This is a genomic window from Streptomyces ziwulingensis, from assembly GCF_039542605.1.
GTDB lineage: Bacteria > Actinomycetota > Actinomycetes > Streptomycetales > Streptomycetaceae > Streptomyces > Streptomyces ziwulingensis.
The window spans coordinates 1-56785 of sequence record NZ_BAABIG010000005.1 but is presented as its reverse complement, the minus strand read 5'-3'; the positions used below and the strand labels follow the sequence as shown (position 1 = coordinate 56785).

The window sequence follows — 56785 nt, the reverse complement described above, 5'->3', positions numbered from 1 at the left end:
CTCGACGGCGGCGTCGAGCTGTTCGGACATCTGGGTGTCGTAGACCGGGCGGTCGACCGAGCGCAGCACCCCGATGGGGGTGTGGTGCAGGGTGTCGGGGTCGGCGAGGCGGGAGAGGGCGAAGGCGGTGGTGGGTGAGGCGGCGTGGGCGTCGTGCACCAGGACGTCGGCCGCGTTCGCCGCGGTCACCTCGACCACCCGCAGATCGCCGGTCGCCCGGTCCCGTACGACCCCCTTGGCGCCGTCGGCGCCGAAGCGGATCGGCTGCCCGTGCTCCAGCCGGATCACCGCCTCCTCGGCCCGCTGTCTGTCCTTCAGCACGTCGAAGGCACCGTCGTTGAAGATGTTGCAGTTCTGGTAGATCTCGATCAGGGCCGTGCCCGGATGGGCGGCGGCCTGCCGCAGCACCTCGGTGAGGTGCTTGCGGTCGGAGTCCACGGTCCGGGCGACGAAGGACGCCTCCGCGCCCAGGGCGAGGGACACCGGGTTGAAGGGGGCGTCGAGCGAGCCCATCGGCGTCGACTTGGTGATCTTTCCGACCTCGGAGGTGGGTGAGTACTGCCCCTTGGTCAGGCCGTAGATCCGGTTGTTGAACAGCAGGATCTTGAGGTTCACGTTGCGGCGCAGCGCGTGGATCAGGTGGTTGCCGCCGATGGAGAGCGCGTCGCCGTCACCGGTGACGACCCACACGGACAGGTCCCGGCGGGAGGCGGCGAGGCCGGTGGCGATGGCGGGGGCGCGGCCGTGGATGGAGTGCATCCCGTAGGTGTTCATGTAGTACGGGAAACGGGAGGAGCAGCCGATGCCGGAGACGAAGACGATGTTCTCCTTCGCCAGCCCCAGCTCCGGCATGAACCCCTGCACGGCGGCGAGGACCGCGTAGTCACCGCAGCCGGGGCACCAGCGCACTTCCTGGTCGGACTTGAAGTCCTTCATCGACTGCTTGCCCTCGGCCTTGGGGACCAGCTTCAGTGCCTCAGCCATCGATGGCCTCCTTCAGCGCGGTGGCGAGTTGCTCCGCCTTGAACGGCATGCCGTTGACCTGGTTGTACGAGTGGGCGTCGACCAGGAACTTCGCCCGGACGAGGGTGGTGAGCTGGCCCAGGTTCATCTCCGGGACCACCACCTTGCCGTACCCCTTGAGCACCGCGCCGAGGTTGGGCGGGAAGGGGTTCAGGTGCCGCAGATGCGCCTGCGCGATCGAACCGCCCTCCTTGCGGATGCGGCGCACGGCGGCGGTGATCGGCCCGTACGTCGAACCCCAGCCCAGCACCAGGGTCCGCGCCCCGTCGGGGTCGTCCACCTGGAGTCCGGGGACGTCGATGCCGTCGATCTTGGCCTGCCGGGTGCGGACCATGAAGTCGTGGTTGGCCGGGTCGTAGGAGATGTTCCCGGTGCCGTCCTGCTTCTCGATGCCGCCGATGCGGTGCTCCAGACCGGGCGTGCCGGGGATCGCCCAGGGGCGGGCCAGGGTGGCCGGGTCGCGCTGGTAGGGCCGGAAGACCTCGGTGCCGTCGGCCAGGGTGTGGTTGGGTCCCTGGGCGAACTGCACGGCCAGGTCGGGCAGCTCGTCGACCTCCGGGACGCGCCACGGCTCGCTGCCGTTGGCCAGGTAGCCGTCGGAGAGCAGGAAGACCGGCGTGCGGTAGGCCAGCGCGATCCGGGCCGCCTCCAGAGCCGCGTCGAAGCAGTCCGCCGGGGTGCGCGGGGCGATCACCGGCACCGGCGCCTCGCCGTTGCGGCCGTACATCGCCTGGAGCAGGTCCGCCTGCTCGGTCTTGGTCGGCAGCCCGGTGGACGGCCCGCCGCGCTGGATGTCCACGATCAGCAGCGGCAGTTCCAGCGAGACGGCGAGTCCGATGGTCTCGCTCTTGAGCGCCACCCCGGGACCGGAGGTGGTGGTGACCGCCAGCGAACCGCCGAAGGCGGCGCCCAGCGCGGCGCCGATGCCCGCGATCTCGTCCTCGGCCTGGAAGGTGCGCACCCCGAAGTTCTTGTGCCGGCTCAGCTCGTGCAGGATGTCCGAGGCCGGCGTGATCGGGTACGAGCCCAGGAACAGCGGCAGGTCCGCCTGGCGGGACGCGGCGATCAGACCGGCGGCCAGCGCCAGGTTGCCGGAGATGTTGCGGTAGACGCCGGGCGGGAACGCCGTCGCCGCCGGGGCCACCTCGTAGGAGACCGCGAAGTCCTCGGTCGTCTCGCCGAAGTTCCAGCCCGCCCGGTAGGCGGCGATGTTCGCCGCGGCGATGTCCGGCTTCTTCGCGAACTTGGTCAGCAGGAACTTCTCCGTGCCCTCGGTGGGCCGGTGGTACATCCAGCTCAGCAGGCCCAGCGCGAACATGTTCTTGCTGCGCTCGGCCTCCTTGCGGGACAGGTCGAACTCCTTCAGCGCCTCGACCGTCAGCGTCGTCAGCGGCACCGGATGGAGATGGAATCCGTCGAGCGAGCCGTCCTCCAGCGGGGATTCGCCGTAGCCGACCTTCTGCATCGCCCGCTTGGTGAACTCGTCCGTGTTGACGATGATCTCCGCACCGCGCGGCAGGTCGCCGATGTTCGCCTTCAGGGCGGCCGGATTCATCGCGACCAGCACGTTCGGCGCATCGCCCGGGGTGAGGATGTCGTGATCCGCGAAATGCAACTGGAACGACGAAACCCCAGGCAGCGTGCCTGCCGGTGCCCGGATCTCGGCCGGGAAATTCGGCAGCGTCGAAAGATCATTCCCGAAGGACGCCGTCTCCGAGGTGAAACGGTCGCCGGTGAGCTGCATACCGTCGCCGGAGTCCCCCGCGAACCTGATGATCACCCGGTCCAGCCGGCGGACGTCCTTCGTCCCGGCCGGTTTGCGCTGTTCTCCTACGACGGTTCCGTCGGCCTGTCCCGCTGGGCTGCTGACCTGGCTGGTCACTGAAGTGGACCTCCCTCGAGGTGGCTGTCCCTGGAGTGGTCTTCCGCGACCATCCCAGGGTCAACACTACGACCGTGACGGTCGCCGTCCGGGGGAGATTCGCCAGATGAACACGACTTCGAGACAGCGCGCGGCCCGAAGTCTCATGGCCTGTCAGCCCCCCGGCGCGGGGAATGGCACACCCCGTCCCGCATTCGGTTTCTCGCCCGTTCGAGGGACCCGGCGGGCGGGCGCGGAGGATTTCCGGGAGACGACGGCAACCGCGACTTCCGGCCGTTTTTCTCCTGTCGCCTTTCCACCGTCGATTTCCGCCTGCCGGTGTCCGCGGTCCGGATGCCGGTGCCGGGGGTTCGTATGCCGGTGGCAAAGGATCGGATGCCGGTGCGGGGGTCGCGAAGCCGGCGCCGAGAGGCCGGCGTCCGGCGTCCGGCGGCCGGAGTTCGGAGGTCTCAGGAGTTCAGATAGGTGAGCACCGCGAGTACGCGGCGGTGATCACCGTCGCTGGGGGAGAGCCCCAGTTTCAGGAAGATGTTGCTGACGTGCTTCTCGACGGCTCCGTCGCTGACCACGAGCTGTCTGGCGATCGCGGAATTGGTCCGGCCCTCCGCCATCAGCCCCAGCACTTCCCGCTCCCGGGGGGTGAGCCGCGCGAGCACGTCCTGCTTGCGGCTGCGGCCGAGCAACTGCGCGACCACCTCGGGGTCGAGCGCCGTCCCGCCCCGGGCCACCCGCACCACCGCGTCCACGAACTCACGGACCTCGGCCACCCGGTCCTTGAGCAGATACCCGACCCCGCGACTGGAACCGGCCAGCAGCTCGGTGGCGTAGCGCTCCTCCACGTACTGCGACAGCACCAGTACGCCGATGCCGGGATGCGCCTTGCGCAGTTGCACCGCGGCCCGCACCCCCTCGTCGGTGTGGGTCGGCGGCATCCTTACGTCCGCGACGACGACGTCCGGCAGCTCTCCCTGCCCGGCCAGCTCGGCGATGGTCTTGATCAACGCCTGGCCGTCCCCGACACCGGCCACCACGTCGTGCCCCCGGTCGGTCAGCAGCCGGGTCAGACCCTCCCTGAGCAGCACCGAATCCTCGGCGATGACCACCCGCACCCTGTCCTCCACGATGTTCCGTCCCCCACATCCCCGGGCCGGCGCGCCCGCGCCCGCCTCTGTCGACGGGTCCAGCATCCCAGCATCGGTCGCGGCGCCGGAACCGGCTGCGGGGTCGGGGGACGCGGGGCACGGGGCGCGGGTCGCGGGGCGCGGCAACGGACCGGAGGGGGACGGGGGACGAGGGACGGGGGATGGGGGGCGGGGGACGGTGTGACCCACGCCCGGTCGCGGCAACGGACGGGACCGGGGGCGGTGTCACCCCCGCCGGTCCGCCCGCCAGGGCAGCTCCGCCGTGATCCGGGTGGGCCCGCCGGCCGGCGAGTCCACCACCAGGATGCCGTCGACCGCGTCGAGCCGCTCCGCCAGCCCCGCGAGCCCGGAACCGGCCCCGACGTCGGCACCGCCCACGCCGTCGTCCTCGACCTGGAGCATCAGCCGGTTCTCCACCCGCCACACCTCCACGGCCGCGGCGGTGGCCCGCGCGTGCTTGCTGACGTTCTGCAGCAGCTCCGAGACGGTGAAGTACGCGATCCCCTCGATCGCCGGGGCCGGCCGTCCGGCCAGGTCCACGTCCACCCGCACCGGCACGGTGCAGCGCGAGGCGACCGAGGAGAGCGCCGCGTCCAGGCCGCGGTCGGTCAGCACGGCGGGGTGGATGCCGCGGGCCAGGTCCCGCAGCTCCTGGAGCGCGGTCTTCACCTCGCCGTGCGCCTCGTCCACCATCCGGGCCGCCGCCCGCGGGTCCTCCCGCATCTTCTCCTTGGCCAGGCCCAGGCCCATCGCCAGGCTGACCAGGCGGGCCTGCGCCCCGTCGTGCAGGTCGCGCTCGATGCGCCGCAGGTCGGCGGCGGCCGCGTCGACCACGACACCCCGGTCCGACTCCAGCTCCACCACGCGGGTCGCCAGCCGCGACGGCCCGAGCAGCCCGTGGACCATCAGCCTGTCCACCGTCGTCAGCGCCCGCACGATCCACGGCGTGGCCAGCGTGAACAGCAGTCCCACCAACGCCGTCACGGTGATCTCGAACGGGTTGTCCAGATAGATCCGGTGGGTCTCGTCGCCGTAGAGCTGCAGACCGTCCTGCCCGGCCCACATCGGGAAGACCCAGAACCACAGCGGGTAGCTCAGCGTCGCCCAGCCGAACGTCCACAGGGTCACGGCGACGACGAAGGAGAACACCGCCCACGGCAGGTGCAGCAGCGCGTAGAGCAGCGACCGCCAGGAGGCGCCGCTCTTGAGGACGGCCCCCGTCCAGGCCCACGCGCCCCGCTTGCCCGGCCGCAGCGGCTCGGGGGCGGCCACCCGCAGCCCCAGCAGCGAGCGGGCCCGGGCCCGCTCCAGGGCCCCCAGGCCCCGGCAGCCGGCGAGCGCCGCCGCCAGCACCGGGACGCCGAGGAACGTCACCAGCAGTCCGGCGCCCAGCGACACCATCGTGACGGCGTACGTGAAGAGGAGGACGCTGACCGGCAGGCTCAGCAGGATGTAGCCGAACTCGCGCAGGCTCCGCCCCTCGAACGGCGCGCGCAGCCCCGCCGACAGCAGGTGCCGGTGCTCGTGCTCGTACCCGTGCCGGTACCGGTGCTCGTAGCCATGCCCGGGCCGGTGATCCTGCTCGTACCCCTGCTCGTACCTCGGTCCGTACTCCTGCCCGTACCTCTGCCCGTACTCCTGCCCGTACTCCGTGGCCATCGGTGTCGTCCTTCTGCTCGTCCCTTTGAGGCGGTGCCGCGTCCGGGGCGCCGGACGGTTGCGCTGTCGTACCTCCACCCTCCTCGCCGGCCCGGCTGTGGACCATGGAGCCCGTGGGCCTCTCGGCCGGGGGGTTTTCCCCACCCGCGGACCGCGCCTTCGGTCCGCCGGGGCCGGCCTCAGGGAGCGAGGCCCTCGCGGTCGCGCCAGGGGAGTTCGGCCGTGACGGTGGTCGGGCCGCCCTCCGGGGACTCCACGACGAACAGGCCGTCCACGGCGCCCAGCCGGTCGGCCAGCCCCTTCATCCCCGTACCGCCGTCCAGGCTCGCGCCGCCGCGGCCGTCGTCCCCGACCTGGATGAGCAGCCGGTCGTCGCTGCGCCACACCTCCACGGCGGCCGACCTGGCCGCGCTGTGCTTGCTGACGTTCTGCAGCAGCTCCGAGACGGTGAAGTAGGCGATGCCCTCGATGGCCGCCGCCGGCCGGGCCGTCAGGTCCACCGTCACCTTCACCGGCACGGTGCAGCGCGAGGCGATCGAGGAGAGCGCCGCGTCCAGGCCGCGGTCGGTCAGCACGGCGGGGTGGATGCCCCGGGCCAGATCCCGCAGCTCCCGCAGCGCCAGCTTCACCTCGCCGTGCGCCTCGTCGACCATCACCGCCGCCGCGTCGGGGTCCTCCAGCAGCTTCTCCTTGGCCAGACCCAGACCCATGGCCAGATTGACCAGGCGGGCCTGCGCCCCGTCGTGCAGGTCGCGTTCGATGCGCCGCAGGTCGGCCGCCGCCGTGTCCACCACGACCCCGCGGTCCGACTCCAGCTCGGCGATGCGCCGTTCCAGCTCGTCCGAGGGGGAGAGCAGCCCGCGCACCATCGCCCGGTCCACGTTGGTCAGCCCCCGGGCGAGGAACGGCAGCACCGGCCAGAGCACGAACAGTGACACCAGCGTCAGGGTGAAGGTGAGGATTCCCCACGGCATCCGGATCAGGTCGTACAGGACCGTGCGCCAGCCCACCGGGTCCTTCAACGCCGCCCACAGCCGGGGGAAGAACCCGTCGGCGGCCCGCCGGGGCAGCCGGCTCGGCTCGTCCACCCGCACACCGAGCAGCGCCCGCGCCCGCGCCCGCTCCAGCCTTCCCCACCACCGCGCGCCGATCAGCCCCGCCGCCAGCAGCGGGAGCCCGACCACCGTGACCGTCAGCCCGAGACCGACGGCCAGCACCGTCACGACGTAGACGAAACCGATCAGCGCCGCAGGAAGGTTGGCCAGCAGATGGGCGATCTCCTTCCAGGTGTGCCGGTCGAGGGCGAGACGGGCCGGCGGCGGACGGTCGTTGTCCGGCCCCCCGCCGGTTTCGGCGGGGAGCGGTGACGAGAGGCTTTCGGTCATACGGCCCAGCGTGCCGCGCCGCGGCACCCCGGCGCCATGAGGTGGACCCGCCGGGATCGACTGAGGAAAACCCCACCACCGGTACCCGGGAGCCGTCCCGGAACGCGATCGAGGTACGACAGGCTGCTTACGGTCTCTTTAGCAGGCCCTAGACTCCCGTGCGTACAGATCGTCGGACAGCAGACTTCGGGACGGACAGGGAGCGAGGGGGACGGACGTGCCGGAACCGACCGTCGTCATGGCATCGGACTACTTCCAGTCGTACTCGGTCGTGGGGCTGCTCGCCGTCGTCGGCGTGCTCTTCGTCGCCGTGGCCTTCGGCGCCGGGCGCCTGCTGCGGCCCGTGGTGCCCACCCCCGAGAAACTCATGACGTACGAGTGCGGCGTCGACCCGGTGGGCGAGGGCTGGGCCCACACCCAGGTCCGCTACTACGTCTACGCGTTCCTGTACGTGATCTTCGCGGTCGACTCGATCTTCCTGTTCCCCTGGGCGACGGTCTTCGCCGCCCCCGGCTACGGTGCGACGACCCTGGTGGAGATGTTCATCTTCCTCGGCTTCCTGGCCGTGGGACTGCTGTACGCATACAGGAAGGGTGTCCTGGCATGGACGTGACGCCGGACACCGGAAACACCGGTGGGCAGCCGGAGCCCGTACGGCCGGCGGAGCCCGTGCCGCCCGCGGGGCCCGTGCCGCCCGCGGAGGCTGTGCCGCCTGCGGAGGCTGTGCTGCTGCCGGAGCCGAGGCGGCTGGGTACGCTCGCGCGCCTCGCGCCCGAGCCGATGAAGGTCGTCCTCAACTGGGGCCGCCGCTACTCCCTCTGGGTCTTCAACTTCGGCCTCGCCTGCTGCGCGATCGAGTTCATCGCCGCGTCGATGGCCCGCCACGACTTCATCCGCCTCGGCGTCATCCCGTTCGCGCCGGGCCCGCGCCAGGCCGACCTGATGGTGGTCTCCGGCACGGTCACCGACAAGATGGCCCCCGCCATCAAACGCCTGTACGAGCAGATGCCGGAGCCCAAGTACGTCATCTCCTTCGGCGCCTGCGCCAACTGCGGCGGCCCGTACTGGGACTCGTACTCCGTGACCAAGGGCGTCGACCAGATCATCCCGGTCGACGTCTACGTCCCCGGGTGCCCGCCGCGGCCCGAGGCGCTGCTCCAGGGAATCCTCAAGCTCCAGGAGAAGATCGCCCGGGAGTCGCTGGCGGAGCGGTACGGCACCGCGCACCGGCCGTCGGCCGCGGCCCTGCAGAGCGGCCTGGTGACACCGCCCGGCCCGCCCGGTCCGCCCGGTCCGCCCGGCCTGCCCGACGGGCCGGGTCCGTCCGGTTCCTCGGGGGAGGCGCGATGAGCGGGGTCGGCTGGCTGCCCGCCGAGGCCACGGAGCTGTTCGGCGCCGAGGCCACGGCCGAGGAGGCGTACGAGATCCTGACCGTGGACGTGCCCCCGGCGGCCTGGATCCCGGCCCTGGAGACCGCGCGCGACCGGCTGGGCTGCACCTACTTCGACTGGCTGAGCGCGGTCGACGAACCGGGCACCGGCTTCCGGGTCGCCGCGCACGTCGCCGCCCTGACGCCGCTGCGGCGGCTCCTGCTGCGCACGACCGTCCCGCACGAGACGCCGGTACTGCCCTCCGCGGTGACGGTGTACGCCGGCGCGACCTGGCACGAACGCGAGACGCACGAGATGTTCGGCGTCGTCTTCGAGGGCCACCCCGGCCTCGACCACCTGCTCCTGCCGGAGAACTTCGAGGGCAACCCGCTGCGCAAGGACTTCGTCCTCGCCGCCCGCGTCGCCAAGGCGTGGCCGGGCGCGAAGGAGCCGGGGGAGGCCGCGGGCGGCGGTCCCCGACGCCGGCAGATGCTGCCGCCCGGCGTCCCCGACCCGAACGAGTGGGGCCCCCTCAAGGGCCGGCTCCCACCCGCCCCGGCCCGCGGTACCGGCCGCACCCCGGCCGACCGCCCGACCCGCACGGCAGCCGACCGCCCCACCCGCACACCGGCCGAACGCCCACCCCGCCGCACCCGCACGGCATCCCAGGGCTCCGCCAGCCAGGCGGGGGCGGTGGATGCCGGGGCGGTGGATTCCGGGCCTGCGGCCCCGGCGCGGCGTGCGCGTACGGCGGCCGAAGGCTCCGCCGGCCAGGCGGCACCGGCCCCCGACACCTCCCCGGCGCCCGAGGCTCCGGCGGCCTCGGCCGCCCGGCGGGCGCGGAGCGTGAGTGAGGGTTCGGCCTCACAGCGACCGGCACCCGGTGGCGCCCCGGCTCCCCGGCGGACGCGGAGCGCGTCGGAGGGCTCGGCGAGCCGGCCGACGACCACCGCTGGGGACGGTCCGCCGGAGACCCCGGCCGCCCCCACCGCACCTCGCAGCGCCGACGCCCCGTGGCACCACGCCCGCCCGGCCTTCGACACCCCGGCGACCGAGCCGCCGCCCCACGAGACCGATTCCCCCGACCCCGGGAAAAGCAAGGGCGCGGAGCCGGAACCCCGGGAGGACGAGAACGCGGAACCACGACTCCAGGCCGACCGGGAGGCGGAACCGCAGCCCGACGCGGGCCAGGACGCCGAGCCGTCCCAGCCCCAGACCCCACCTCCGCTCCCACTCCCACCCTCACCCCCACTCCCACCCTCACCCCCACCAGGAGGCCCGCAGTGAACGACGTGCTCGACGTCACCCTGCGCCTCCTGATCGTCTTCGTCCTCTTCCTCGCCCTCCCCCTGATCGTCGGCCAGACCGAGCACAAGGTGATGGCCCATATGCAGGGCCGCCTCGGCCCCATGTACGCCGGCGGCTTCCACGGCTGGGCCCAACTCGTCGCCGACGGCGTGAAGTTCGCGCAGAAGGAGGACGTGGTCCCGAGCGGCGCGGACCGCCGTATCTTCCAGCTCGCCCCCGCCGTCGCGCTGCTGCCCTACCTCCTGGTCCTCTTGGCCGTCCCGATCGGCCCCGGCGAGGGCGCGGTCGGCCAGGCCGTCGACGCGGGCGTCTTCTTCGTCCTCGCCGTCATGGGCGTCGGCGTCCTCGGTTCCCTGATGGCCGGCTGGGCCTCCGCCAACAAGTTCTCCCTCCTCGGCGGCCTGCGCACCGCCGCCCAGTTGCTCGCCTACGAACTCCCCATGCTGCTCACCGCCGCCTCGGTGGCGATGGCGGCCGGCACCGTCTCCCTCCCCGGCATCCTGGACGCCTTCGAGTGGTGGTGGCTGCCCTGGCAGATCGTCGGCGCGCTCGTTTTTTTCATCGCCGGCCTCGCCGAACTCCAGCGCCCGCCCTTCGACATGCCCGTCGCCGACTCCGAGATCATCTTCGGCGCCTACACCGAGTACACCGGCCTGCGCTTCGCCCTGTTCCTGCTCGCCGAGTACGCCGGGATCGTCGTCCTGTGCGGCCTGACCACCGTCCTCTTCCTGGGCGGCTGGCACGGCCCGTGGGGCGCCGACGGCCTCGGCTGGGTGTGGACCCTGCTCAAGACGGCCCTCCTCGCCTTCGTCGTGATCTGGCTGCGCGTGACCTACCCCCGCCTGCGCGAGGACCAGCTCCAGAAACTCTCCTGGACCCTCCTCGTCCCCCTCTCCCTCGCCCAGATCGCCCTCACCGGCGTCGTCAAGGTGGTGATCTCCTGATGGCTGAGCCCCTCCCGTCCACCCGGCCCCGCATCCCCGGTTCCGGTCTCGCCAAGGGCCTGGCCGTCACCCTGCGCACGATGACGAGGAAGACGGTCACCGAGCAGTACCCGGAGGCCCAGCCCGACCTCCCGCCCCGTACCCGCGGCGTCATCGGCCTCTTCGAGGAGAACTGCACGGTCTGCATGCTGTGCGCCCGCGAGTGCCCCGACTGGTGCATCTACATCGACTCCCACAAGGAGACGGTCCCGGCGGCGGCCCCCGGCGGACGCGAACGCAGCCGCAACGTCCTGGACCGCTTCGCCATCGACTTCTCCCTGTGCATGTACTGCGGTATCTGCATCGAGGTCTGTCCTTTCGACGCCCTGTTCTGGTCGCCCGAGTTCGAGTACGCCGAGACCGACATCCGCGAACTCACCCACGAACGCGACAAGCTCCGCGAGTGGATGTGGACGGTCCCGGCCCCGCCCGCCCTCGATCCCGGCGCGGAGGAGCCGAAGGAGATCGCCGCCGCCCGCAAGACCGCCGAGAAGCTGCTGGCCGCCGAGCAGGCGGCCGCGGCCCGTACCGAACCGGGGGAGGGGGACGCGTGAACCTCGCGGCCGAAGCCCACGGCTTCCTCTCCCCGACCGGCGTCGAGATCGCCTTCGTCCTCGTCGGCCTGGTCACCTTCGGCGCGGCGCTGGTCACCGTCACCACCCGGCAACTCGTCCACGCCGCCCTGTGGCTCGTGGTCTGCCTCGGTGGGCTCGCCGTCGAGTACCTCCTGCTCACCGCGGAGTTCATCGCCTGGGTACAGGTCCTCATCTATGTCGGTTCCGTCGTCGTCCTCCTCCTGTTCGGCCTGATGCTCACCAGGGCCCCGATCGGCCGCTCCCCGGACGCCGACTCGGACAACCGCTGGGCCGCCCTGGCCGTGGCCGTCGCCGCCGCGGCGGCCCTGGTCTGGGTGGTCGTCGACGCCTTCCGCACCACCTGGATCGACCTCGACGGCCCGGCCGCCGGCGCCACGGACGTCACCGGGGCGAGCCTCTTCCAGCACTGGGTCCTCCCCTTCGAGGCCCTCTCCGTCCTCCTCCTCGCCGCCCTGGTCGGCGCGATCGTCCTGTCCCGCAAGTCCGCGACGGCCACGCCCACCCCGTCCACCCCGTCCACCCCGTCCACCCCGTCCGCGGAGCGGCACGGCACGGAAGGGACCCGTTGATGCACCTCGCCTATCCCGCAGTCCTCTCCGCCCTCCTCTTCTGCACCGGCCTGTACGGCGTCCTCGCCCGGCGCAACGCGATCCTGGTCCTGATGTCGGTCGAGCTGATGCTCAACGCCGTCAACCTCAACCTCGTCGCCTTCGACGTCTGGCTCAGCAGGACCGCCGAGGAGACGCTGCACTCCGGTCAGGCCCTGACCCTGTTCACCATCGCCATCGCCGCCGCCGAGATCGGCATCGGCCTGGCGATCGTCCTCGCCGTGCACCGCAACCGCGGCACCTCGGACATCGACAGACTCCGCGACACCGCCGAAGGCCCCGAGAGCGAGGGCCCCGAGAGCAACGGCCCCGAGAGCGACGGTCCCGACCGCGACCCCCACAGCCCCCTTAGTCCCGACGCCCCCGACCAGCGCGACCAGCCCGGGCGGGCCGAGAAGGCCGAGGCCACCGCGTGACCACCACCACCCTCGCCGTCCTCGTTCCCCTCCTTCCGTTCCTGGGCGCCGCCGCCGGCCTGCTCCTGGGCCGCGGCGCACCCGGCTTCGTCCGCCCGCTCGCCCTCCTGCCGACGCTCGCCGCGCTCGTGCTCGCCGTGACCGTCGCCGCCCGCCAGGGCGGTGGCCGGGCCGTCGACGCCGCCACCGAACTGACGCCCACCGGCTCCGTCCCCGTGGAACTGGCCCTGCACGTCGACGGCTTCGCCGCCCTCGTCGCCGTCCTGGTCACCGTGGTCGCCGGCTGCGTGCAGATCTACTCGACGGCCTATCTGCGCGACGACCCCCGCTACCCCTCCTACGCCGCCCTCGTCTCCCTCTTCACCTCCGCGATGCTCCTCGTCGTCTACACCGGCGATCTGATGGTGCTGCTGGTCGGCTGGGAGGTCATGGGCATCTGCTCCTACTTCCTGGTCGGCCACTACTGGGAGACCCCGGAGGCCCGCGCCGCCTCCCTCAAGGCGTTCCTGGTGACCAAACTCGGTGACGTCCCCTTCCTCATCGGCCTGCTCGCGCTCGCCTCCGACACCGGCTCCTTCCGCATCACCAAGGTGCTCGCCACCGTCGCGAACGGCGGACTCGACCACCCCACCCTCATCGCCGTGCTGCTCCTGGCGGGCGTGGCGGGCAAGTCGGCGCAGTTCCCGCTGCACACCTGGCTCCCCGACGCGATGGCGGGCCCCACACCCGTCTCCGCCCTGATCCACGCCGCGACGATGGTCGCCGCCGGTGTCTACTTCGTCGCCCGGCTCCTCCCGGTCTTCGAGTCCTCGCGGGCCGCGATGGCGGTCCTGGCCGTCATGGCGGCGGTCACGATGGTCGGGTCGGCGCTCGCGGCCCTCGCCCAGGACGACATCAAACGCGTCCTCGCCTACTCGACGATCGGCCAGCTCGGCTACCTGAGCGGCGCCCTCGCCGTCGCCGACCGCGGCGCCGCCGTCTTCCACCTCCTGTCCCACGGCGCCTTCAAGGCGCTGCTGTTCCTCGCCGCCGGCGTGATCATCCACGCCGCCGGCACCAACTCGCTCGCCGCCATGTCCCGGATGCGCGGCCTGCGCGACCGCGTCCCCGACGCCTACTGGACGACGACCGTGGCGCTGCTCGCACTCGCCGCGATCCCGCCGTTCAGCGGCTTCTTCTCCAAGGAGTCCGTGCTGGGCGCCGCCGAACACGTCGTCGGCGGCCACACCGAGCACACCCCCGCCGCCGCGGGCTGGATCGTGCTCGTCGCCGGACTGCTCACCGCCCTGCTCACCGGGGCCTACGCGACGCGCCTGTGGCTGCTGGCCTTCCGCGGCCACGGCACCGAGGCCCCCGACCACGGCAGGCAGCCGCTCCCCATGAACGCCGTGCTCTGGGTGCTCGCGATTCCCTCCCTCGCCTTCGGCGGCATCGCCTTCCGCCTCCTTCCCGACTGGTTCGACGGCGGTGACCTCACCCCGACCCTCACCACCTCCGTGCTCGGCACGGGCGTGGCCCTGGTGGGCTCCCTCGTCACCTACGGCGCCTGGCGGCACACCACCACGCTCACGGCCGGCACCCCGCTGGGCGCGGTCGCCGCCCACCCGGGAGGCGACGCCGGAGCCGTCGAGGCGGAGGCCATCGCCAGCCACCGGCCCGCCTACGGAGACGTGGCGTACGCGCCGGACCCGGCCGACCCCGGCCGGCTCCTGCTCGGCCCGCTGCACCGCCCCGCCGCCGCCGGCTTCCACCTCGACGCCGTGTACAGCGCGCTCTTCGTCCGCCCGGTCCGGGCCGGCGCGAGCCTCGTGCGGTTCCTCGACCGGGAGGTCGTGGAGACCTACGTACGCGGGGCGGGCGCCCTGCCCCGCTGGCTCGGCACGGCCGTGCGCCGCGCCCAGACCGGCAACGTCCAGACCTATGTGAGCGCGCTGCTCGCCGGCACCGTCGTCCTGACGGTCGCCGTCGTCCTCGCCGCGACGGGAGCGTGAGCAGGCGTGATCGATATCAGCGAGTCCGTGATGCAGGTCCTTCTGGCGTTCATCGTGGCCGGTCCGCTCCTGGGCGCGGCCGCCGCCCTGCTGCCCGCACCGCCCGGGCTGAAGGGGAAGTCACCCGAGCAGGCCGTGCTGCGGCACGGCGTCACCGTCACCGGAGCCGTCCTCCTCGCCACGGTCGTCCTCGCGCTCGGCTTCGACCACGACCACCCCTCGAAGATGCAGGCCACGACCGACATCAGGTGGATCCCCGCGCTCGATGTGCGCATCCACCTCGGCATCGACGGCATTTCCCTCCCCCTTCTGGTCCTGACCGCGCTGCTGACCTTCCTCTGCGCGCTCCACTCGTACTTCAAGATGCCCTCGGGTCCCACCCCGAAGGCGTTCGTCGCCCTGGTCCTCGTCCTGGAGGCCGGCACCCTCGCGAGCTTCGCCGTCCTCGACCTGCTGCTGTTCTTCCTCGCCTTCGAGACGGTCCTCGTCCCGATGTACTTCCTCATCGCCCGCTGGGGCGGCGAGGACCGGACCCGGGCGGCCTGGAAATTCATCCTGTACACGCTGCTCGGCTCCGTGGTCATGCTGCTCGGCCTGCTCCTGATCGGAATCACGGCGGGCACTTTCGACATGGTGGCACTCGCCACTGACAACGGCCGCTCGCTGACCACATCCGTGCAGGTCATCGCTGCTCTGGCGATCGGGATCGGGCTCGCGGTCAAGACCCCGATGTGGCCGCTGCACAGTTGGCTGCCGGACGCCCACACCGCCGCTCCGACCGTCGGCTCGGTCCTGCTGGCCGGCGTCCTGCTGAAGATGGGCACGTACGGTTTCGTCCGGATCCTGCTCCCGGTCGCGCCGGACGGCTTCCGCACCTTCGCGCCCTGCCTCGCCGCCCTCGGCGCCGTCGGCGTCGTCTACGGATCGCTCGCCTGCCTCGCCCTCGCCAGATCCGGCGCGAAGGGCGACCTGAAGCGGCTCATCGCCTACTCCTCCGTCGGCCACATGGGTTTCGTCCTGCTCGGCATCGCCACCATGACCCCCACCGGCGTCAACGGCGCCCTGTTCGCCAACATCGCCCACGGCCTCATCACCGGCCTGCTCTTCTTCCTGGTCGGCGCCCTGAAGGACCGCACGGGCAGCACCGACCTCGACACCCTCGCGCAGCGGACCGGCGCCGCCCTCTACGGCCGGGCCCCCCGCCTGGGCGGCCTGCTCGCCTTCGCCGCGGTCGCCTCGCTCGGACTGCCCGGCCTGGCCGGGTTCTGGGGCGAGATGCTGGCCCTGTTCGGCGCGTTCGACCCCGCCCCCGGACTCAGCCGCCCGGCCTTCCTCACCTTCATGGCGATCGCCGCCTTCGGCACCCTGCTGACCGCCGCGTACCTGCTGATCGTGGTCCGCCGGGTCTGCATGGGCGCCGCCCCGCCCGAAGGCTCCCGCCTCCCCGACGTCCGCCGCTACGAGTTCGCGGCCTGGACCCCGCTCGTCGTCCTCACCGTCCTCGCCGGACTGTGGCCCAAGGCCCTCCTCGGCCTGACCGACCCGGCCGTGCAGCAGCTCCTCACAGGAGGCACCCGATGAGCCCCCTGGCCCTGTCCACAGCCCAGCCACTGGCCCAGCCACCGCTCCAGCCACTGGCCCAGAACCTCGTCCAGTCCGTCGACTGGCTCGCCCTCGCGCCCCCCACCGCGGCCGCCCTCTTCGGACTCGCCGCCCTGGTCGGCGACCTCTTCCTCAAGGACGCCCGTAAACCTCTGCTCGGCCGGCTGTCCGTGGCCGGCCTCGCCGTCTCGCTGCTCCTGCTGCTGCCCCTGCTGGACGGCGACCGCAGCACCTTCTGCCTGACCGGCGGCTCCCACGCGTGCAGCTACGTCGCGGACCCGTTCACCCTGGTGATCCAGTTCCTGGTGCTCGGCGGCGCCCTGGTGGCCGCCCTGCTGTCGGTGACCACCCTCAAGGACGCCGACCGAGGACTGCCCGAGGGCGAGTTCTGGTTCCTGCTGCTCTCCTCGGCGGCGGGCGCCGCCCTGCTGCCCGCCTCCCGCGACCTCGCGACCCTCGTCGTCGCCCTGGAGGTCGCCTCCCTGCCCGCCTTCGCCCTCGTGGGCCTGCGCCACGGAGACCGGCGCTCCTCCGAAGCGGCACTGAAGTTCTTCCTCTCCTCGGTCACCGCGACCGCGGTCAGCCTCCTGGGCATCAGCTTCCTCTACGCCACCACCGGCACCCTCCACCTCACCGAGATCGCCGACCGCGTCCAGCACGTCGACGGGCAGTTCACCACCCTCGCCCACGCCGGAGTCGCCCTCACCCTCGTCGGCTTCGCCTTCAAGACCGCCGCCGTGCCCTTCCACCTCTGGGTGCCCGACACCTACGTCGGCGCCCCCCTGCCGATCGCCGCCTACCTCTCCGTCGTCGGCAAGGCGGTCGGCTTCTCCGGCCTCGTCCTCGTCACCGTCGTCGCCCTGCCGTCGTACGCCGACGTCTGGGGCCCGGCACTGGCGGCACTCGCCGCGCTCACCATGACCGTCGGCAACGCCGGCGCCCTGCGGCAGCGCACCACGCGTGCGCACAGCGCGGTACGCCTGCTCGCCTGGTCCTCCGTCGGACAGGCCGGCTACCTCCTGGTGCCGATCGCCGCGGCCGCGTACTCCGACGACGCCGAACGCTCGATCGGCTCCACCGTCGCCTACGCCCTGATGTACGCCGCCGTGAACCTCGGCGCCTTCACCGTCGCCGCCCTCGTCGGCCGTACGAAATCCCTCAACCGGGTCTCCGACTACCGCGGCCTGTACGCGAGGAACCCCGTCACCGCCCTGCTCCTGGCGTTCTTCCTGCTCTGCCTCGCCGGACTGCCCCCGGGAATCATCGGCCTGTTCGCCAAGGTCACCGTCTTCGCCGCGGCCGTCGACGCCGGCCTCGGCTGGCTCGCCGTCCTGATGGCCGTCAACGTCGTCATCGCGCTGTACTACTACCTCCGGTGGACGGCCCTGCTCTTTCGCGCCCCCGAGGGCGAACCCCGCGCCCACCGCGCCCCCGCCCCCCTCACGGCCGCCCTCGCGCTCACCGCGGTCCTCGCCGTCGCCCTCTCCGGAGCCCCCCAGCTCATCCTGCGCTTCGCCGGCACCGGACTCTTCTGAGCCGCGCCCGCGTTCCCCACGCGTGTGTGCCGTCACCCGGACGGCCCACCCGTGCCTCCGGGCAGCCCGCCCGCGCCGCCGCGCCCACCAGGGAACTGGCCGCCCCCGCCTGGCGTTGACCAGTACGGGAGGGTCCACTGGACGTGACACACGGCACCGGTGGCATCGACAGACCGGGAAGCAACCACAGCGAGCGAGACCAGCAAGCAAAGGGTTCCCCTGCTGCACCACTTGGAGGGCGTACCGTGCACCGCCGGCACAACGGGCTCAGGACCGCGGTCCTCCTCGGAGGACTGTCCGCACTCATCATCGTCATCGGCGGCTTCTTCGGCCGGGCCGGGCTCGTCGTCGCCGTACTCGTCGCCCTGGGCACCAACGCCTACGCGTACTGGAACAGCGACAAACTGGCGCTACGCGCGATGCGCGCCCGTCCGGTGAGCGAGTTCGAGGCCCCGGGCCTGTACCGCACGGTCCGTGACCTCTCCACCCAGGCCCGCCAGCCCATGCCGCGCCTCTACATCTCCCCCACGGAGGCCCCGAACGCCTTCGCGACCGGCCGCAACCCGCGGCACGCCGCCGTCTGCTGCACCGAAGGCATCCTGCGCCTGCTCGACGAGCGCGAACTGCGCGGCGTCATCGGCCACGAACTGAGCCACGTCCACAACCGGGACATCCTGATCTCCTCGGTCGCCGGTGCCCTCGCCTCCGTGATCATGTTCCTGGTCAACTTCGCCTGGCTGATCCCCGTCGGCCGCTCCAGCGACGACGACGGGCCCGGCATCGTCGGCATGCTCCTGATCATGCTCCTCGGCCCGCTCGCCGCCACCCTCATCCAGCTCGCCGTCAGCCGCTCCCGCGAGTACGAGGCCGACGCCTCGGGCTCCCAGCTCACCGGCGACCCGCTCGCCCTCGCGAGCGCCCTGCGCAAGCTCGAAGCGGGCACCAGGCAGCTTCCGCTGCCCCCGGAGCCCCGCATCGAGACCGCCAGCCACATGATGATCGCCAACCCGTTCCGCCCGGGCCAGGGACTCTCCAAGATGTTCTCCACCCACCCGCCGATGGCGGAACGTATCGCCCGGCTCGAGAAGATGGCAGGACGGAACCGATGAAGACCCTCCTCAACGTCGTCTGGCTCGTCCTGAGCGGCTTCTGGCTGTTCCTGGCCTACCTGGCCGCGGGCGCCCTGCTCTGCGTCACGATCATCGGCATCCCGTTCGGCGTGGCGGCCTTCCGGATCGGCGTCTACGCCCTGTGGCCCTTCGGGTACACGACGGTCGAACGCCGGGACGCGGGCGCGCCCTCCTGCGTGGGCAACGTGCTGTGGCTGCTGCTCGCCGGCTGGTGGCTGGCGCTCGGCCACATCACCACCGGCATCGTGCTCTGTGTCACGGTCATCGGCATCCCGCTCGGCATCGCCAACTTCAAGCTGATCCCAATCTCCCTGTTCCCGCTCGGCCGCGACATCGTACGGACCGACCAGCCGTTCGCCGCCCGCTGAACCACCCCGGGGAAGCGGCGCAGGTCACAGCCGCTGCGCAGGGCGGGCACAGCGCGAGGGGGCAGGGTTGAGGACATGACCGTCATCAGTTGGATCATTCTGGGGCTGCTGGCCGGAGCCATCGCCAAGTTCCTGCTGCCGGGCCGCGACCCGGGCGGCCTCATCGGCACCACCCTGATCGGCATCACCGGCGCCTTCATCGGCGGCTGGATATCGGCCCGTTGGCTGGACCACCCGGTCAGCAAGGACTTCTACGACGGCACCACCTGGGCGGCGGCCATCGGCGGCTCGCTGGTCCTCCTGATCGCCTACCGCCTCCTGTTCGGCAACTCGCGCGACTGAACGCGCGAGAGGGACGCGAGAGGGAAGCGAGAGGGAAGCGAGAGGGAAGCGAGAGGGAGGAAGGGCGGACACCACCGGTGCCCGCCCTTCTCGTACCGCCCGCTCGTCGGCTCGTACCGCCGGAACTACCGGTAGTTGACGAACTGCAGCGCGAAGTCGAAGTCCTTGCCCTTCAGCAGGGCGATCACGGCCTGGAGGTCGTCACGGTTCTTGGACGACACCCGCAGCTCCTCGCCCTGCACCTGGGCCTTCACACCCTTGGGGCCCTCATCGCGGATGATCTTCGCCACCTTCTTGGCGTTGTCCTGGGAGATGCCCTCCTCGACGGACGCGAAGATCTTGTACTCCTTGCCGGAGAGCTGCGGCTCGCCCGCGTCCAGCGACTTCAGCGAGATGCCGCGCTTGATCAGCTTGGACTGGAAGACGTCGAGGATCGCCTTGACCCGCTCCTCGGAGTTCGCCTGCATGAGGATCTTCTCACCGGACCACTCGATCGAAGCGCCCACGTTCTTGAAGTCGTAGCGCTGCGTGATCTCCTTGGCGGCCTGGTTGAGGGCGTTGTCGACCTCCTGCCGCTCGACCTTCGAGACGATGTCGAAACTGGAGTCGGCCATGTCCTGTGGCTCCTTGTATCGGGGTGCGTGTCGGACAAGCCTAGCCACCCGCCGCCCGCCGGGCGCAGACCAATCAGGTGGCGAAGCACCCCTCCCCATCGGGTATTGTTTACGTCGTTGCCACGGAGCGCCGCCGAAAAGGGGTGCGAAGGGCAGCGAACCCCTGGCGGTGTGCCCGAGCGGCCAAAGGGAGCAGACTGTAAATCTGCCGGCTTAGCCTACCCAGGTTCGAACCCTGGCGCCGCCACATCGAAAGACCCCCTCCTTCGGGAGGGGGTCTTCCTTGTCTGTGGGACTAGCCCGTGGGGCCGCGGGTCCCGGCGTGGGCTGCGGCAGACTGGCCCCATGGAGTCCCGTCGCCGCAACTGCCCCGTGTGCCGCCGCGAGATCGCCGTCGTCGCCGGGCGGTACGCGCGGCACGATCCGCCCGGCGCCCGCACGAGCGCCGAACTCGTCTCCTGCCCCGGCTCGCGCCGGCCGGCCCAGATCGGGGCGGCCCAGCCCTCGCTGGACGGATACCTCGTCCCCGACTTCCCCGGGCAACTGCCGCTGTTCTGAGCGGAACCGCCGCCCGGGGCGGCCGCCTCAGTTGCCGGCCACCGACTTGACCGCCACCGACACCGGGGTCGGGCCGGTGATCAGTTCGAGGGTGAGGCCGGTCGTGGCCGGGGTGTCCACCAACTCCGCCAGCACGGCGGCCACGTCGTCGCGCGGGACCGGGCCGCGGCCCGTCCGCGCCTCCAGCCGGACCAGACCGGACCCGGCGTCGTCCGTGAGCGCCCCGGGACGCAGCACGGTCCAGTCCAGCGCGTCGAGCGAGCGCACATAGGCGTCCGCCTCGCCCTTGGCGCGCAGATAGGCGTCGAAGATCTCGTCGCCCCGGTGCTCGGGGTCCGCCGCCATCGACGACACGATCACGAAGCGCCGTACGCCCGCCCGGACCGCCGCGTCCGCGAACAGGACCGCCGCGGCCTTGTCCACCGTGTCCTTGCGGTCCACCCCGCTGCCCGGACCCGCGCCCGCCGCGAAGACCGCCGCGTCCGCGCCCCGGAGCGCTTCGGCGACCTCCTCCACGGAGGCCGACTCCAGGTCCAGGACGACCGGTTCGGCACCGGCCTCCCGGAGGTCGTCGGCCTGCCCGGCCTTGCGGATGATGCCCGCCACCTCGTCCCCACGCGCGGCGAGCAGACGCTCCAGCCGCAGCGCGATCTGACCATGACCACCAGCGATGACAATGCGCATGCCTTCGACCGTACGCCCCGGAGGCCGCCTCCGCCGCACGGCTCCCGCCAGGCACCTCCCGGGGCACGAACCCTCCCGGGGCACGAACCTTCCCGGCGGGGCGACAGGGAGGCCAGGGGCCTGACGAGGCGGCCAGGGGCCGCAGGGGGCCGCCGAGTGCCGTCAGGGAGCCGCAGAGGGCCGTCAGGGGACCTCGCCGCGCCCCTGCCGAGGAAGCCCCGGCTCCGACACCGCCGAGGAGCCGCCGGAGCCGCCGGAGTCGCCGTACTCCCGTACCGCGCTCGTACGGGCCACCACGCGCCCCCGGTGCACCACGACCCGGCTGTATGCCAGGGACAGCGCCCCCGAGAGCCGGTCTCCGCGCACCGCGAGCAGCTCGGCGGGGAAACCCGCCTCCACGCGTACCTCCGGCAGGCCCAGCGCGGCCCGTGCCGCCCCGCTCACCGCCTCGTACGCCTCCTCGGGCCGCAGTCCGTGCCGGGAGGCCAGCAGGTACGCCGCCTCCAACGGGTCACCGCGGCCCACCGGGTTGGCCACGTCCCGCAGCGCGCCGCTGCCGGCCGCCACCCGGACACCGGCCCGCCGGAGCAGCCGTACCGGAGCCGTGTCGCGGTCATCCACGCCGCCGCAGCCGCCCTGGGGCAGGCACACCACCGTCACCCCGGCCGCCGCGAGCTGGTCCGCGGTCCGGTGCGCCACCTCGGCGGGGAGCCGGTCCAGGCCGCCGCAGGGCCCCAGCACCACTCCCGGGCGCAGCCCGCCCGCCATCGCCGCCAGCCGCGCCAGCCGGGCGGGATCGGCGGCGTCCGTGTGCAGATCCACCGGGCGGCCGTGCTCCGCGGCCACCTCCAGCACCGCCTCCACGTACCCCGCCGGGTCGGGGTCGAGATCCGGACAGCCACCCACCACGTCCGCGCCCATCTTCACCGCGTCGCGCAGCACCGCCAGCCCCTCGGCCCCGGCCGTTCCCGTCAGCACGCGCGGCATCGCCACCGTCCTCAGCTCCACCAGGCCACGCAGCGACCGCCGGGCCCGCAGTACGGCGGTCAGCGCGCCGAGCCCCTGGACGCCCCCCACGCGTACGTGCGCCCGCAACGAGGTCGCCCCGTGCCCCAGTTGCAGCAGGGCCGCCTCCGTGGCCCTGAACTGGACGTCCCGGAGCGCGTAGGAGACAGGCCCGGCGGCATCGGCCGTCAGAGCGGTGTCGGAGTGGGCGTGGGGCTCGGCCGGGGCAGGCAGCAGGAGATGCCCGTCGAGCTCCACGCGTGCGCCCGCACCGGTGCCGGGCGGGCCGGCCGCCGCGAGGCTGCCCGCCGTGCCGACGGCCTCGATACGCCCGCCGCGCAGCAGCACGTCCACGGTCCTGCCGTCGCTCAGACGCGCCCCCGCCAACAGGAGCGAGCCGCGGTCGGCGGGGCCCGAGGGGGAGGACCAGGGGGACTGCGGCCGGCTGTCGGGCATCGTGCTCCTCTGGGCTCGGGGCCTGCGCAGTGGGGGCGCGAGATCACGCAGAGTGAGGCGAGCCTAGGACGGTGACCAGCGCACGGTGTGCAGGCGCGCAATAGTCGTACCGGGCGTGGTCCACCCGGCGGGAGACCCGGCCCGGACGACCCGGCGCGGAGCACCTGGCGAGCACCGCACGGGCGCTGCGCGAGCACCGTACGGGCGCTGCGCGAGCACCGTACGGGGGCCGGGCGGGCGCTGCGCGGGGGCCGGGCAGGCGTTGTCCGGACGCCCGGTGAACGCCGCTAGGACGGGCCGGGACAGGAGGCGCGAAACGGATTTGGGCGAACGGCGGCCGACCGTGTAATGTCTTCATCGCTCGCCCCAATAGCTCAGTCGGTAGAGCGTCTCCATGGTAAGGAGAAGGTCTGCGGTTCGATTCCGCATTGGGGCTCTGGTGTGAAAGGCCCCCGTCGCGAGACGGGGGAAGATCGCATCGCAGCGGTGTAGCTCAGTCGGTAGAGCAAGCGGCTCATAATCGCTGTGTCACCGGTTCAAGTCCGGTCACCGCTACTTTAAGTAGCCGATTTCGGGGTCGGTCCTTCGATCGGCTACTCTTCTATGCGTTAACCCAGTCCCATCCGTCCGTCAAGGAGCACTCACGTGGCTGCCACCGACGTCCGCCCGAAGATCACGCTGGCCTGCGTGGAGTGCAAGGAGCGGAACTACATCACCAAGAAGAACCGGCGTAACAACCCGGATCGAATGGAGATGAAGAAGCACTGCCCGCGTTGCAACGCGCACACCGCGCACCGCGAAACGCGCTAGAAACAGGCTCGTACACGAGGCCGTCCCCGAGTGATCGGGGGCGGCCTCGCGTCGTTGAACGACCCGATGCCGGACACCCGTACCGGTCAGCAGAGCAACCAGGAGGTGCCGAGCCGATGGCGCTCGACCAGTCCTTCGTGGGGCGGAACTACCCGCCCACCGCCCCGTACGAGGTCGGCCGGGAGAAGATCCGGGAGTTCGCGGAGGCCGTGGGCGACGCGAACCCCGCCTACGTCGACCGCGCGGCCGCGCGGAAGCTCGGCCACCCCGACGTGATCGCCCCGCCGACCTTCGTGTTCGCCATCACGTTCAAGGCGGCCGGCGAGGTCATCCACGACCCGGAGCTGGGGCTCGACTACAGCCGCGTCGTGCACGGCGACCAGAGGTTCGCCTACACACGGCCGGTGTGCGCCGGCGACCGGCTCACCGTCACCTCGACCATCGAGAACATCAAGTCCATGGCGGGCAACGACATCATCGACGTCCGCGGCGAGGTCCACGACGAGGCCGGCGACCACGTCGTGACCGCCTGGACCAAGCTCGTCTCGCGCGCCGCACAGGGGGCCTGACCATGGCGACGACCGTCAAGTACGACGAGGTCGAGGTCGGCACCGAGCTGCCGGCGCAGTCGTTCCCCGTGACGCGCGCCACGCTCGTGCGGTACGCGGGCGCCTCCGGCGACTTCAACCCGATCCACTGGAACGAGAAGTTCGCGGTCGAGGTCGGGCTGCCGGACGTGATCGCGCACGGCATGTTCACCATGGCCGAGGCCGTCCGCGTCGTCACCGACTGGACCGGAGACCCGGGCTCGGTCGTCGAGTACGGCGTGCGCTTCACCAAGCCGGTCGTCGTACCCGACGACGGCCGGGGCGCCGTCATCGAGGTCAGCGGCAAGGTCGCCGCCAAACTGGACGACCACACCGTCCGCGTCGACCTGACAGCTACCAGCGCCGGACAGAAAGTGCTCGGGATGTCCCGGGCGGTCGTGCGGCTGAGCTGAGGCCCGCCGACGCGGGACGCTGTGTCAGAGGCGCTCACCGCTGTGTAAGGGGCGCTCACCCATGGTGAACGCCCCTTACGTGACGCGGGCCCCCTACCGGCCCCAACGCGCCGCGCAGGCGCGGCGTTCCGCCCCCGGCCGCCCGTCCCGCCCCCACTTCCTGCCCCGACCCTGCACCCCCACCTGGGATCCCCACCTGGGATCCCCACCTGGGGCCCTCGCCTGGGACCCCCACCTGGGATCCCCACCTGGGGCCCTCACCTGGGACCTCCACCCTGCACCCACACTCTCCGCCCCCTCTTGCATAGTTAGTAATTGGGCACTAACTTTCTCGTATGGTCAGGATGAGCGCAGAAGAGAGGCGCGAGAGTGTCGTCCGTGCGGCGATGGCCGAGTTCGCCCGCGGGGGCTACTACGGCACGTCGACCGAGGCGATCGCCAAGCGGGTCGGCGTCTCGCAGCCGTACCTCTTCCGGCTCTTCCCGGGCAAGAAGGCGATCTTCCTCGCGGCGGCGCAGCGGTGTATCGAGGACACCATCCGTACGTTCGAGGAGGCCGCCGAAGGGCTGGAGGGCGAAGCGGCCCTGCACGCCATGGGGCAGGCGTACGCCGAGGTCATCGTGGAGCAGCCGGAGCGGGTGCTGATGCAGATGCAGATGTACATCACCGTGGGCGCCGCCGAGCAGGCCGGCGACAGCGAGTTCGGAGAAGTCGTACGGGCCGGCTGGACGCGGCTCTGGGACACCGTGCACCTGCTGCTCGGCGCGGACACCGGCAGGACGACCGGCTTCATGGCCCACGGGATGCTCATCAACTCCCTGGTGACCATGGGATTCCCGCCCGGCCACCGGGTGTGGGAGAGCGTGAACGGGCCGACGCGCCCCGGCGGGCGGATCGAGCCCTAGGGGGCAAGGGGGGCATCCTGCCTCTTCTCATGCCCGCGCAAGGTAGTGATCACTAGCTAACGAAACGACCAATGACATCAGCGACCACCTCTGGGGGAGTCATGTCACAGCAAGCCTCACCAAGCCGCGGGCGCGCGGCCTGGGCACTCGTCATCACCAGCGTGGCCGGATTCATGGCGGCCCTGGACAACCTCGTCGTCACCACCGCCCTGCCCTCCATCCGCGAGGACCTCGGCGGCGCGCTGCACGACCTGGAGTGGACGGTGAGCGCGTACACCCTCACCTTCGCCGTCCTGCTGATGTCCGGCGCGGCCCTCGGCGACCGCTTCGGCCGCCGCCGGCTCTTCCTCGTCGGCATCACCGTCTTCACCGTCGCGTCCGCCGCCGCGGCCCTGGCACCCGGGATCGACAGCCTCATCGCCGCCCGTGCCCTCCAGGGCGCCGGCGCGGCGGTCATGATGCCGTTGACGCTCACCCTGCTGACCGCTGCCGTGCCCGCCGCCAAGCGCGGGATGGCGTACGGCATCTGGGGTGCCGTCAACGGACTCGCGGTGGCCTCCGGGCCGCTCATCGGGGGCAGCCTGACCGAGCACATCTCCTGGCAGTGGATCTTCTGGCTCAACGTGCCCCTGGGCATCGCCCTGCTGCCGCTCGCCCGCCTGCGCCTCGCCGAGTCGCACGGGGCCGGCACCCGGCTCGACATCCCCGGCACCCTGCTCGCCAGCGGCGGCCTGTTCGGCATCGTCTACGGCCTGGTGCGCGGGCCCGCCGACGGCTGGACCGACTCCGTGGTCCTCCTGTCGCTGTTCGCCGGGACCTCGCTGCTCGCCGGCTTCGTCGGCTACAGCGCCCGCGCCGAGAACCCCATGCTCCCGATGCGCCTCTTCCGCTCCCGCGCCTTCTCCGGCATCAACGCGGCGAGCCTGCTGATGTTCCTCGGCATGTTCGGCTCGATCTTCCTGCTCAGCCAGTTCATGCAGGGCGTGCTCGGCTACTCGCCCACCGAGGCGGGCCTGCGCATGCTGCCCTGGACCGGAATGCCGATGCTCGTCGCCCCGGTGGCCGGCCTCCTCGCCGACCGGATCGGCGGCCGCCCGGTCGTCGCCACGGGCCTCTTCCTCCAGGCCGCCGGCCTCGGCTACCTCGCCTCCGTGGTCACCGCGGACGTCTCCTACGCCGCCCAGTTGCCCGGCCTGATCATCAGCGGCATCGGCATGGCCCTGTTCTTCGCCCCCGCCTCCCACCTGGTGATGTCCAGCGTCCAGACCCACGAACAGGGCATCGCCTCCGGCGCCAACAACGCGATGCGCGAGGTGGGCGGCGCGCTCGGCATCGCCGTCATGGGCTCGATATTCGCCGCCCAGGGCGGTTACCGGAGCGGCCAGAACTTCGTCGACGGCCTGCGCCCGGCCCTGGTGACAGGCAGCGCGGCGGTCGCCCTCGCCGCGGTCGCCGCACTCCTCATCCCCACCCGGCGGCACGCCACGCGACCCGGCGACCCGGCCGGCCCGGCCGAGCCGGCACCCGTCCTGGACCGGGTCGCCGGCTGACCCGGCCGACAGCACCGCGAGCCCGAGCCCGAGCCCGAGCCCGAGCCCGAGCCCGGGCTCGGCCGTCTCGTACTCTTGGCGGGTGCAGGAACTCCACGACGCTCCCCTCGCCCCGCTGACCACCTTCCGGCTGGGCGGCCCCGCGACCAGGCTGCTGACGGCCACCACCGACGCCGAGGTGATCGACGCCGTCCGCGAGGCCGACGACAGCGCGACGCCCCTCCTCCTGATCGGCGGCGGCTCCAACCTGGTCATCGGCGACAAGGGCTTCGACGGCACCGCGCTCGTCATCGCCACCAAGGGCTTCGCCCTCGACGGCACCCGCCTGGAACTGGCCGCCGGCGAGGTGTGGACGGACGTCGTCGCCCGCACGGTCGAGGCCGGGCTCGCCGGCGTCGAGTGCCTGGCCGGCATCCCCGGCTCGGCCGGCGCCACCCCCGTACAGAACGTCGGCGCGTACGGCCAGGAGGTCTCGTCCACGATCACCGAGGTCGTCGCCTACGACCGCACCACCCGCGAGACGGTCACCCTCACCAACGAGCAGTGCGCCTTCTCCTACCGCCACAGCCGCTTCAAGGCCGACCCCGCCCGCTACGTCGTCCTGCGCGTCCGCTTCGCCCTGGAGGACGCCGGCGGGCTCTCCGGTCCGGTCAAGTACGCCGAGACCGCCCGCGTCCTCGGTGTAGCACCCGGCGACCGCGTCCCCCTGGCCGCCGCCCGCGAGACCGTGCTGAAGCTCCGGGCCGGCAAGGGCATGGTCCTCGACCCCGAGGACCACGACACCTGGTCGGCGGGCTCCTTCTTCACCAACCCGATCCTCACCGACGAGGAGTTCGGAGCCTTCCGCGCGCGCGTGCGCGAACAGTGCGGCGACGGCGTCGAACCGCCCGCCTACCCGGCGGGAGCGGGCCGCACCAAGACCTCCGCCGCCTGGCTGATCGACCGCGCGGGCTTCACCAAGGGCTACGGCACCGGCCCCGCCCGCATCTCCACCAAGCACACCCTCGCCCTCACCAACCGGGGCACGGCGACCACCGAGGACCTCCTCGCCCTGGCCCGCGAGGTCGTCACCGGCGTCCGCGAGGTCTTCGGCGTCACCCTGGTCAACGAGCCGGTGACGGTCGGCGTCGACCTGTAGCGGGCGGGCCGGGGCCCCGCGCGCTGCTCAGGGGAGCGGGGCGGCGAGCCAGGCGTCGATGCCCGACAGCAGCTTCGCCTTCACGTCCCGCGGGGCCGCCGAACCGCGCACCGACTGCCGGGCCAGCTCGGCCAGCTCGGCGTCGGTGAAGCCGTGGTACCGGCGGGCGATCTCGTACTGGGCCGCCAGCCGGGAGCCGAACAGCAGCGGGTCGTCCGCGCCCAGCGCCATCGGCACCCCCGCCTCGAACAGCTTGCGCAACGGCACGTCCTGCGGCTTCTCGTACACCCCGAGGGCCACGTTCGACGCCGGGCAGACCTCGCAGGTGATCTGCCGGTCCGCCAGCCGCTTCAGCAGCCGCGGGTCCTCCGCGGCCCGCACACCGTGCCCGATCCGGTCGGCGTCCAGGTCGTCCAGGCAGTCGCGCACCGAGGCCGGGCCGGTCAGCTCGCCGCCGTGCGGCGCCGACAGCAGACCGCCCTCCCGGGCGATGGCGAACGCCCGGTCGAAGTCCCGGGCCATGCCACGCCGCTCGTCGTTCGAGAGCCCGAAGCCGACCACACCCCGGTCCGCGTAACGCACCGCCAGCCGGGCCAGCGTCCGCGCGTCCAGCGGATGCTTCATCCGGTTGGCGGCCACCAGCACCCGCATACCGATCCCGGTCTCCCGGACGGTCGTGTCCACCGCGTCCAGGATGATCTCCAGCGCCGGGATCAGCCCGCCCAGGCGCGGCGCGTACGAGGTCGGGTCGACCTGGATCTCCAGCCACCCCGAACCGTCCCGCACGTCCTCCTCGGCGGCCTCCCGGACCAGCCGCCGGATGTCGTCGGCATCCTGCAGACACGAACGGGCGGCGTCGTACAGCCGCTGGAAACGGAACCAGCCGCGCTCGTCGGTGGCCCGCAGCTTCGGCGACTCCCCGCCGGACATGGCCTCGGTCAGGACATCGGGCAGGCGGACGCCGTGCTTGTCGGCGAGCTCCAGCAGAGTGGCGGGCCGCATCGAACCGGTGAAGTGCAGGTGCAGATGGGCTTTCGGCAGTTCAGAGAGATCACGTACACGCTCCATCCCAAGATCCTGCCGTACGCCGCACCGCTCCCGGTAGCGCATTGCCCGTTCGTGGTCTTGCTCGCACAAACGAACACGGCCCTCCCCCGGACAGTCCGGGGGAGGGCCGTGAACCGGAGGGGCGGGTCAGTCCCGGGCCTCCGCCAGCAGCTTCTGGATGCGGCTCACGCCCTCGGCGAGGTCCTCGTCACCCAGCGCGTACGACAGCCGCAGGTACCCCGGGGTGCCGAACGCCTCACCCGGCACCACCGCGACCTCGGCCTCCTCCAGGATCAGCGCGGCCAGCTCGACCGAGCTGCGCGGGCGCTTGCCGCGGATCTCCTTGCCGAGCAGCGCCTTCACCGACGGGTAGGCGTAGAAGGCGCCCTCGGGCTCGGGGCAGACCACGCCGTCGATCTCGTTCAGCATCCGCACGATCGTCCGGCGGCGGCGGTCGAACGCCTCGCGCATCGTCGCCACGGCCGCCAGATCACCGGAGACGGCGGCGAGCGCGGCGACCTGGGCCACGTTCGAGACGTTGGAGGTGGCGTGCGACTGCAGGTTGGTCGCGGCCTTCACCACATCCTTCGGGCCGATGATCCACCCGACCCGCCAGCCGGTCATCGCGTACGTCTTGGCGACACCGTTGACCACGACGCACTTGTCGCGCAGCTCGGGCAGGACCGCGGGCAGCGAGACGGCGGAGGCGTCGCCGTAGACCAGGTGCTCGTAGATCTCGTCGGTCAGCACCCACAGGCCGTGCTCGACGGCCCAGCGGCCGATGGCCTCCGTCTCGGCCTCGGTGTAGACCGCGCCGGTCGGGTTCGACGGGGAGACGAAGAGGACGACCTTCGTCTTCTCCGTGCGGGCCGCCTCCAGTTGCTCCACGCTCACCCGGTAGCCGGTCGACTCGTCCGCGACGACGTCGACCGGCACCCCGCCGGCCAGCCGGATCGACTCGGGGTACGTCGTCCAGTACGGCGCCGGGACGATGACCTCGTCGCCCGGGTCGAGGATGGCGGCGAACGCCTCGTAGATCGCCTGCTTGCCGCCGTTGGTGACCAGGATCTGCGAGGCGTCGACCTCGTAACCGGAGTCGCGCAGCGTCTTCGCGGCGATGGCGGCCTTCAGCTCGGGCAGGCCGCCGGCCGGCGTGTACCGGTGGTACTTCGGGTTCTTGCAGGCCTCGATCGCCGCCTCGACGATGTAGTCCGGGGTCGGGAAGTCGGGTTCACCGGCGCCGAAGCCGATCACCGGCCTCCCGGCGGCCTTGAGGGCCTTGGCCTTGGCGTCCACGGCGAGGGTGGCGGACTCGGAGATCGCGCCGACTCGGGCGGAGACCCGGCGCTCGGTGGGAGGGGTTGCAGCGCTCATGAACCCATCGTTCCAGACCGGTAACCCGCCCGGCACACGGGTTTCACGGACTGAACAACTCCGTGCGCGAATTTGAACACCAGTCCCGAACCGCGTCCCGGCCTGGGCGATCTTCCCCGGCCCGCGACCACCGGTGTCCCGTACCGGCCTTTCTGTTCGACGCCCGGCCCCGGACCACGTACACTCTCACCTCGTCGGCCTCCAGCGGCCCGCGCACATCCGGTGCCCACCAAGCATCCGGACGGATGCGGTACGTTGGGGACACGCAAAGGGTCGTAGCTCAATTGGTAGAGCACTGGTCTCCAAAACCAGCGGTTGGGGGTTCAAGTCCCTCCGGCCCTGCTACACACTCCTCCGCCAGGATGTGTGCGCATGTACGTACAGCAATGCACCGCCGTGCGGCTCAGACCGGGCGCGGCACGGCCACGACCCGGAATCAGGTGAGGACGCGTGACGGACGCCGTGGGCTCCATCGACATGCCTGATGCCGAGGACGAGGCGCCGGACTCCAAGAAGAAGCAGCGCAAGGGCGGCAAGCGGGCCAAGAAGGGCCCGCTGAAGCGCCTCGCGCTCTTCTACCGCCAGATCGTCGCGGAGCTCCGCAAGGTCGTCTGGCCAAGCCGCAATCAGCTCACGACGTACACCACTGTGGTGATCATCTTCGTGGTCATCATGATCGGCCTGGTCACCGTGATTGACTACGGACTCGACCACGTCGCCAAGTACGTCTTCGGCTGACCCGCGAGCGAAGAGCGCCGAGGTACCCGGCGCTTTTTTCGCGTGTTCCACCCCTATGTATCCAGGAAGAAGCAGCCACCGTGTCTGACCCGAACGTGAACGACGCCCTAGAGCCGGTCGAGTCCGTCGAGGACGAGCTCGATGCCGTCGAGGGCGGCGCGGACGACGAGGACACCAGCGCCTCTCCCGAGGCCGAAGCTGCCGAGGCCGCCGCCGACGAGACCGCCGACGACGTCGAGGCCGAGTCCGACGCGGACGTCGAAGCCGCGGAGTCCGCCAAGTCCGTCGAAGCCGCGGAGTCCGGCGAAGCCGTCCAGGACGAGGAGGCCGCCGAATCCGGTGACGCCGCCGAGTCCGCCGCCGACGAGGCGCAGGACGAAGCCGAAGCCGAGGACGAGCCCTACATCGACCCGGTCGAGAAGCTCCGCCAGGAACTGCGCGCCCTGCCCGGCGAGTGGTACGTGATCCACACCTACGCGGGTTACGAGAACCGCGTGAAGACCAACCTGGAGCAGCGCGCCGTCTCGCTCAACGTCGAGGACTACATCTTCCAGGCCGAGGTGCCGCAGGAAGAGGTCGTCCAGATCAAGAACGGCGACCGCAAGACGATCCGGCAGAACAAGCTTCCCGGTTACGTCCTCGTCCGCATGGACCTGACCAACGAGTCCTGGGGTGTCGTCCGCAACACCCCCGGCGTCACCGGCTTCGTGGGCAACGCCTACGACCCGTACCCGCTGACGCTGGACGAGATCGTCAAGATGCTCGCCCCCGAGGCCGAGGAGAAGGCCGCCCGCGAGGCCGCCGAGGCCGAGGGCAAGCCGGTCCCGCAGCGCAAGGTCGAGGTCCAGGTGCTGGACTTCGAGGTCGGCGACTCGGTCACCGTCACCGACGGCCCCTTCGCCACGCTCCAGGCCACGATCAACGAGATCAACGCCGACTCGAAGAAGGTCAAGGGCCTCGTCGAGATCTTCGGCCGCGAGACCCCGGTCGAGCTGAGCTTCGACCAGATCCAGAAGAACTAGTCCGTCACAGGTTCCGCTGGACCACAGCGTCCGAGCAGGTCAGGCCCCCGCGTGAGCGGGCGTCTGACCTGCTCGGTTTTTGGCCGCGCATCTATACCCGCTATCGTTGTGCGGTATGCCTGAGTTCCGGTTCGCACCGGTACCCGGGCAGGACCCGAATCGAAAGGACCCGGAGAGCTATGCCTCCCAAGAAGAAGAAGGTCACGGGGCTCATCAAGCTCCAGATCCAGGCCGGTGCCGCGAACCCGGCCCCGCCGGTCGGCCCCGCGCTGGGTCAGCACGGCGTGAACATCATGGAGTTCTGCAAGGCGTACAACGCCGCGACCGAGTCGCAGCGTGGCTGGGTCATCCCGGTGGAGATCACGGTCTACGAGGACCGCTCCTTCACCTTCATCACCAAGACCCCGCCGGCCGCCAAGATGATCCTCAAGGCCGCGGGTGTGGAGAAGGGCTCCGGCGAGCCGCACAAGACCAAGGTCGCGAAGATCACGCGCGACCAGGTCCGTGAGATCGCCACGACCAAGATGGCCGACCTCAACGCCAACGACCTGGACGCCGCCGAGAAGATCATCGCCGGCACCGCCCGTTCCATGGGCGTCACGGTCGAGGGCTGACCTCCACCCCCGTAATCCAGCAGTAGTAGTGGCGGGGCCTGCTCGGCCCGGACCACGACTCCTCATCATCCACAGGAGCAGTAGTGAGCAAGCGCAGCAAGTCTCTCCGCGCTGCGGACGCCAAGATCGACCGGGACAAGCTCTACGCCCCGCTCGAGGCCGTCCGCCTCGCCAAGGAGACCTCCACCAGCAAGTTCGACGGCACCGTCGAGGTCGCCTTCCGCCTGGGTGTCGACCCGCGCAAGGCCGACCAGATGGTCCGTGGCACCGTGAACCTCCCGCACGGCACCGGCAAGACCGCCCGGGTCCTGGTCTTCGCGACCGGTGACCGTGCCGAGGCCGCGCGTGCCGCGGGCGCCGACATCGTCGGCGCCGACGAGCTGATCGACGAGGTGTCGAAGGGCCGTCTGGACTTCGACGCCGTCGTCGCCACCCCGGACCTCATGGGCAAGGTCGGCCGCCTCGGCCGCGTCCTCGGCCCGCGTGGTCTGATGCCGAACCCGAAGACCGGCACCGTGACCCCGGACGTGGTCAAGGCCGTGACCGAGATCAAGGGCGGCAAGATCGAGTTCCGCGTCGACAAGCACTCGAACCTGCACTTCATCATCGGCAAGACGTCGTTCGACGACACCAAGCTGGTGGAGAACTACGGCGCGGCGCTGGAGGAGATCCTCCGTCTGAAGCCGTCCGCCGCCAAGGGCCGCTACATCAAGAAGGCCGCGCTCAGCACCACGATGGGCCCCGGCATCCCGCTCGACTCCAACCGCACCCGCAACCTCCTCGTCGAGGAGGACCCGGCCGCGGTCTGAGCCTCGACGCTCGCCCAGCTCGGTCACGGGCCCCGCACCTGCGAAGGTGCGGGGCCCGTTCCCCTTTTCCGGTAGCGGCTTTCCCGGTACGGGCGCGGGGGCGCCGGGTTACCGTGCGGGCACGAGAGCCGGCCGGGAGGGGTGGGACATGAGGCGCAGGGTCCTTGGGGGCGTGTCGGTGGCCGTGGCGCTGGTGCTGTCCGCCACCGCCACCGCCTGCACCGATGCCGGGAGCACCGGCTCCGGCGCCGGTCCGGCGCCGGAGGTCCAGGCGCTGCGGGCGGTGGAGCGGGCCGTCGGGCGGGCGGGCTCGGCGCGGGTGGAGTCCACGACGGTGATCGGCGGCGAGCTGTCCATCGAGGCGGCCGGCGCCCTCGGCTGGCGCGACGGCGTCACCGGCACCCTGACCATCACCTACACCGGCGGCACCAGCGCCGAGACCCTGCGCGACCTCGGCACCACGTCCATGCAGGCCCGCTACCTGCCCGACGCCTACTACGCGCGGATGGGCGACGGCTTCGCCGACCGGGCCGGCGGCCGGCACTGGATCAAGTACGGCTACGCGGACCTGGAACGCCTCGACGGGGACGCGGGCGCCGGATTCGCCGACCAGATGCGCTCCAGCACCCCGCACCGGACCGTGCGGCGGCTGCTGCGGAGCGAGGACGTGCGCAAGGTCGGCGTGCGGACGCTCCGCGGGCGGCGCACGACGCACTGGTCCGGCACGGTGGACGGCCCCGGCACCCCGACCGTCGACATCTGGGTCGACGACCGCGATCTGCTGGTGAAGAAGGTGGAGAAGGGCGGTACGGCAGCGCAACCGCTCACCCAGACCGCCCACTACCGCGACTACGGCGTCCGCACCTCCGCCGAACGGCCCCCGGCCGACGACACCGCCGACTTCACGGAACTGCTGGGCGGGCCGGGCAGCGGTGGGTGAGCGGAGAGTGGAGCGGGGACAGAAGTTCGGACTCGAAACTTTTTGCTATACCCTCACGTTCTCGCTGTTGTCTGTGTAACAGCCATACGTCCCGTGGGGGGAACCTGTGAAGAAGTCCGCGTACAAGGCGGCCGGTGCCGGTGTGTCCGCTCTGCTGCTCGCCGCCGGAGCCGTGGGGTGTTCCGGGGGTGACTCCGGGCAGGAGTCGCCCGAGATGACGCCGGCCGCGGCCGTGGCCAAGGCGGCGAAGAGCTCCGAGGCACTCACCTCCCTGAGCTACCGCATGAAGGGCAGCGTCCCGGAGGAGGGCCGCGTCCAGGCCGAGGCGCAGTTGCAGCTCAAGCCCGAGGTGGCGATGAGCATGAAGATGAAGGCGCTGGACCAGGGCGCCGACGCGGCCGCGGAGATCCGGCTCGTCGACAAGGCCATGTACCTCGGCGGAGGAGCCGAGGCGGCCAAGGAGATGGACGGCAAGAGCTGGATGAAGTTCGACCTGGCCGCGATGGGCGGGGGCGAGGAGGTCAACCAGCTCGGCTCGACCTCCCAGGCCGACAAGAACCCGGCCGCCGAGTCCACCTTCCTCACCGGCGCCAAGGACGTGCGGAAGGTCGGCACCGAGACCGTCGACGGTGTGGAGACCACCCACTACAAGGGCACGGTCACCCTCGACCAGGTGCGCGCGTCCCTGAAGGGCGAGGACAAGGCGACGCGTGAGCAGCGCGAGAAGAGCGTCGCCCAGTACGAGAAGATGGGCATTGACAAGCTGGCGATGGACATGTGGGTCGACGGCGACGACCACGCCAAGCAGTTCCGTATGAAGGGCGACGCCGACAAGGGCAAGCTCGACCTCACCGTCACCTTCCTCGGCTACAACGAGCCCGTGCGGGTCACCGCGCCGCCGGCCAAGGACACGATGGACCTCGCCGAGATGATGGAAGAGGCCTCGCAGAGCTGAGGCGGCCCGCCGCCCCCGCGCCCCCGCGCTCCCCGAACGGGCGGATTTGCTTGCCGTCGTCCCGTTCCCGTACTCTCTGGAAGAAGCCAAAGACCGCTGGTCGTTGCCGTGTCCTCGGAAGAGGACGCGGTGGCCGAAGGATCCGCTGAACAGCGGACGACCCGCGCAGGTGTCAGTGGACAGGCTCCCGGATCTCCGGTCGAGCTACGCCCCGTGCGCCTGCGCCGGGGCGTTTCGTTTTCCCCAGTCCTCCTTCGGGTCCGCGCGGTCCGAATCACCCGGAAGGAGGCCGAAACTCTATGGCGAGGCCCGACAAGGCTGCTGCGGTTGCCGAGCTGACGGACCAGTTCCGCAACTCGAACGCCGCTGTGCTGACCGAGTACCGCGGTCTCACCGTGGCGCAGCTCAAGACGCTGCGCCGGTCGCTCGGTGAGAACGCCCAGTACGCCGTGGTGAAGAACACGCTGACCAAGATCGCGGCCAACGAGGCCGGGATCACGACGCTGGACGACCATTTCAATGGTCCGACGGCTGTCGCCTTCATCACCGGTGACCCGGTGGTGTCGGCGAAGGGTCTGCGCGACTTCGCCAAGGACAACCCCAACCTCGTCATCAAGGGCGGTGTCCTTGACGGCAAGGCGCTGACCGCCGACGAGATCAAGAAGCTCGCGGACCTCGAGTCCCGCGAGGTTCTGCTCGCCAAGCTGGCGGGCGCCTTCAAGGGCAAGCAGACGCAGACTGCGCAGCTCTTCCAGGCGCTTCCCTCGAAGCTCGTCCGCACCGTGGACGCGCTCCGTGCCAAGCAGGACGAGCAGGGCGGTGCCGAGTAATTCGGCTCGCTTTCCGGCCCTAGCCGCCTGAGGCGAAAGGCCACAGCGGGCCCGACGTACGCCCGCCTCACCCAGTACACCCGGCACCTGCCGAATTAGTGGAAGGACCGCCATCATGGCGAAGCTCAGCCAGGACGACCTGCTCGCCCAGTTCGAGGACATGACCCTCATCGAGCTCTCCGGGTTCGTGAAGGCGTTCGAGGAGAAGTTCGACGTCACCGCCGCCGCGGCCGTCGCCGCCGCGCCGGCCGGCCCGGCCGCCGTCGCCGACGCCCCGGAGGAGCAGGACGAGTTCGACGTCATCCTCACCGGTGCCGGCGAGAAGAAGATCCAGGTCATCAAGGTCGTGCGTGAGCTGACCTCGCTGGGTCTCAAGGAGGCCAAGGACCTCGTGGACGGCGCCCCGAAGCCCGTCCTCGAGAAGGTCGCCAAGGACGCCGCCGAGAAGGCCGCCGAGTCCCTCAAGGGCGCCGGCGCCTCCGTCGAGGTCAAGTAACACCCTCGCGCTCGCCGAACGGCCCGAAGAGGGCTGTAACGCCTGCGCACCGAAGAGCGATCATCCATCTGGGTGGTCGCTCTTCGGCGTTCCCGGGGGCCGGGCCACGGTTACCGGGCTGCCGTGAGGGGGCGGGGTATGGTGATCTTCGTCGTGTCTTCGAGCCCCGCGGTTCGGGCGAGGGGGGCCTTGACGAACCGCACGCAGCGCGCAATTCTCAGGACGCGTCGTCACAACGATCCGGGTTCCGAGGCATGGATCGGCGACGAAGAGGGCAGTATCACCGTGCGTTCAGGGCAGGTATGCCGCAGACGTTGAGAACAGTGAGGGTAGTGAGGCGCTCCGTAGAGCGGGACTGGACATCAGTGGGCCAAGTGGCTACACTGACCCTTTGCGCTGCCTGTTAGCTGCTCCCTGCCCGTCACCAGGGGCATGCCCTCACTTGAGCACCGATGATCGGACCGTCCCCGGGCTGGGACTCCTTTCTCTGTGCGTGAGAGAGGGACCGGTACGCGCGTAGTGAGTCCGAGCCCTCGGAAGGACCCCCTCTTGGCCGCCTCGCGCAACGCCTCGACCGCGAATACGAACAACGCCGCCAGCACTGCCCCGCTGCGCATCTCTTTTGCAAAGATCAAGGAGCCCCTCGAGGTTCCGAACCTTCTCGCGCTGCAAACCGAGAGCTTCGACTGGCTGCTCGGCAACGACGCGTGGAAGGCTCGCGTCGAGGAGGCCCTGGAGTCCGGTCAGGACGTCCCCACCAAGTCCGGTCTGGAGGAGATCTTCGAGGAGATCTCTCCGATCGAGGACTTCTCCGGGTCGATGTCGCTGACCTTCCGCGACCACCGTTTCGAGCCGCCGAAGAACTCCATCGACGAGTGCAAGGAGCGCGACTTCACGTTCGCCGCCCCGCTCTTCGTCACGGCCGAGTTCACCAACAACGAGACCGGCGAGATCAAGTCCCAGACGGTCTTCATGGGCGACTTCCCGCTCATGACCAACAAGGGCACCTTCGTCATCAACGGCACCGAGCGTGTCGTGGTGTCGCAGCTCGTCCGGTCCCCGGGCGTCTACTTCGACTCGTCCATCGACAAGACGTCCGACAAGGACATCTTCTCCGCCAAGATCATCCCCTCCCGGGGTGCCTGGCTGGAGATGGAGATCGACAAGCGCGACATGGTCGGTGTCCGCATCGACCGCAAGCGCAAGCAGTCCGTGACCGTCCTGCTCAAGGCGCTCGGCTGGACGACCGAGCGGATCCTCGAGGAGTTCGGCGAGTACGAGTCGATGCGCGCCACCCTGGAGAAGGACCACACCCAGGGCCAGGACGACGCGCTGCTCGACATCTACCGCAAGCTGCGTCCGGGCGAGCCGCCCACCCGTGAGGCCGCGCAGACGCTGCTCGAGAACCTCTACTTCAACCCCAAGCGCTACGACCTCGCCAAGGTCGGCCGCTACAAGGTCAACAAGAAGCTGGGTGCGGACGCTCCGCTGGACGCGGGCATCCTGACCGTCGAGGACGTCATCTCGACGATCAAGTACCTGGTGAAGCTGCACGCCGGTGAGACCGAGACGGGCGCCGACAACGGCCAGACGATCGTCGTCGAGACCGACGACATCGACCACTTCGGCAACCGTCGCCTGCGCAGCGTCGGCGAGCTCATCCAGAACCAGGTCCGTACCGGCCTGGCGCGGATGGAGCGAGTCGTCCGGGAGCGGATGACGACCCAGGACGTCGAGGCGATCACGCCGCAGACCCTGATCAACATCCGGCCGGTCGTCGCCTCCATCAAGGAGTTCTTCGGCACCAGCCAGCTCTCGCAGTTCATGGACCAGAACAACCCGCTGTCGGGTCTCACCCACAAGCGCCGCCTGTCGGCGCTCGGCCCGGGTGGTCTCTCCCGTGAGCGGGCCGGCTTCGAGGTCCGTGACGTGCACCCCTCGCACTACGGCCGCATGTGCCCGATCGAGACGCCCGAAGGCCCGAACATCGGTCTGATCGGCTCGCTCGCCTCCTACGGCCGGGTCAACGCGTTCGGCTTCGTCGAGACGCCGTACCGCAAGGTCGTCGAGGGCCAGGTCACCGACGACGTCGACTACCTGACCGCCGACGAGGAGGACCGCTTCGTCATCGCGCAGGCCAACGCCACGCTCAACGAGGACATGCGCTTCTCCGAGAACCGCGTGCTGGTCCGCCGCCGCGGCGGCGAGGTCGACTACGTCGCCGGTGACGACGTGGACTACATGGACGTCTCGCCGCGCCAGATGGTGTCGGTCGCGACCGCCATGATCCCGTTCCTGGAGCACGACGACGCCAACCGCGCCCTCATGGGCGCGAACATGATGCGCCAGGCCGTCCCGCTCATCAAGAGCGAGGCGCCGCTGGTCGGCACCGGCATGGAGTACCGCTCCGCGGTCGACGCCGGTGACGTGGTCCGGGCCGAGAAGGACGGTGTGGTCCAGGAGGTCTCCGCGGACTACATCACCACCACCAACGACGACGGCACGTACATCACGTACCGCCTGGCGAAGTTCTCGCGCTCCAACCAGGGCACCTCGGTCAACCAGAAGGTCATCGTCAACGAGGGCGACCGGATCATCACCGGCCAGGTCCTCGCCGACGGTCCCGCCACGCAGAACGGCGAGATGGCGCTCGGCAAGAACCTGCTGGTCGCGTTCATGCCGTGGGAGGGTCACAACTACGAGGACGCGATCATCCTGTCGCAGCGCCTCGTGCAGGACGACGTCCTCTCCTCGATCCACATCGAGGAGCACGAGGTCGACGCCCGTGACACCAAGCTCGGCCCGGAGGAGATCACCCGGGACATCCCGAACGTCTCCGAGGAGGTCCTCGCCGACCTCGACGAGCGCGGCATCATCCGCATCGGTGCCGAGGTCGTCGCCGGCGACATCCTCGTCGGCAAGGTCACGCCCAAGGGTGAGACCGAGCTGACGCCCGAGGAGCGCCTGCTGCGCGCGATCTTCGGTGAGAAGGCCCGCGAGGTCCGCGACACCTCGCTGAAGGTCCCGCACGGCGAGATCGGCAAGGTCATCGGCGTCCGCGTCTTCGACCGCGAGGAGGGCGACGAGCTGCCCCCCGGTGTCAACCAGCTCGTGCGCGTGTACGTGGCGCAGAAGCGCAAGATCACCGACGGTGACAAGCTCGCCGGCCGGCACGGCAACAAGGGCGTCATCTCCAAGATCAACCCGATCGAGGACATGCCGTTCCTGGAGGACGGCACGCCGGTCGACATCATCCTCAACCCGCTGGGTGTCCCGTCCCGAATGAACCCGGGACAGGTCCTGGAGATCCACCTCGGCTGGCTCGCCAGCCGCGGCTGGGACGTCTCCGGCCTCGCGGAGGACTGGGCCCAGCGCCTCCAGGTGATCGGCGCCGACAACGTCGAGCCCGGCACCAACGTCGCCACCCCCGTCTTCGACGGCGCGCGCGAGGACGAGCTGGCCGGTCTGCTCCAGCACACCATCCCCAACCGGGACGGCGAGCGCATGGTGCTCCCCACCGGCAAGGCGCGGATGTTCGACGGCCGCAGCGGTGAGCCGTTCCCGGAGCCGATCTCGGTCGGCTACATGTACATCCTGAAGCTCCACCACCTGGTCGACGACAAGCTGCACGCCCGGTCGACCGGTCCGTACTCGATGATCACCCAGCAGCCGCTGGGTGGTAAGGCCCAGTTCGGTGGCCAGCGCTTCGGTGAGATGGAGGTGTGGGCGCTGGAGGCTTATGGCGCCGCGTACGCCCTCCAGGAACTGCTGACCATCAAGTCCGACGACGTCACCGGCCGTGTGAAGGTCTACGAGGCCATCGTCAAGGGCGAGAACATTCCCGAGCCCGGCATCCCCGAGTCCTTCAAGGTGCTCATCAAGGAGATGCAGTCCCTGTGCCTCAACGTGGAGGTGCTGTCCTCGGACGGCATGTCCATCGAGATGCGCGACACCGACGAGGACGTCTTCCGCGCTGCGGAGGAGCTTGGCATCGACCTGTCCCGGCGTGAGCCGAGCAGCGTCGAAGAGGTCTGACGGGGATCCGGCCGGGCTCGTCATGAGCCCGGCCGGCCCCAGGACCCCCGTATCAGACCCCATGACTTACAACCCTGAGAGGGATTGACGCATAGTGCTCGACGTCAACTTCTTCGATGAGCTCCGGATCGGCCTGGCCACCGCTGACGACATCCGTCAGTGGAGCCACGGCGAGGTCAAGAAGCCCGAGACCATCAACTACCGCACCCTCAAGCCGGAAAAGGACGGGCTCTTCTGCGAGAAGATCTTCGGTCCGACCCGGGACTGGGAGTGCTACTGCGGCAAGTACAAGCGCGTCCGCTTCAAGGGCATCATCTGCGAGCGCTGCGGCGTCGAGGTCACCCGCGCCAAGGTGCGCCGTGAGCGGATGGGCCACATCGAGCTCGCCGCCCCCGTCACGCACATCTGGTACTTCAAGGGCGTCCCGTCGCGCCTGGGCTACCTGCTCGACCTCGCCCCGAAGGACCTCGAGAAGGTCATCTACTTCGCGGCGTACATGATCACGTTCGTGGACGAGGAGCGCCGCACCCGCGACCTGCCCTCGCTGGAGGCGCACGTCTCCGTCGAGCGTCAGCAGGTCGAGAACCGCCGCGACTCCGACCTGGAGGCCCGCGCCAAGAAGCTCGAGACGGACCTCGCCGAGCTGGAGGCCGAGGGCGCCAAGGCCGATGTGCGCCGCAAGGTGCGCGAAGGCGCCGAGCGGGAGATGAAGCAGCTCCGCGACCGTGCGCAGCGCGAGATCGACCGCCTCGACGAGGTGTGGAACCGGTTCAAGAACCTCAAGGTCCAGGACCTGGAGGGCGACGAGCTGCTCTACCGCGAGCTGCGCGACCGCTTCGGCACCTACTTCGACGGCTCGATGGGCGCCGCTGCCCTGCAGAAGCGCCTGGAGTCCTTCGACCTGGAGGAGGAGGCCGAGCGCCTCCGCGAGATCATCCGCACCGGCAAGGGCCAGAAGAAGACCCGCGCGCTCAAGCGCCTCAAGGTCGTCTCCGCGTTCCTGCAGACCAGCAACAGCCCCAAGGGCATGGTGCTGGACTGCGTGCCGGTCATCCCGCCGGACCTGCGTCCGATGGTGCAGCTCGACGGTGGCCGCTTCGCCACCTCCGACCTGAACGACCTGTACCGCCGCGTCATCAACCGCAACAACCGCCTGAAGCGGCTTCTCGACCTCGGCGCGCCCGAGATCATCGTGAACAACGAGAAGCGCATGCTCCAGGAGGCCGTGGACGCCCTCTTCGACAACGGTCGTCGTGGTCGCCCGGTCACCGGTCCCGGCAACCGCCCGCTGAAGTCTCTGAGCGACATGCTCAAGGGCAAGCAGGGTCGTTTCCGTCAGAACCTGCTCGGCAAGCGAGTCGACTACTCGGCGCGTTCCGTCATCGTCGTCGGCCCGCAGCTCAAGCTGCACCAGTGCGGTCTGCCGAAGGCCATGGCGCTGGAACTCTTCAAGCCGTTCGTGATGAAGCGCCTGGTCGACCTGAACCACGCGCAGAACATCAAGAGCGCCAAGCGGATGGTCGAGCGCGGCCGCACGGTCGTGTACGACGTCCTGGAAGAGGTCATCGCGGAGCACCCGGTTCTCCTGAACCGTGCGCCCACCCTGCACCGCCTCGGCATCCAGGCCTTCGAGCCGCAGCTCGTCGAGGGCAAGGCCATCCAGATCCACCCGCTCGTCTGCACCGCGTTCAACGCGGACTTCGACGGTGACCAGATGGCCGTCCACCTGCCGCTCTCCGCGGAGGCGCAGGCCGAGGCCCGCATCCTGATGCTGTCCTCGAACAACATCCTGAAGCCCGCCGACGGCCGTCCGGTGACGATGCCGACCCAGGACATGGTCCTCGGTCTGTTCTTCCTCACCACCGACGGCGAGATGCGGGACACCAAGGGCGAGGGCCGTGCCTTCGGCTCGACCGCCGAGGCCACCATGGCGTTCGACGCCGGCGAGCTGGCGCTGCAGTCGCCGGTCGACATCCGCTTCCCGGTGGGCACCATCCCGCCGCGCGGCTGGACGCCGCCGGTGCGCGAGGAGGGCGAGCCGGAGTGGCAGCCCGGCGACACCTTCCGGCTGCGGACCACCCTGGGCCGCGCGCTCTTCAACGAGCTGCTGCCCGAGGACTACCCGTTCGTCGACTACTCGGTGGGCAAGAAGCAGCTCGGTGAGATCGTCAACGACCTCGCCGAGCGCTACCCCAAGGTGATCGTGGCGGCGACGCTCGACAACCTGAAGGCGGCCGGCTTCCACTGGGGCACGCGCTCCGGTGTCACCGTGGCCATCTCCGACGTGGTCGTCCCCGAGGCGAAGAAGGAGATCGTCAAGGGGTACGAGGCGCAGGACGAGAAGGTCCAGAAGCAGTACGAGCGCGGTCTGATCACCAAGGAAGAGCGCACGCAGGAGCTCATCGCGATCTGGACCAAGGCGACCAACGAGGTCGCCGAGGCGATGAACGCGAACTTCCCCAAGACGAACCCCATCTTCATGATGGTTGACTCGGGTGCCCGAGGAAACATGATGCAGATGCGGCAGATCGCCGGTATGCGTGGTCTGGTGTCGAACGCCAAGAACGAGACGATCCCGCGTCCCATCAAGGCGTCGTTCCGTGAGGGCCTGTCCGTGCTGGAGTACTTCATCTCCACCCACGGTGCCCGTAAGGGTCTGGCGGACACCGCCCTGCGTACCGCCGACTCGGGTTACCTCACCCGTCGTCTGGTGGACGTCTCGCAGGACGTCATCATCCGCGAGGAGGACTGCGGCACCGACCGCGGTCTCAAGCTCGCGATCGCCGAGCGCGGCGCCGACGGCGTGCTGCGCAAGACGGACGACGTCGAGACCAGCGTGTACGCCCGGATGCTCGCCGAGGACATCGTCGTCGACGGCAAGGTCATCGCGCCGGCCAACGTCGACCTGGGTGACGTGCTCATCGACCAGTTGGTCGCGCACGGCGTCGAGGTCGTCAAGACCCGCTCGGTGCTCACCTGCGAGTCCGCGGTCGGCACCTGTGCCTTCTGCTACGGCCGCTCGCTGGCCACCGGCAAGCTGGTCGACATCGGTGAGGCGGTCGGCATCATCGCCGCCCAGTCCATCGGTGAGCCCGGTACCCAGCTCACGATGCGTACCTTCCACACCGGTGGTGTGGCCGGTGACGACATCACCCAGGGTCTGCCGCGTGTCGTCGAGCTGTTCGAGGCCCGTACCCCGAAGGGTGTCGCCCCGATCTCCGAGTCCTCGGGCCGGGTGCGGATCGAGGAGACCGAGAAGACCAAGAAGCTCGTCGTCACCCCGGACGACGGCAGCGACGAGACGGCGTTCCCGATCTCGAAGCGTGCCCGTCTGCTGGTGGGCGAGGGCGACCGCGTCGAGGTGGGCCAGAAGCTCACCGTGGGTGCCACCAACCCGCACGACGTGCTGCGCATCCTGGGTCAGCGTGCCGTCCAGGTCCACCTGGTCGGCGAGGTCCAGAAGGTCTACAACTCGCAGGGCGTGTCGATCCACGACAAGCACATCGAGATCATCATCCGGCAGATGCTGCGCCGCGTGACGATCATCGAGTCGGGCGACGCCGAGCTGCTGCCCGGCGAGCTGGTGGAGCGTTCGAAGTTCGAGACCGAGAACCGTCGGGTGGTGCAGGAGAGCGGTCACCCGGCCTCCGGCCGTCCGCAGCTCATGGGTATCACCAAGGCCTCGCTGGCGACCGAGTCGTGGCTGTCGGCGGCGTCCTTCCAGGAGACGACCAGGGTGCTGACGGACGCGGCGATCAACGCCAAGTCCGACTCCCTGATCGGCCTCAAGGAGAACGTCATCATCGGTAAGCTCATCCCGGCCGGTACGGGTCTGTCCCGTTACCGCAACATCCGGGTCGAGCCGACCGAGGAGGCCAAGGCCGCGATGTACTCGGCCGTCGGCTACGACGACATCGACTACTCGCCGTTCGGCACGGGCTCCGGCCAGGCCGTTCCGCTGGAGGACTACGACTACGGTCCGTACAACCAGTAAGGCGTGTGTCTGACGTACGTGTGTCTGACGCACTGAAGGGCGGTCACCCCACCGGGGTGGCCGCCCTTCGGCGTCGCTTCAGCGCGCGGAGAGCTGCAGCGCGGTGACGATGAAGGTCGCCAGGGCGGCCAGGACGCCGATGCTCGCCAGTGGCCAGCGGGAGCGTTCGAGGGCGTCCAGGCGCTGCTCGTGGTCGGCGAGCTGGCGGTCGGTCTGGTCGCTGCGCTGGACGAGGAGGGCGAGGGACCCGTCGACCCGGGCGAAGCCGGCCTCGACGGTGCCGCGCAGCCGCTCCAGCTCGACGGCCACGACCGCGGGGTCGGAGAGCGGGGAGTGGGTGGGGAGCGCTTCGTTCACGTGGTGCTCTTCTCCTTGGGGGACGCGTCCGTGCGCAGCCACGCGGGCAGCAGGGCCTGTACGCCGGGCAGCGCCATCAGGCGGGTCACGGCCCCGGCGACGGCCAGGGCGCCGGCGACCCACGGCAGGCTGCGGGGGAGTCCGGCGGCGTCGACCAGGGCGGGCAGCAGGACACACAGGGCCACGGCCGTCTGCACGACGGTGCGCAGGGTCCGCCGGGTGGTCTCGGTGGTGTTCTCGGTCACGGCCCTCACGTCCCGCTGACGTAGGGCACCTTCAGCGCCGCCCAGGACGTCGCGCCCGGCCAGCCGTCGGCTGCCGCGCCGGAGTAGCCGAGCTTGCGCTGCCACTCGGCGTAGCTGTCGCGGTCGGCGTCGGTCCACTGCGGGCCGGGCCCGGAGGCGTACGCGGAGCAGCCGGCGGCGACCAGGCGCTTGCCCATCGCGGTGACGATCGCCGACTTCGGCTTCTTCCTGAACCAGGCGGCGCCGGGGAAGGGCTGGTACTTCGGCGGCCGGCCGGCGGGCGCGGGCCGCTCGCCGAGCAGCTTCGCGACCCGGGCGCGCAGGGCGGCCATGGTGAAACCGCGCGGGTCGATCTTGGCGCTGGTCCACTCCTTGTGGCCGATGACGGAGGCGGCGCTCCAGTCGTGCGCCCGGCACAGCGCGGCGCAGGCCCGGGCGACGGCGTCGAGCTGGGCCTCGGGCCACGGGTCGTGGCCGTCGCCGAGGTTGACGCACTCGAAGCCGTAGAAGTGGGTGTTGCCGTCGGCCGTGCTCCGGTCCGGGGCGGGCAGGGCGGCGCGTTCGGCGACGACGGCGGCCAGCACGTCGGGGTCGCCGGTGCCCGCGTGGTTGGCGCGGCCGTTGCCGACGAGGTGGACGGTGCCGTCCTTGGCGATGACGCCGTGGCAGAGCGGGCCGGGGAGGGCCGAGTGGCCGTCGAAGCAGAGGTTCACGGTGGAGGTGGTGCCGGAGGTGACGGTGTGATGGACCATCACGCCGTTGACCGGGCCCCAGCTTCCCTTGTGGTTGCGGTTGTTGGTGCGCCAGCCGGCGTGCTCGAAGACGGCGACGCCCTCGGCGCGCAGGGCGGCTACGAGGGCGGGGGCGGTCAGGGGGGTGGACATGGGACCTCCGAGGGCAGGGGTCCGCCGCCGTCCGGGCGGGACGGCGGCGGGTGCGGAGACGGAAGCGGGGAGGGAAGCGAGGATCAGGCGGTGTACGGGACCTTGAGGGAGTTCCACGAGGTGGCGCCGGGCCAGCCGTCGGCGTCGGCGCCGGTGTAGCCGAGCTTCTGCTGCCACAGGGCGTACGAGGCGCGGTCGGCGTCGCTCCACTGCGGGCCGGGGCCGTCGGCGTACGCGGAGCAGCCCTCGGCGACGAGCCGGCCGCCCATCGCGGCGACGATGGTGGAGTGGGGGGCGGACTTGAAGAAGGCGTCACCGGGGAACGGCTGGTAGCGCGTGGCGCTCCCGCCCGGCGCGGCGGCGAGCAGGGCGGCGATCCGGGTACGCATCGACGCCATCGAGAAGCCCGTGGGGTCGATCTTCCGGAAGGTCCACTCCAGGTGGCCGATGACGGAGGCGGCGCCCCAGCCGTGACGGCGGCAGACCGCGGCGCAGACCCGGGCGAGCGCCTCCAGTTGGGCCTCGGGCCACGGGTCGGACCCGTCGCCGAGGTTTATGCACTCGAAGCCGTAGAAGCGGGTGTTGCCGTCGACGTCGTCGCTGTCGGGCGCGGGCAGCACGGTCTCGGCGATCACGGCGGCGAGCACGCCGGCGTCACCCAGTCCGGCGTGGTTGGCCCGGCCGTTGCCGACCAGGTACACCGTGCCGTCCTTGTCGATCACGCCGTGGCAGAGCGGGCCGGGCAGGTCGGTGGTGCCGTCGTAGCAGAGGTCGACGGAGGCGCTGGTGCCGGAGGTGACGGTGTGGTGGACGATCACGCCGTTGACGGGACCCCAGGCCCCGGCGCTGTTGCGGTTGTGGGTGCGCCAGTCGCCGTGTTCGACGACGGTCACGCCCTCGGCGGTCAGCGCGGCGACGAGGGTGTCGGCGGTGAGGGGTGCGGCCATGGTGGGCCTTTCGGTGAGGTGAGTGAGGTGCGTGAGGTGGGGGGAGGCAACGTGGTCAGGCGACCGCGGCCCAGATGGCGTTGGCGTCGGCCACGATCGAGGACGGGGTGAACGTGCCGGGCAGTGCGGTCAGGCCGGTGGTGGGGAGGCGGCCGTGCCGGACGAAGCCGTCGGTCATCCGGGCGTTGCCGCCCGGGAGGTTGCCCCAGCTCGCGCCGACCATGAAGCCGGGACCGTTGGTCCGCGGGTCGGGGCCGTTGATCAGCAGCGCGACCCAGTAGTAGCCGGCGGTGGCGGCGTAGGCGGTGGTCAGCGTCAGGGCGAACGTGCCGCCCTCGGTCTTGCCGATCAGCTTGTCGAGCGTGCCGGTGACGCCGACCCGCTTGCCGGCGCTGTCGTAGAGTCCGGCGAAGGAGGTGGCCGCGAGGCCGGTGCCGACGAAACCGTCGACGTAGAAGACCACCTGGGTGATGGTCGCGTTCGTGCTCAGCGGGACACCGATCAGGTAGGCGTTGCCGTTGATGCAGTACTGGGCCATGGAGGACGAGGACGCCGCCGGGTCGAAGGCCCACGCCTTGAAGCCCAGCGCCGCCGGCGTCCACATGCCCGAGGGCACCCGGGTGTCGACGTACGACCGGCGCACCAGTTGGTCGGCGGTGGCCGGGTCGGCGGAGACGGTGGGGACGGTGGCGAAGGTCTTGGCGCCCGCGATGGTCTGGTTGCCGGTGAGCAGGACGGCCTGGTCGGCGGGGGCCGCCCCGAGGCCGGAGGCGGTCAGCGTGACCGTGCCGGTCTGGCCGTTGACGGAGAGCACGGGCGCGCCGTCGATCGCCAGGTAGCGGGCGTCGGCCGCGGCCGGGGTGAGCGCCCCGAGGTCGGTGGCGGCCAGGGTGACCGCGCCGGTCATGTTGTTGACCGAGGTGACGCCGTCGCCGGTGCCGTCGGGGAGCTGGACGAGGGGCACCTTGCCGGTGGCGTCGAGCTGGGCGACGCCGCTCGCCTGGCCGGCCGCCGAGGTGGCCAGGGCGCCGACCTCGGACGCGGTCAGGATGATGTCGGCCTCGGTGTGGCCGTTGATCGAGCGGACCGGGCCGGCCGGACCCTGCGGCCCCGGCTCGCCCTGGGGTCCCGGCGGACCGGGCACGGTCACGTACTGGGGGCCGGCCGGATCGGCGGGCGCGAGGTCCGCGAGGTCCACCTCGGGCACGGACTGGGCCAGGGCGATGCGGTAAGTACGGTTGCGGGACAGGCCGTTGAGTCGTTCGGTGACCGTGTACGTCCAGGCCAGCGGGTTCCACCCGTCGGCGTCGGTCGCGGGCAGCGTCACGTCGAGGCGGCCGTCGGAGTCCAGGGCCGCGGTCGTCGGACCGCCGACGAACACATCGGCGTCGGAGTGGGTGAGCAGGGACGGCGGCGCGAACTCGACGGTGCCGCCGAGGGGACGGCCGTCGAGGGCGAGGTACTGGGCGGTGAGCCGGACGGTGGGGATGGATTCGGGCAGCACGGAGACTCCGTTCGGTGGTGGAGCGAGGTGGCGGTACGAGGCTCAGGACTGGACGCCGTACAACCCCCGCGGGACGCAGGCGACGGTGTCGCCGGCCGTCGCGACCTTGGCCTGGATCTCGAAGGAGACCGTGTCGCCGAAGGGGGCGGCGACGTCCCCGGTGAAGGTGGCGATGAGCGTCGCGGTGCCGGTGACGGTCTGCGCGGCGGCGACCGGGATGCCGTCCACGAGCAGTCGTACGGCGGCGCCGACGCTGCCGGAGACGGCGACCTCGCACCGGACGCGCGGGTGCTGGGCGATGCCGGGACCGGCGTACAGCGTGGTCCAGTCGGTGGCGCCGGTCGACTCCCAGCGGCCGGTGTCGACCGGGACCGGCAGCGGGAACGCCAGGTAGGGCCGGGCCAGGCCGCCGTGGACCGCGTCGGTCGCGAGAAGCGTGTTGCCCTGGTGGTCGAGCACCCGCAACTGCTGGACGGGGCTGTTCACCGGGTCGGTGGTGATCAGCGACAGGGCCATCGAACCGTCGTCGCGGCGCAGTTCGAGCCCCTGTTGGTACTGCTCGGCGTCGGTGTCCCGGTCCGGATCGACCCGTCCGACGACGAACAGGTCGTCGCCGAGCGAGGTCCTGGCCCGGATGCGGCCCTGGTCGCCGACGACGATGTCACCGGTGCCGACCTGGTTCATCGGCGGGCTGCTGTTGGCCGAGGCCATCAGCTCGCGGATGCGGCGCTCGATGGCCCGGATGCGGTCGAGGAGGTCGGTGGGGATGGTCGCCACGGCTCACACGCCTTCCAGGTAGAGGGTGGCCGTCTCGGACTTGCCGCGCTGCGGCGGCTCCACGGCGATCCCGACGACGCGGTACCGCTCGTCCTGCGTCTCCTGGTGCCACAGGTCGCGCAGCCGCAGCCGGATGCCGGCGCCGAGCAGCGCCGGGGTGATCCGTCCGTCGAGCCGGACGGTGATCTCCGGGATGACCTCGGGCATCCGCTGCTGGGCGAGCTGCGCCTCGGCCAGCGAGCGCAGCGTCGCCTCGTCGGTGACCCCGCTGTGGTCCGAGGTGGACTCCAGCCGGGGCCAGCCCTCCGCCAGGTCGTCGGGCGCCTCGACGGACACGGTGAGCGGCTGCGACTCCTCGGACTGGTCGCTGTTGGGCGAGTCGCCGCGCGCCACCCACACATCGGCCTGCACGGTCGAGTCGGCCGGCAGGCTGTAGGTGATGATCTGGCCCGGGTGGTCCAGGACGATGTCCGACGCACTCGCCGTGATCGTCGGGTGCCCGAGCTGGAGCCGCTTGGTGCGGCGGCCCTCGGCGTCCCGGTAGCAGTACACCCGCCACTCGAACCCGTCCGCCAACTGGGCGAGCGAATCGAGGAGCTCGCGGACCCGGCTGAGTGAGGAGTAGGGGTAGGAGGCGTCCCGCGCCACCCCGGACATCTCGTGCCCGAGCTGAATGCCGATGTCGCCGCCCGGCTGCTTCTGGGCGTGTGCCACGAGTTCCCGGGCGATCTCGAACTGGTCCAGCGCGGCGTATGTCAGGGGCCCGGAGAGGATGCGGTGGTCGAGGTAGGAATCGAAGGTGCCGGCCTGGAACGCGGCCTGCATCCGGCCGCGTTCGTCACTGGACGGGGTGCAGGTCCACAGCACCCCGCCCCACCAGATGTCACCGTCCCGCTCCAGCCACACCGCGGTCCGGCCGGGCACCAGCGCCGCGCGGGCCCGGCGGGCCAGCGTGGCGTTCGGCAGCGGGACGGTGGCCGACAGCGAGCCGGACTTGCCGATGTAGTCGTCGAACTTCGTGTCCGTCAGCGGCAGCACGTCGATCACCTGATCGGTACGCAGGTCGCAGAAGACGGCCCGGTAGACGGGGGTGAGCGGGGTGTAGGCGGTACGGGGGGAACTCGTCACGCGGCGCTCCTCAGAGCATCGGGTCGACGCGGATGAACCGGTTGTCGAACCAGTGGTTGTTGGTCGTCGCGCTGGACGAGTACGCCGAGACGGCGGCGTACGTCGTGCCCGCCGCGAGCCCCGTGACCGGGAAGGTGGTGGTCACCGACTGGGTGCCGCGGTTGGTGTCGATGGCCGACCGGGTCTCGTCGGCGCCCAGGCCGGTGACAAGGACACCGCTCTTGCGGATGTTTGCGGACATCCGGCCCCAGCCGCCCTCCACCCCCGGCTGGCCCTGGAAACCCACGGTGACCAGGACGTTCCCGGAGAGCGGCGCGATGAAGGTCGCGGTGACCGTCGGCCCGGTGGTCCCGGTCAGCGCCTCCGACCAGGTGGTCGTCTTGCAGTAGCCGCCGTCGTTGTCGTACGCGAACGCCGGACTCGGCATCGCCAGCACCCAGGCGGTACCGTTCCAGCGCTCCAGCCGGCCGTTGTTGTCCCGGTACTGCCCGACGTACGAGCCGGTGGCGATCCTGCCGGTGGGGGCGATACCGCCGATCTGGGCCGGATAGTCCACCCACTGGCCGCCGTTCCACCGCTGGAGCTGGGTACTGACGTCCCGGTACTGGCCCGGGTAGCCGCCGGGCTCGGCGGTGTTGCCGTACAGCGGGAGGATGCCGCCCACGCCGACGGTCGTGGTGCGCAGGTCGGTGACGGCGGTGGCCCAGGCGATGCCGCCGGTGCCGACCGAGGAACCCGCCGGGACCCGCACGCTGGCCAGCGGCAGGGACGGGGCCGGGATCTGCGGGAGCGCGAGGCTGCCGTCGGCGGGACCCTGCAGAATCTCCAGCACCGCCTCGGTGCGGCCGGAGTTGTCGGTCTGCGCGTCGTAGATCCGCAGGACGACCAGGTCCGTCCGGGCGTTGTTGGCGTCACCGTCGGCGAAGGTGACGCTGGTGTAGTCGGTGAGGACGACCGGGTACGCCCCGGCGGTCTCCGAGCCCTGGACGACGGCCCGTCCCGGGGCGATCGTCGCGGTCATCCCGGCGGTCGAGCTGAACACGTAGAGGGCCGAGGTCAGCGACTTGCCGTCCGGCGAGCCCGGGATCAGTCCGCTGCGGCCGGCCAGCCCGCTGACCGGGGTGACGGCGCCCAGCGGGGCGAGCCGGGTGTCGGCGCGGGACTGGCCGTTCTCGGCGTCGGTGCGGTTGACGAGCCATGCGCTGCGCAGGGGCATGGGATTCCTTCCTCAGGGTCTTACGGGACTTGGCTTTTGCGGGTGCGGGTGCGGGTGCGGGTGCGGGTGCGGGTGCGGGTGCGGGTGGGGTCACCAGTGGGCGTCGCGCCAGCGGACGGTGACGGAGGCGGCGGCGGACGGGGTGACGTCGTCGGAGCGGAACGCCAGGTCGGTGGTGCCCGGCTCCAGGCTGAACAACTGCTCGGGGGAGGAGTCGGGGGTGGCGGTGTAGATGCGGGACGCGGTGTCGTTGAGCAGGACCGTCCCGGCCTCGGTGTCGACCGTGAGGATGTCGCCGGGGCCGAGCGCCAGGTCGTACTGGAGCTGGCGGCCGTCGGAGAGCCGGGTCAGGGAAGGGCGCTGCACGGGCCCGCGGAACTCGACGACCGGACGGACCGACGCGCCGCCCGCGTTCACCGCGGCGATCGACCCGGCGGCCCCGGCGCCGCCCCAGTCCAGCGGCCACGCCAGCCCGGAGCCGGCCATGTCCTCCCAGACGAGACCGGGTTCCGCGACCGGCAGCCCGGTGAGCGCCTCGTGCAGCGCGGGGGCGTAGCGGCGCGGATCGGTCGCGGTCCACTGGAGGCTGACCTTGGCGACGCCCTGGAGGGCGTAGGAGCGGTCCTGGGGGACGACCCGGCGGCTGACCCGGGCGCGCACGGCCAGGGTCTCGCCGAGCAGCCGCACCGCCAGCCAGCGTTCCTGGCCGTCGGGGCCGGTGGCCGCGCGGAACGCCGAGGCGGTGGCGAGCGGGTCGGTGCCGGCCGGCGGGGCGAGCCAGACGGTGGCGCCGACGAGACGGGGCTGCGCCCAGCGGTCGCCGGGCCAGGCGCCGTGCTGGTCGGGGCGGAGCACGTCACCGAGGTCGAGCTCGGGCAGGTCGTCCCAGCCGGTGATGCCGGTGCGGTCGACCGGGTACGCCGTACCGGTGCCCATGAGCAGGTTGCCCCACTGGATCTGGCCGTCGTGGGTGATGAGGGAGCCGGGGGATTCGTCGGTGCCGGTGGCGGACGGGGCGGGGGCGGAGACGGGAAGCGTTGTGGCCATGGTGGGCCGTCACCTCGCTTGGGCTGCTGGTGGGCGGGGGCGCGCCGGCCTGGGTACGCCGACGGCCGCCGTCGGTGTGGGCGGCGGGGGCCGGGGCTGGTGAGCCCGGAGGATGGTGGAGCGGCGCGTCGGGCGAGCGCGTCAGGCGGCGTGGCGCAGGAAGAGCAGGTCCTCCGCGACGGTCTGCGGGCTGCTGCCCTCGCGCTCCTCGTAGACGCGGACCCCGGGGCGGCCGGCGAAGAAGGCGGGCCCGGTGGTGGCGGAGGCGCGTGAGGGCGCGGGGAGGAAGCGGCCGAGCGAGGAGAGCGGCTGGACGCTGGAGGCGCCGGGCACCGCGGCCGGGAGGACGACGCCGCCCTCGGCGAGCTGCGGAATCTTCGACAGGTGCACGCCGAACTTCTTGCCGAGGAGGCTGAAGCTGAGGTCGTTGAGTCCGTCGATGACCCAGTTGGCGAAGGCGATGAGGCCCTGGATCGGGCCCTTGACCACGCCGGCGACGGTCTGTGCGCCGGTCGTCAGGAACTGCCCGATCGCGCCGAGGGTGCGCGAGGTGGCCTCCTTGATCCGGGCGAACTTGCCGGGGATGTCCTGGGTGATCCACCGCAGGATCGGCTTGATCCGGTCCTTGAAGCCGTTCCAGACCGAGACGACCTTGCCGCGCAGCGCCTGGGTGTCGCCCGTGGTCAGCGCCTTGAGTACGGCGAAGCCGGTACTGACGACGGCGCCGATGGCGGTGAGCGCGGTGGTGATCACGGCGAGGTAGGCGGTGACGTAGGTGTTCACCGCGCTCGCGATGACCTTGAGCAGCGGTGTCATGAGAGTGAGGTAACCCTCGACGTACTGCAGTACGAGACCGGCGAGCTGCTCCATCAGCCGCTGCCCGGTCTCGGAGTTCACCGCGAGGTCGATCAGCCAGCCGGCGACGGGGAGGAGGATGCCGGCGACGAAACCGAGGGGGTTGGCGCGGGTGAGCGCGTTGATCACCAGCATGACGCCGGAGCCGATGGTCATGGCGGTGCCGAAGGCGCCCAGGAGGTTGCCGAGGACGCCGACTGTGGCGAGTAGCCCGGCCACTAGAGCGATGACACCGCTGAGACCGGACAGGATTCTGGTCAGGGGCTTCTTGGAGTTCTTGGCATTGGTGCCGATGGACTTCAGGCTGGAGGCTGCGGTGGTAGCGGTCTGTCCGGTTTTGGCGACGGAGCGGGTCGCGGTCTCGGCGTGCGCTTTGAACGCATCGAGGGCGGTGATTTCTTGGCCGGCTGCGGAGCGCAACCCGCCGATGGCGCCTGCCGCGTTCTTCACCCGGCTGGTGAACGTCCGAAGGGAACCGCCGCTCTGCGACAGCCGCGTACGGAACGTCCGCAACGCGGGTGAGACGCCAATGAGCGGACTGCGGAGCATGGTCCGGCCGGTGGCGGCTGCGGCCGTCATCCGCGTGCCTTCGCCAGGAATTCCAGGGCGTGGGCGGTCCGCCGGGGACTGCTGGTCTCGGCTGCGTAGTAGTGCTCGATGTACAGCGCGCTGTCCGCCCCGCCGGTCCCGGTGTATGTCCGGCCCGCGGCGGCCCGGCGCAGTAGCTGATCGAGCTTGCTCAGCGGCAGGACGGCCTCCGCCTCGCCGGCCTCGGCGAGGATTGCCGGGACACCGCCGGAGCGGGGCATGACGACACCGCCGGTGGCGAGCAGGGGGATCTTCGGGAGGCTGACGCCGAAGGTCTTGCCGCCGACGCCGGGGACCCAGCCAGGGATCGAGACCTTGATGCCGTTAAGGGCGCCGATCGCGCGGTTGATGATGCCGATGACCGAGTTCAGGGGGCCCTTGACCGCGCTCTTGATGCCGTCGAAGGCGCGGCCGGCGACGCCCTTGAGGCCGCCCCAGATGCTGGACAGCTTGTCCTTGACGGCGCGGAAGGCGTTCGGAATGGCCGACTTGACCCAGTTGACGACTGGGGAGATGACGGCCTTGATGCCCTTCCAGACGCTGGAGACGACCGTCTTGATCGCATTCAGCGCGGTGCTGATGACCTTTTTCCAGATGGCCACGTAGGTCTTGATGACGGTGGCGACGGCCTTGACGACCGCCGAGATCGCCGCCTTGATGCCGTTCCAGACCGACTTGATCAGCTTGGCGGCATTTTTCATAATCGGCCCGATGGCCTTCATGACGCTGCTGATCACGGACTTGATGACGCCGAAGGCGGTCTTGAGGACGTTCTGCATGGCCTTCGACCGGGTCGCCATCTCGACGACCTTCTGTATGAGCGGCATGAGCAAGTCCATGAGCATGCCGAAGAAGTTGCCCTTCATCGACTTGTTCATCTTGTCCTGGCCCTTGGCCGCCTTGCTCGCCCCGGACTCGTACTTGCCGAGGTTCTTTCCGGCGCTCGAACCAGTCTTTCCGGTCTTACTCAGGGACTTCTCGGCCCGGTCGGACGCGGTCTTGAGGTCCTTCAGTTCCTTCTCGGCGCCCTGGGTGGCCGTCTTGAGGGACTTGAGCTGACTGGACCCGGTTTTTCCTGCACTTCCGAGCGACTTCGCGGCGGACGTCGCCGAGTTCGCCTTGCTCTTGAAATCCTGTAGGGAGTTCGAGGCGCTTCTGAGTGAATCTGCGAGGGACATTCATACCTCCGTAACGGTCGCGTGTGTTGTCCTGTCAGCCGCTGCCGGCGCCAGCCCCGCCGCCCCCAGCACCTCCGCCGCTCCCCCCTACCGCAGCGGCGGCCGCGCGCGCTCGTTCCTCCAGTTCCCGGAGGCCGGTAGCGCTGCTCTGAATCTGCTGCATGGCGGTCTGCGACTGTTGTTGGAGCTGGGTGATCTGGGACTGTGTGCGATCGAAAGTCGTTTGTGCCTGCTGTGCTTCACGCTGCAGCCGGGCAGTGCGCTGGGTGTCAGTTTCGTTGGCGGGCGGATTCGGCCCTTGGCGGGTCCGGACGCGTCCCCAGCGTTCGACGACTCCGGCCTCGCCACCTATTTGCCTGTATTCGACTCCGGCCCATTTCATCAGGGCTTCTTCGTTGAATTTAATAACTGAGGGAATCTCGAACTTGATGATATCCATCGCCACTTTTAGGCCGACAACTTCAACCACCAAGGACTTCCATTCCTGAGTGAGGTGGGTTACATCAAGCCCCAAGAATGTTGTCTTGTCCTCCTTGTCCGCCTTTTTGGCAAGGTCCGCCTTTTCGGCCTTGTTGCTAAGTGTGGACTGGAGGGTTCCGAGCTGGTCCCTCAGGTCGGCTACTTGGTCTGTGAGCGGCTTTTTCTCGTCATCCGACATACCTGATCCTCCTTCTGGATATACTGCGCTGGCACACGGGAAAAGACTGAGGGGACAAAGCGGGTATGAGTGCACTGCTGGGGATCGGCCTGCTTCTGCTGCCTTTTGGGTTGCGCATCCACTATTTGGAAAGAAGTATGAGGCGCAACGCCGTGTGGGTGGTGGCTACCTGTGTCGACCACATCTATGAGGGGTACACCGCACACCCCAAACGAATGGTCTGCACCTATGTCACGCCCGATGGTCGTGAGTTGCGCTGGGTTTTGGCGGTCGGCCCGGACTTCCCCTTGGTGGGGGAGGCGGTCCCTCTCGTGTATGACGGACGGAACGAGGGACTGGCCAAGCGGCAGGACGGGAAGGGCAAGAGGAGGATTTCACTCGGGCTGGGCTGGACTCTGCTTGCCGTCATCCTGCTCGTGCTAGGGGCGACGGCGGAGTACGTGCTCTGAGCTTGTTCTTTTTCTTCCAGCCTCGAACGGTGTCTCGT

53 protein-coding genes and 4 tRNA genes (1 of these 57 cut by a window edge) are annotated in these 56785 nt (G+C 70.6%); 35 read left to right on the top strand and 22 right to left on the bottom strand.

The features are described 5' to 3' along the window. The 5 genes from ABEB00_RS02240 to ABEB00_RS02220 form a co-directional block, all read right to left on the bottom strand. Window positions 1-984 carry the 5' portion of a 2-oxoacid:ferredoxin oxidoreductase subunit beta gene (locus ABEB00_RS02240; RefSeq protein ID WP_345617080.1) on the bottom strand. 66 nt of this gene lie to the left of the window's left edge, so only the first 984 of its 1050 coding nucleotides appear in the window; it begins with the start codon at window positions 982-984; its stop codon lies off the left edge, out of view. Beyond that, a complete protein-coding gene (locus tag ABEB00_RS02235; protein WP_345617079.1) occupies window positions 977-2905 on the bottom strand; it encodes a 2-oxoacid:acceptor oxidoreductase subunit alpha in 1929 nt (642 codons plus the stop codon). The genes ABEB00_RS02240 and ABEB00_RS02235 overlap by 8 nt, the downstream gene beginning before the upstream one ends. A gap of 449 nt (window positions 2906-3354) precedes the next feature. Beyond that, window positions 3355-4014: a LuxR C-terminal-related transcriptional regulator gene (locus ABEB00_RS02230; protein WP_345617225.1), complete on the bottom strand. Its 660-nt coding sequence runs from the start codon at window positions 4012-4014 to the stop codon at window positions 3355-3357. Window positions 4015-4272: 258 nt separating this feature from the next. After that, window positions 4273-5706 (bottom strand): sensor histidine kinase, encoded by a 1434-nt coding sequence (locus ABEB00_RS02225; protein ID WP_345617078.1) that lies wholly within the window; start codon window positions 5704-5706, stop codon window positions 4273-4275. A gap of 179 nt (window positions 5707-5885) precedes the next feature. After that, window positions 5886-7091 carry a sensor histidine kinase gene (locus tag ABEB00_RS02220; RefSeq protein ID WP_345617077.1) on the bottom strand — a complete coding sequence of 402 codons (1206 nt, stop codon included), beginning with the start codon at window positions 7089-7091 and terminating at the stop codon, window positions 5886-5888. A gap of 238 nt (window positions 7092-7329) precedes the next feature. Between ABEB00_RS02220 and ABEB00_RS02215 the strand changes: the two genes are divergently transcribed. The 13 genes from ABEB00_RS02215 (at window position 7330) to ABEB00_RS02155 (ending at window position 19340) form a co-directional block, all read left to right on the top strand. Further along, entirely contained in the window at window positions 7330-7704 is a 375-nt protein-coding gene (locus ABEB00_RS02215) for an NADH-quinone oxidoreductase subunit A (protein ID WP_345617224.1), read from the top strand. Then, complete coding sequence (locus tag ABEB00_RS02210; RefSeq protein WP_345617076.1) at window positions 7695-8441, top strand: NADH-quinone oxidoreductase subunit B; 747 nt, start codon at window positions 7695-7697, stop codon at window positions 8439-8441. The genes ABEB00_RS02215 and ABEB00_RS02210 overlap by 10 nt, the downstream gene beginning before the upstream one ends. Next, window positions 8438-9748 carry an NADH-quinone oxidoreductase subunit C gene (locus tag ABEB00_RS02205; protein ID WP_345617075.1) on the top strand — a complete coding sequence of 437 codons (1311 nt, stop codon included), beginning with the start codon at window positions 8438-8440 and terminating at the stop codon, window positions 9746-9748. The genes ABEB00_RS02210 and ABEB00_RS02205 overlap by 4 nt, the downstream gene beginning before the upstream one ends. Then, window positions 9745-10713 carry a complex I subunit 1/NuoH family protein gene (locus ABEB00_RS02200; RefSeq protein ID WP_345617074.1) on the top strand — a complete coding sequence of 323 codons (969 nt, stop codon included), beginning with the start codon at window positions 9745-9747 and terminating at the stop codon, window positions 10711-10713. The genes ABEB00_RS02205 and ABEB00_RS02200 overlap by 4 nt, the downstream gene beginning before the upstream one ends. Next, on the top strand, window positions 10713-11306 hold the full coding sequence (locus ABEB00_RS02195; RefSeq protein WP_345617073.1) for a NuoI/complex I 23 kDa subunit family protein: 594 nt from the start codon (window positions 10713-10715) through the stop codon (window positions 11304-11306). Before ABEB00_RS02200 ends, ABEB00_RS02195 begins: the two co-directional genes overlap by 1 nt. Further along, on the top strand, window positions 11303-11917 hold the full coding sequence (locus ABEB00_RS02190; RefSeq protein WP_345617072.1) for an NADH-quinone oxidoreductase subunit J family protein: 615 nt from the start codon (window positions 11303-11305) through the stop codon (window positions 11915-11917). Before ABEB00_RS02195 ends, ABEB00_RS02190 begins: the two co-directional genes overlap by 4 nt. Continuing rightward, window positions 11917-12372 carry an NADH-quinone oxidoreductase subunit NuoK gene (nuoK, locus tag ABEB00_RS02185; protein ID WP_345617070.1) on the top strand — a complete coding sequence of 152 codons (456 nt, stop codon included), beginning with the start codon at window positions 11917-11919 and terminating at the stop codon, window positions 12370-12372. Before ABEB00_RS02190 ends, nuoK begins: the two co-directional genes overlap by 1 nt. Continuing rightward, window positions 12369-14363: an NADH-quinone oxidoreductase subunit 5 family protein gene (locus ABEB00_RS02180; protein ID WP_345617068.1), complete on the top strand. Its 1995-nt coding sequence runs from the start codon at window positions 12369-12371 to the stop codon at window positions 14361-14363. Before nuoK ends, ABEB00_RS02180 begins: the two co-directional genes overlap by 4 nt. A 6-nt stretch (window positions 14364-14369) precedes the next feature. After that, entirely contained in the window at window positions 14370-15944 is a 1575-nt protein-coding gene (locus ABEB00_RS02175) for an NADH-quinone oxidoreductase subunit M (RefSeq protein WP_345617067.1), read from the top strand. After that, window positions 15941-17500 carry an NADH-quinone oxidoreductase subunit N gene (locus ABEB00_RS02170; protein ID WP_345617066.1) on the top strand — a complete coding sequence of 520 codons (1560 nt, stop codon included), beginning with the start codon at window positions 15941-15943 and terminating at the stop codon, window positions 17498-17500. Before ABEB00_RS02175 ends, ABEB00_RS02170 begins: the two co-directional genes overlap by 4 nt. Window positions 17501-17745: 245 nt before the next feature. Next, window positions 17746-18609: a zinc metalloprotease HtpX gene (gene htpX, locus ABEB00_RS02165; protein WP_345617065.1), complete on the top strand. Its 864-nt coding sequence runs from the start codon at window positions 17746-17748 to the stop codon at window positions 18607-18609. Further along, complete coding sequence (locus ABEB00_RS02160) at window positions 18606-18998, top strand: YccF domain-containing protein (protein ID WP_345617063.1); 393 nt, start codon at window positions 18606-18608, stop codon at window positions 18996-18998. The genes htpX and ABEB00_RS02160 overlap by 4 nt, the downstream gene beginning before the upstream one ends. Window positions 18999-19073: 75 nt before the next feature. Next, a complete protein-coding gene (locus ABEB00_RS02155) occupies window positions 19074-19340 on the top strand; it encodes a GlsB/YeaQ/YmgE family stress response membrane protein (protein WP_345617062.1) in 267 nt (88 codons plus the stop codon). Between the two features lie 125 nt (window positions 19341-19465). On the opposite strand, the gene ABEB00_RS02150 is transcribed toward ABEB00_RS02155, so the two are convergent. Then, window positions 19466-19954, bottom strand: a complete 489-nt coding sequence (locus ABEB00_RS02150; RefSeq protein ID WP_345617061.1) for a YajQ family cyclic di-GMP-binding protein — start codon at window positions 19952-19954, stop codon at window positions 19466-19468. Window positions 19955-20119: 165 nt separating this feature from the next. On the opposite strand from ABEB00_RS02150, the gene ABEB00_RS02145 reads away from it, so the two are divergent. Together ABEB00_RS02145 and ABEB00_RS02140 are read left to right on the top strand one after the other, a co-directional pair. Further along, window positions 20120-20201, top strand: a tRNA-Tyr gene (locus ABEB00_RS02145). Between the two features lie 98 nt (window positions 20202-20299). Next, entirely contained in the window at window positions 20300-20512 is a 213-nt protein-coding gene (locus ABEB00_RS02140; RefSeq protein ID WP_345617060.1) for a hypothetical protein, read from the top strand. Window positions 20513-20539: 27 nt separating this feature from the next. On the opposite strand, the gene ABEB00_RS02135 is transcribed toward ABEB00_RS02140, so the two are convergent. Continuing rightward, a complete protein-coding gene (locus ABEB00_RS02135) occupies window positions 20540-21196 on the bottom strand; it encodes an NAD(P)H-binding protein (protein ID WP_345617059.1) in 657 nt (218 codons plus the stop codon). 183 nt (window positions 21197-21379) lie between these two features. Further along, the gene (locus ABEB00_RS02130; protein WP_345617058.1) at window positions 21380-22657 is read right to left on the bottom strand and encodes an amidohydrolase family protein; all 1278 of its coding nucleotides are present in this window, start codon (window positions 22655-22657) and stop codon (window positions 21380-21382) included. Window positions 22658-23020: 363 nt separating this feature from the next. On the opposite strand from ABEB00_RS02130, the gene ABEB00_RS02125 reads away from it, so the two are divergent. The 8 genes from ABEB00_RS02125 to ABEB00_RS02090 all read left to right on the top strand — a co-directional run bounded on the left by ABEB00_RS02125 (window position 23021) and on the right by ABEB00_RS02090 (window position 28060). Further along, window positions 23021-23093 (top strand) — tRNA-Thr (locus tag ABEB00_RS02125). 46 nt (window positions 23094-23139) lie between these two features. Next, window positions 23140-23212: transfer RNA gene (locus tag ABEB00_RS02120), tRNA-Met, on the top strand. 90 nt (window positions 23213-23302) lie between these two features. Next, window positions 23303-23467, top strand: a complete 165-nt coding sequence (rpmG, locus tag ABEB00_RS02115) for a 50S ribosomal protein L33 (RefSeq protein ID WP_018834916.1) — start codon at window positions 23303-23305, stop codon at window positions 23465-23467. A 116-nt stretch (window positions 23468-23583) separates the two neighbouring features. Continuing rightward, window positions 23584-24036, top strand: a complete 453-nt coding sequence (locus tag ABEB00_RS02110; protein WP_345617057.1) for an FAS1-like dehydratase domain-containing protein — start codon at window positions 23584-23586, stop codon at window positions 24034-24036. Between the two features lie 2 nt (window positions 24037-24038). Continuing rightward, complete coding sequence (locus ABEB00_RS02105) at window positions 24039-24467, top strand: MaoC family dehydratase (RefSeq protein ID WP_345617056.1); 429 nt, start codon at window positions 24039-24041, stop codon at window positions 24465-24467. 335 nt (window positions 24468-24802) lie between these two features. Further along, window positions 24803-25372: a TetR/AcrR family transcriptional regulator gene (locus ABEB00_RS02100; protein WP_345617055.1), complete on the top strand. Its 570-nt coding sequence runs from the start codon at window positions 24803-24805 to the stop codon at window positions 25370-25372. A 101-nt stretch (window positions 25373-25473) separates the two neighbouring features. Next, window positions 25474-26922, top strand: a complete 1449-nt coding sequence (locus ABEB00_RS02095) for a DHA2 family efflux MFS transporter permease subunit (protein WP_345617054.1) — start codon at window positions 25474-25476, stop codon at window positions 26920-26922. Window positions 26923-27004: 82 nt separating this feature from the next. After that, window positions 27005-28060 (top strand): UDP-N-acetylmuramate dehydrogenase, encoded by a 1056-nt coding sequence (locus ABEB00_RS02090; protein WP_345617053.1) that lies wholly within the window; start codon window positions 27005-27007, stop codon window positions 28058-28060. 27 nt (window positions 28061-28087) lie between these two features. On the opposite strand, the gene ABEB00_RS02085 is transcribed toward ABEB00_RS02090, so the two are convergent. Together ABEB00_RS02085 and ABEB00_RS02080 are read right to left on the bottom strand one after the other, a co-directional pair. Then, entirely contained in the window at window positions 28088-29128 is a 1041-nt protein-coding gene (locus tag ABEB00_RS02085; protein WP_345617052.1) for an adenosine deaminase, read from the bottom strand. 126 nt (window positions 29129-29254) lie between these two features. Further along, window positions 29255-30481, bottom strand: coding sequence for a pyridoxal phosphate-dependent aminotransferase (locus ABEB00_RS02080; protein ID WP_345617051.1), 1227 nt, complete (start codon window positions 30479-30481; stop codon window positions 29255-29257). Window positions 30482-30750: 269 nt separating this feature from the next. Here ABEB00_RS02080 and ABEB00_RS02075 point away from each other — a divergent pair. The 11 genes from ABEB00_RS02075 to ABEB00_RS02025 all read left to right on the top strand — a co-directional run bounded on the left by ABEB00_RS02075 (window position 30751) and on the right by ABEB00_RS02025 (window position 44914). Next, window positions 30751-30823, top strand: a tRNA-Trp gene (locus ABEB00_RS02075). A 108-nt stretch (window positions 30824-30931) separates the two neighbouring features. After that, window positions 30932-31219, top strand: coding sequence for a preprotein translocase subunit SecE (gene secE / locus ABEB00_RS02070; RefSeq protein WP_345617050.1), 288 nt, complete (start codon window positions 30932-30934; stop codon window positions 31217-31219). A gap of 80 nt (window positions 31220-31299) precedes the next feature. Continuing rightward, complete coding sequence (gene nusG, locus ABEB00_RS02065) at window positions 31300-32241, top strand: transcription termination/antitermination protein NusG (RefSeq protein WP_345617049.1); 942 nt, start codon at window positions 31300-31302, stop codon at window positions 32239-32241. A gap of 179 nt (window positions 32242-32420) precedes the next feature. Then, the gene (rplK, locus tag ABEB00_RS02060; RefSeq protein WP_018834878.1) at window positions 32421-32855 is read left to right on the top strand and encodes a 50S ribosomal protein L11; all 435 of its coding nucleotides are present in this window, start codon (window positions 32421-32423) and stop codon (window positions 32853-32855) included. 83 nt (window positions 32856-32938) lie between these two features. Then, window positions 32939-33664, top strand: coding sequence for a 50S ribosomal protein L1 (rplA, locus tag ABEB00_RS02055; protein ID WP_345617047.1), 726 nt, complete (start codon window positions 32939-32941; stop codon window positions 33662-33664). Window positions 33665-33812: 148 nt separating this feature from the next. After that, window positions 33813-34604, top strand: coding sequence for an SCO4651 family lipoprotein (locus tag ABEB00_RS02050; protein WP_345617046.1), 792 nt, complete (start codon window positions 33813-33815; stop codon window positions 34602-34604). Window positions 34605-34710: 106 nt separating this feature from the next. After that, complete coding sequence (locus tag ABEB00_RS02045) at window positions 34711-35559, top strand: SCO4651 family lipoprotein (protein ID WP_345617045.1); 849 nt, start codon at window positions 34711-34713, stop codon at window positions 35557-35559. Window positions 35560-35858: 299 nt separating this feature from the next. Beyond that, a complete protein-coding gene (rplJ, locus tag ABEB00_RS02040) occupies window positions 35859-36389 on the top strand; it encodes a 50S ribosomal protein L10 (protein WP_345617044.1) in 531 nt (176 codons plus the stop codon). A 115-nt stretch (window positions 36390-36504) separates the two neighbouring features. Next, the gene (gene rplL, locus ABEB00_RS02035; protein WP_345617043.1) at window positions 36505-36885 is read left to right on the top strand and encodes a 50S ribosomal protein L7/L12; all 381 of its coding nucleotides are present in this window, start codon (window positions 36505-36507) and stop codon (window positions 36883-36885) included. 549 nt (window positions 36886-37434) lie between these two features. Then, window positions 37435-40920: a DNA-directed RNA polymerase subunit beta gene (rpoB, locus tag ABEB00_RS02030; RefSeq protein ID WP_345617042.1), complete on the top strand. Its 3486-nt coding sequence runs from the start codon at window positions 37435-37437 to the stop codon at window positions 40918-40920. Between the two features lie 94 nt (window positions 40921-41014). Next, on the top strand, window positions 41015-44914 hold the full coding sequence (locus ABEB00_RS02025; protein ID WP_345617041.1) for a DNA-directed RNA polymerase subunit beta': 3900 nt from the start codon (window positions 41015-41017) through the stop codon (window positions 44912-44914). Window positions 44915-44992: 78 nt separating this feature from the next. Here the strand turns inward: ABEB00_RS02025 and ABEB00_RS02020 are convergent, their stop codons facing one another. From ABEB00_RS02020 to ABEB00_RS01965, 12 genes are all read right to left on the bottom strand, one after another. Next, complete coding sequence (locus ABEB00_RS02020; protein ID WP_345617040.1) at window positions 44993-45271, bottom strand: hypothetical protein; 279 nt, start codon at window positions 45269-45271, stop codon at window positions 44993-44995. Continuing rightward, window positions 45268-45516 carry a hypothetical protein gene (locus ABEB00_RS02015; RefSeq protein ID WP_345617039.1) on the bottom strand — a complete coding sequence of 83 codons (249 nt, stop codon included), beginning with the start codon at window positions 45514-45516 and terminating at the stop codon, window positions 45268-45270. The genes ABEB00_RS02020 and ABEB00_RS02015 overlap by 4 nt, the downstream gene beginning before the upstream one ends. Before the next feature lie 5 nt (window positions 45517-45521). After that, window positions 45522-46400, bottom strand: coding sequence for a peptidoglycan-binding protein (locus tag ABEB00_RS02010; RefSeq protein WP_345617038.1), 879 nt, complete (start codon window positions 46398-46400; stop codon window positions 45522-45524). An 83-nt stretch (window positions 46401-46483) separates the two neighbouring features. After that, on the bottom strand, window positions 46484-47347 hold the full coding sequence (locus ABEB00_RS02005) for a peptidoglycan-binding protein (RefSeq protein WP_345617037.1): 864 nt from the start codon (window positions 47345-47347) through the stop codon (window positions 46484-46486). Between the two features lie 55 nt (window positions 47348-47402). After that, entirely contained in the window at window positions 47403-48851 is a 1449-nt protein-coding gene (locus ABEB00_RS02000) for a phage tail protein (protein ID WP_345617036.1), read from the bottom strand. Between the two features lie 42 nt (window positions 48852-48893). Then, window positions 48894-49628 (bottom strand): hypothetical protein, encoded by a 735-nt coding sequence (locus ABEB00_RS01995; RefSeq protein WP_345617035.1) that lies wholly within the window; start codon window positions 49626-49628, stop codon window positions 48894-48896. A gap of 3 nt (window positions 49629-49631) precedes the next feature. Next, window positions 49632-50756, bottom strand: coding sequence for a hypothetical protein (locus ABEB00_RS01990; protein ID WP_345617034.1), 1125 nt, complete (start codon window positions 50754-50756; stop codon window positions 49632-49634). Between the two features lie 10 nt (window positions 50757-50766). Beyond that, window positions 50767-51972 (bottom strand): hypothetical protein, encoded by a 1206-nt coding sequence (locus ABEB00_RS01985; protein ID WP_345617033.1) that lies wholly within the window; start codon window positions 51970-51972, stop codon window positions 50767-50769. A gap of 90 nt (window positions 51973-52062) precedes the next feature. Continuing rightward, entirely contained in the window at window positions 52063-53019 is a 957-nt protein-coding gene (locus ABEB00_RS01980) for a phage distal tail protein (RefSeq protein ID WP_345617032.1), read from the bottom strand. A gap of 141 nt (window positions 53020-53160) precedes the next feature. Next, window positions 53161-54453, bottom strand: coding sequence for a phage tail tape measure protein (locus tag ABEB00_RS01975; protein ID WP_345617031.1), 1293 nt, complete (start codon window positions 54451-54453; stop codon window positions 53161-53163). Continuing rightward, window positions 54450-55640: a phage tail protein gene (locus tag ABEB00_RS01970; RefSeq protein WP_345617030.1), complete on the bottom strand. Its 1191-nt coding sequence runs from the start codon at window positions 55638-55640 to the stop codon at window positions 54450-54452. The genes ABEB00_RS01975 and ABEB00_RS01970 overlap by 4 nt, the downstream gene beginning before the upstream one ends. 34 nt (window positions 55641-55674) lie before the next feature. After that, a complete protein-coding gene (locus ABEB00_RS01965) occupies window positions 55675-56298 on the bottom strand; it encodes a hypothetical protein (RefSeq protein WP_345617029.1) in 624 nt (207 codons plus the stop codon). A 65-nt stretch (window positions 56299-56363) separates the two neighbouring features. On the opposite strand from ABEB00_RS01965, the gene ABEB00_RS01960 reads away from it, so the two are divergent. Beyond that, complete coding sequence (locus ABEB00_RS01960) at window positions 56364-56747, top strand: DUF3592 domain-containing protein (protein ID WP_345617028.1); 384 nt, start codon at window positions 56364-56366, stop codon at window positions 56745-56747. The last annotated feature ends 38 nt before the right edge of the window (window positions 56748-56785 follow it).

Coding starts and splice junctions, on each gene's coding strand:
- ABEB00_RS02210 (WP_345617076.1), top strand. CDS start 7,695: ATGGACGTGACGCCGGACACCGGAAACACCGGTGGGCAGCCGGAGCCC.
- ABEB00_RS02220 (WP_345617077.1), bottom strand. CDS start 7,091: ATGACCGAAAGCCTCTCGTCACCGCTCCCCGCCGAAACCGGCGGGGGG.
- ABEB00_RS02010 (WP_345617038.1), bottom strand. CDS start 46,400: ATGTCCACCCCCCTGACCGCCCCCGCCCTCGTAGCCGCCCTGCGCGCC.
- ABEB00_RS01985 (WP_345617033.1), bottom strand. CDS start 51,972: ATGCCCCTGCGCAGCGCATGGCTCGTCAACCGCACCGACGCCGAGAAC.
- ABEB00_RS02085 (WP_345617052.1), bottom strand. CDS start 29,128: ATGGAGCGTGTACGTGATCTCTCTGAACTGCCGAAAGCCCATCTGCAC.
- ABEB00_RS02205 (WP_345617075.1), top strand. CDS start 8,438: ATGAGCGGGGTCGGCTGGCTGCCCGCCGAGGCCACGGAGCTGTTCGGC.
- nuoK (WP_345617070.1), top strand. CDS start 11,917: ATGCACCTCGCCTATCCCGCAGTCCTCTCCGCCCTCCTCTTCTGCACC.
- ABEB00_RS02105 (WP_345617056.1), top strand. CDS start 24,039: ATGGCGACGACCGTCAAGTACGACGAGGTCGAGGTCGGCACCGAGCTG.
- ABEB00_RS01960 (WP_345617028.1), top strand. CDS start 56,364: ATGAGTGCACTGCTGGGGATCGGCCTGCTTCTGCTGCCTTTTGGGTTG.
- ABEB00_RS02110 (WP_345617057.1), top strand. CDS start 23,584: ATGGCGCTCGACCAGTCCTTCGTGGGGCGGAACTACCCGCCCACCGCC.
- ABEB00_RS02150 (WP_345617061.1), bottom strand. CDS start 19,954: ATGGCCGACTCCAGTTTCGACATCGTCTCGAAGGTCGAGCGGCAGGAG.
- ABEB00_RS02005 (WP_345617037.1), bottom strand. CDS start 47,347: ATGGCCGCACCCCTCACCGCCGACACCCTCGTCGCCGCGCTGACCGCC.
- ABEB00_RS02215 (WP_345617224.1), top strand. CDS start 7,330: ATGGCATCGGACTACTTCCAGTCGTACTCGGTCGTGGGGCTGCTCGCC.
- ABEB00_RS02170 (WP_345617066.1), top strand. CDS start 15,941: ATGAGCCCCCTGGCCCTGTCCACAGCCCAGCCACTGGCCCAGCCACCG.
- ABEB00_RS02140 (WP_345617060.1), top strand. CDS start 20,300: ATGGAGTCCCGTCGCCGCAACTGCCCCGTGTGCCGCCGCGAGATCGCC.
- ABEB00_RS02130 (WP_345617058.1), bottom strand. CDS start 22,657: ATGCCCGACAGCCGGCCGCAGTCCCCCTGGTCCTCCCCCTCGGGCCCC.
- ABEB00_RS01965 (WP_345617029.1), bottom strand. CDS start 56,298: ATGTCGGATGACGAGAAAAAGCCGCTCACAGACCAAGTAGCCGACCTG.
- rplJ (WP_345617044.1), top strand. CDS start 35,859: ATGGCGAGGCCCGACAAGGCTGCTGCGGTTGCCGAGCTGACGGACCAG.
- ABEB00_RS02095 (WP_345617054.1), top strand. CDS start 25,474: ATGTCACAGCAAGCCTCACCAAGCCGCGGGCGCGCGGCCTGGGCACTC.
- ABEB00_RS02050 (WP_345617046.1), top strand. CDS start 33,813: ATGAGGCGCAGGGTCCTTGGGGGCGTGTCGGTGGCCGTGGCGCTGGTG.
- ABEB00_RS02155 (WP_345617062.1), top strand. CDS start 19,074: ATGACCGTCATCAGTTGGATCATTCTGGGGCTGCTGGCCGGAGCCATC.
- ABEB00_RS01975 (WP_345617031.1), bottom strand. CDS start 54,453: ATGACGGCCGCAGCCGCCACCGGCCGGACCATGCTCCGCAGTCCGCTC.
- ABEB00_RS02160 (WP_345617063.1), top strand. CDS start 18,606: ATGAAGACCCTCCTCAACGTCGTCTGGCTCGTCCTGAGCGGCTTCTGG.
- ABEB00_RS02135 (WP_345617059.1), bottom strand. CDS start 21,196: ATGCGCATTGTCATCGCTGGTGGTCATGGTCAGATCGCGCTGCGGCTG.
- ABEB00_RS02080 (WP_345617051.1), bottom strand. CDS start 30,481: ATGAGCGCTGCAACCCCTCCCACCGAGCGCCGGGTCTCCGCCCGAGTC.
- ABEB00_RS01980 (WP_345617032.1), bottom strand. CDS start 53,019: ATGGCCACAACGCTTCCCGTCTCCGCCCCCGCCCCGTCCGCCACCGGC.
- rplK (WP_018834878.1), top strand. CDS start 32,421: ATGCCTCCCAAGAAGAAGAAGGTCACGGGGCTCATCAAGCTCCAGATC.
- ABEB00_RS02195 (WP_345617073.1), top strand. CDS start 10,713: ATGGCTGAGCCCCTCCCGTCCACCCGGCCCCGCATCCCCGGTTCCGGT.
- ABEB00_RS02225 (WP_345617078.1), bottom strand. CDS start 5,706: ATGGCCACGGAGTACGGGCAGGAGTACGGGCAGAGGTACGGGCAGGAG.
- ABEB00_RS01970 (WP_345617030.1), bottom strand. CDS start 55,640: ATGTCCCTCGCAGATTCACTCAGAAGCGCCTCGAACTCCCTACAGGAT.
- rplL (WP_345617043.1), top strand. CDS start 36,505: ATGGCGAAGCTCAGCCAGGACGACCTGCTCGCCCAGTTCGAGGACATG.
- ABEB00_RS02100 (WP_345617055.1), top strand. CDS start 24,803: ATGGTCAGGATGAGCGCAGAAGAGAGGCGCGAGAGTGTCGTCCGTGCG.